Here is a 57,671-nt window from a genome sequence, read left to right as displayed (position 1 = left end):
CCGCGAGGTGACCTCTGCCATGCCTGACTATGAGGTAGTGCTCAAGCCCATGCCGTGGCGGCGCGGTCTGAGCATGGTGGAGCAGGGGACCGCCTTCGCCATCTTTCCACCCTACTACATGCCCGATACCCGCCCTTATATGTGGCCCTACTCCCAGCCGATGCTGGATGAAGAGCTGGTGGTGATGTGCGGCGCCAGTGTGGCGGCCAATACCCCGCAGGCCAGGTTTCCGCTCGACTATCACGGTTTACGCTTTGGCATGAACGCCGGTTTTGCCGTCGGCGGCGATGCCTTTTGGCAGGCGGTAAAAGAGAAGCAGATCGACGTGGAGGAGGTGAAAAGCAATCGGGAGAACTTGCTCAAGATTGTCCGCGGTCGGGTCGATTGCACCATCAATGATCGTCTCTCCCTGCTCTATGAGTTGCTCAACATGATAAAGGCCGATCAGCTGGCGGTGGCCGATATGTCCCTGCTCAAACAGGGTCCGGTGCTCAGCAAGGAGCAGGGGTTTCTCGGCTATAGCCGCAAGGGGGAGTACCCCTACAAACAGGCCTTTATCGACCAGTTTGACAAGGAGCTCTATCAGCTCAAAAAACGTGACGGGGTGAAAGTGATCGTGGAGCGCTATCTGGGAAAGTCCCCGCGCTGAGCCGATGAGATGGGCACTCGGGTTCAGCTGGGTTGAGTTTGCTCAGCGTGGCACACAAGAAGAGGGACCTTGCGGTCCCTCTTCGTTTATCCAGCAGAGCGTGTTGGCTACAGCACCTGACTCAGGAACTGGCGCAGACGCGGGGAGGGGGGATTGTCGAAGAAATCGGCCGGTTTTTCATCCACCAGCAGTTCGCCACTCTCCATAAAGAGCACCCGATCCGCTACTTCGCGGGCAAAGCCCATCTCGTGGGTCACCACCACCATGGTCATCCCCTCGCGAGCCAGCCCCTTCATCACATCCAGCACTTCCCCCACCATTTCGGGGTCCAGCGCACTGGTGGGCTCGTCAAACAGCATGATGCGCGGCTGCATGGCGAGTGCGCGGGCGATGGCCACCCGCTGTTGCTGACCGCCGGAGAGTTGGGAGGGATAGCTGGCCGCTTTCACCGACAGCCCCACTTTCAGCAGCAGCGCCTTGGCTCTGTCTTCGGCCTCACGGCGCGACAGGCCACGCACCTTCTGCGGAGCGAGGCAGATATTATCCAGCACCGTCAGGTGGGGGAAGAGGTTGAAGGACTGGAACACCATGCCCACCTCTTCCCGCAGCTTGTTGACATCGCCCGGCTCGGTCAGGCAGATGCCGTCTACCACGATATTGCCGTCGTTGATGGTCTCCAGCTGGTTGAGGGTGCGCAGGAAGGTGGATTTGCCCGAGCCGCTGGGGCCGACGATCACCACCACTTCCCCTTCGGCCACCTGGGTGCTGACATTTTTCAGGGCATGCACTTCACTGCCGTAGAACTTCTCTACGCCGCTCGCTTTGATGATGGGATCAGTTGCTGCGCGCATATTTCGCCTCCAGAAAACGAACCGGGAAGGCGAAGAGGGTGTCGGTGATGGCTGCACTTCTCGACGCCTGTGGCACCTTGATGATGGGATCAGTTGCTACGCGCATATTTCGCCTCCAGAAAACGAACCGGAAAGGCGAAGGGGGGGCCGCTGATGGCTGCACTTCTCGACGCCTGTTGCACCTTGATGATGGGGTCAGTTGCTGCGTGCATATTTCACCTCGAGACGGCGTACCAGGAAAGAGAGGGTGCCGGTCAGCACCAGATAGAGCAGGGCGACGGTAAACCACACCTCGAACGGACTGAAGGTGGAGCTCACCACCTCGCGCCCCGCCTTGGTCAGATCGGTGATGGAGATGACCGAGACCAGCGAGGAGTCCTTGATGAGGTTGATGAACTGGCCTGCCAGCGGTGGCAGTACCCGCTTGAACGCCTGCGGCAGGATGACATAGCGCATGGTCTGGGCCGAGGTCATTCCCAGGCTGCGGCCCGCCTCCATCTGCCCCTTGTGGATGGAGCTGATACCGGCGCGGACGATCTCCGCCACATAGGCCCCGGTAAAGACGGCCAGCGCGGCGACCCCGGCGGTGAAGCGGTCGAGGTTCAGCACGGTGCCGATAAAGAAGTAGACGATGAAGATCTGCACCAGCAGCGGCGTGCCGCGGATGAGCTCAACGTAGGTGACCGCCAGATTGCGCAGGGCGGGATTGGGGGAGAGGCGCGCCAGCCCGGCCAGGGTGCCGAGCAGGATGGCGAAGATGCCCGCCACCAGTGAGAGCTTGACGGTGACCCAGACGCCCCAGGCGATGGGGCCTGCGGTCCAGCTCAGTTGGGTGTCGAGGGTATCGCCACGAAAAACGGTATCCCCTTCGGCGACTTGTACGCCGGTACTGGCGATGGCTTGCCGCACATTGGGGTCGAGATCGTCTTGCAGGAACAGCTTGCCCTTCTCGGCCTCGCTGGTGCCCGCTATCACGGTGCCGTCAAATTCGGCCAGATTCTTCTGCTCCGCCTGATAGGCGATGTATTGGGGAATGCGTTCCCAGCGCCAGGTGTAATCCACTGACTGGACAGCCTTGTAGATGCCGAATACGGCAACCAGCAGCATCAGCAGGAAAACCCCATGCCAGAGCAGCTGATTGGGTTGTTTTTCCATCTGTCTTGTCGGTTTGGGTGTGTGCACAGTCACAACCTCTTCTCGTTATTGTGTGGGGTGTTGCGAGAGGGGGCGGCAAGGCGCCCCCTTTTGAGGTTATTTGAGCTGGTTCAGCCAGGCGTTGGATTCGAACCACTTCTTGTAGAGACGGTCGTAGCTGCCATCGCCCTTGATCTGGCGCAGGTAGTTGTTGAACCAGTTGAGGGTGTCCTGATCCCCTTTGCGGATGGCCCAGGCCAGCGGCTCGAAGGTGAACGGCTTGTCGAGGTGCACCACGGCGCCCTGATTCTGGGAGGCAAAAATAGCGTTGTAGGGCAGGTCATAGACGAACGCATCGACCTTGCCGTTGATCACTTCCAGCTTTGCGTCATCCTGGGTTTCAAACTGCAGCAGGGTGGCTTTGGGGATCAGGCGCTTGACTGCCTGCTCGCCGGTGGTGCCGAGCTTGACCGCGATCTTGTATTTCGGGTCGTTGAGGTCGCTGAAGGATTTGATTTCGCCCGCCTTCTCTTTGCGCAGGACTATGGTCTGGCCGACCACGATGTAGGGATCGGCAAAGTTGACCCGCAGGTTGCGCTGGGGAGTGACGGTCATGCCGCCCATGATGACGTCGAACTTGTTGGTCAGCAGCGCCGGAATGATGCCATCCCAGGCGGTGTTGACGAACTCGACCTTCACGCCCATCTCTTTGGCGACCATCTTGGCGAGATCCACATCAAAGCCGATGTATTGGCCCTGCTTGTTGGTCATCTCGAAGGGTTGATAGCCGGCATCAAAGCCGACTCGCAGCACGCCGCGTTCGAGCACGGCATCCAGGGTGGAGGTAGGGGCTGGGGTCGGGGCCGCCGTGGCGATCCCGCAAAACAGCAGGGTAGAAAGAATCAGTTTTTTGATCATAAGTGACGTCTCTGTCGGTGGTGTGTTCGGCCTTGAACCTGATCCCGTGCGACTCCGTGGCACAAGAGACTGCTGCATCCGGCAACAGGCAAGACAGGATGAATGTCTTGAGCGGGACAAAAGCCCCATATGAGATGCTATGAATAGTGGTTGAGTGAAAAATGTACCAAAAACAGATTGTGTCAGAAGACTCAACAGGTTAGAGACATTTATTGCTCATGGCTTCATTCATAAAATCACACGAAAACAACATATCTATCTAATTGAGTGGGTTCAAGCCCAAATTATCCCCAAGACATTTTGTTACATAGAGAGGGGCTCGTATGTGGCTTTATTCTGGTTGGGCTTATCTTTCTTGCATATCTCAAACCTGCTATAGCGGAATGGTGTGAGTTATCTGGTGGTGTGAAAAACAGACGAACAATATGTTTTTATTGTGAAAACAGTCAGGGTCTCTGGGTCTTGGCAAACGGTTCTCATATACTCACTTACCTCCCTCTGCCTGGTTTTGATATGGATGTCTCGTTGTTGCTGAAGCTGGATGTATTTACCCTGATGGTGATGGCATTGGGGGGATATAGCCTCGGGTTTATCACGCTCTCCATTATCTGGTCGACTCACCGGGAGATCCCGGGCATCGGGTTATGGTGGTGGTCCAGTCTCTGTGCGCTGGTGGCCCAGATACTTTTCTCGTTACAGGCATTTTTCCCCAGCCCCTCCGGCATCTGGCTGGCCAATACCCTGATCACGCTCTGCATTGTGTTGATGCCGCCGGCGCTGCAGCGCTTTTTCGGACAGCCCCCGAACTGGCGTGCCGGGGGGCTCTTCATGCTGGTCTATCTGCTGCTTCTGAGCTGGTGCATTGTGGAGGGGGGGATGGCATCCCGGGTGTTGCTGGCTTGCCTGAGTTACATGGTGCTGGGTGCTGTGATCGTCTATCTGGTCTGGCGCCACGGTTACCCCCACTATCTGCCGGCGGTGATGGTCTTTACCCTGGTCAACGTGCTGCTCTACGCCTTCTACTTGATGCGGCTCTGGTTCCTCTGGCAGGACAACGTACAGATGCTGATGGATAAGAGCGGGGTCAATGTGCTGCCCTTCCTCTCCATGTTGATGGGGAGTTATCTCTCCACCTTCGGGGTGTTGCTGCTCTGTACCCAATACCGGGCGCTGGCGCTGCGCCAGCAGGCGAGCCACGATCCTCTCACCGGCCTGCTCAACCGGCGCGGCTTTATGGAGCAGCTGAAGGAGCAAAAGTTGGGTGACGGCGGCGCGCTGGCCGTGCTCGACATCGATGATTTCAAGCAGATCAATGACCAGCATGGCCATGAGGTGGGTGATCGGGTGCTGGCCGAGCTCGGTGCCTATCTGGGTAGTCAGCCCGATCTGGTGTGCAGTCGTTTCGGTGGCGAGGAGTTTGTGCTGCTCTTCTCGCAGCCCGGCGTGCTGGCCCTGCAGCGCTGCGAGGGATTACTGGAGGAGGTCGCGAACCGCAACATGGGCGGCCTCTCCATCACGGTCAGCATGGGACTCTCCCACTGGCAAGGGGAGTGGCACTTTGACCCTCTGTTCACTCAGGCCGACCATGCGCTCTACAGCGCCAAGCGGCAAGGCAAGAACCGGGTCTGTCAGGCTGGTCGGGAGGTATAACTCCCGTTCAGTCCGGTATTACGTTATCTCGGCAGGCTGGGGGCGCGGTGCCTGCGCCTTGAGGAAGGGGAGCAGCAGCAGGGCCGAGACGCCTGCCGCCACCGAGATCACCACGAAGAAGCCGTTCCAGTGCCAGATCTCCATCACCTTGGCCAGCGGATAGCCCGACAGCGCCGCCCCCATGTAGGCAAAGAGACCGACAAAGCCGGTAGCCGCTCCCGCCGAGTTTTTGTGGGAGCACTCCGCCGCCGCCATGCCGATCAGCATCTGCGGGCCAAACACGAAAAAGCCGATGGTAAAGAAGCAGGCCGCCTGCATCACATAGCTGAAGAAGGGCATCAGCCAGAGCGATCCCACCGCCAGCAGGATCCCCACCGCAAAGATCAGGTTCATCGGGCCACGGTTGCCGTTGAACAGCTTGTCCGATCCCCAGCCTGCCACCAGAGCACCGATAAAGCCTCCCACCTCGAACATGGAGATGGCCGAGTTGGCGCTCATCAGATTGAAGCCGCGCTGCTCGGTCATATAGAGATTGCCCCAGTCATTGATGGCGGTGCGCACCACATAGACCAGTACGTAACAGCAGGCGAGCAGCCAGATATAGGGGTTGCCCAGCACATATTTGCGCAGGATCTGGCGATGGGAGAGCCCCGCATCCTGAGTCTGCTGGGCCAGCTCCATGGCATCCTTGCGCCACTCGCCCACCGTGGGCAACCCCATGGCGCTCGGGGTATCCCGCAGCCGCCAGCAGAGGAACAATCCCGCGATGATGGCGATAAGGCCGGGCACTATCATGCCGTAGCGCCAGCCATGTTGCAGAGCGATGGTGCTGACGATAAGGGGAATGAGCGCCCCGCCGACGTTGTGGGCAGTGTTCCAGGCCGACCACCAGACGCCGCGCTCGGTGCGCGAATACCAGCTGGTAAGCAGCTTGGAGCAGGGGGGCCAGCCCCAGCCCTGGAAGAAGGCGTTGGCGACCCAGAGGGCGGCAAACATCCAGAGTGCCGACGAGAGGCCGAACAGTATGTTGATGACGCCAGTGGCCATCAGTCCGACACCCATGAAGTAGCGCGGGTTGGCGCGATCACTGATGATGCCGGAGAAGAACTTGGAGCAGCCGTAGGTGATGTAGAACAGGGTCCACAGCATGCCGATGTCGGACTTGTCCAGCATGCCGCTCGCCAGCATGTCTGGCATGGCGAAGTTGAAGCTCTTGCGGGTGAAGTAGAAGACCGCGTAGCCCAGATACATGGTCAGCAGCAGGTGCAGCCGCCAGTGGCGATAGGTGGCATCGATCTCGGCCTGATCCCGGATAAGGGGCCGGGGCGGCGCGCTTCTCATAAAACTCAGCACAGGCAGGCCCTCTGGTGGTGATTAGCCATGACTCTCTTCCCGTCTGCGACTGGGCAGATTGACCGTCAGCTGGGCGCCGTGGATGCAGGAGAGTTGCAAACTGCCCCCTAGCGCCTGTACCCGCTCGCGAATGCCGAGCAGGCCATAGCCCTGTTGCGGGCGGCTTTCCGGCAGACCGCGGCCATCATCTTCCAGCACCAGTTGCAACTGCTCGCCGCTGGTCAGGGCGCGAATGGTGACCGAGTGGGCGTTGGCATGTTTGACCACGTTGTTGAGCCCCTCCTGACAGACCCGAAACAGGGTGACCCGCTGGGCATCCGAGAGATCCCCATCCGCCAGCTGCCACTCCAGACGGGTGACGATTCCGTGACGTTCCAGCTCCAGCTCCCTCAGCAGTGCCCGTACCGCCTGTTCCAGAGTCATGTCGTCGAGCTGGCGCGGGCGCAGCCGCCCGAGCAGGCCGCGCACCGCGTCATAGATCCCGAGCGACAGTGTGTCGATCAGGGCGCTGCTCTGGCCCACACCGGCATTATCGGGGGCGAGGCGGCGAACGATCCCCGCCTGGGTACGAATGGCTGTGATGGTCTGGCCGATATCATCGTGCAGCTCGCGCGCCACCTCCTTGCGGATGCTCTCCTCGGTCTCCAGCAGCCGCTCGGTGAGCTGGCGATTGTGGGCGAGTTGGCGGGTCAGCGCCTGATTGAGTTCGCGCTGGCGCTGGATCCCGGCGCCGAGCAGCAGGCCGGTGAGGCTCTGGGCCAGCAGGGAGAGCAGCAGATCGAGGGGGTGATCGTGCCAGGCCTGACTGGCCAGCAGGGCGATGGTGTTCATCAGGGTGGCGAGCAGTGCCCCCTGCCAGCCGTAGCGCCACGCCATGGCGATGATGGGGATGGCCAGACAAAACGGGGTGAAGCGTACCAGCGAGTTGGGCAATCCCAGTTGCAGCCAGAGGCTCAATACGAACAGCAGCAGATACCAGACCAGATGGCGAAAGCGCCACTCTACCGGCTGATCCACCAGCGCAGGCCCCAGCGGCACCCAGGTGGCGCGAGTGAGGTAGTGCCAGATCAGCATGCAAGTGGAGGTCAGCGTCAGCCCGCCGGTCAGGCTGAGCAGCAGGGCCGAGAGGCCATCTTCTCCCGCCAGATGCCAGAGCAGGGATTGCAGCAGGGCTGCCACCGAGACGGTGGCGAGCAGCAACAGCAGTTGCTGCCAGTCATTGCGCACCGGCTGGCGGCGGGCAATCAGCAGCGGCAGCAGGGTGAGCAGGCTGCCAGTCAGCAGCCACTGCCAGTGGGGCAGCCCAACCTCCAGATTGATCCAGTAGAGCAGCCCCCCTTCGCACAGCAACAGCGGCAGCCAGTAGCGACCGGGACTTTGCAGCAGCAGGCCGAGGCGCAGGCCGAAGGGGAACAGCAGCACCGCCAGTGCCGGGCCGCCCGCCAGATGCAGGCTGATGCTCCAGAGGCAAAACCAGCCGGCGGCAAAGATGAAGCAGGCCGCCAGCGTGATGGCGACATAGCTGGCAAGACGGTGGATCACCAGCTATCCAGCATGCGGTGGGCCAGCTCGACGTTGTTGCTGACCTTGAGCTTGTCCATCAGGTTGGCGCGGTGCACATGCACCGTCTTGGGGGAGAGGCCAAGCTGCTCGGCGATGCTCTTCACCTCCAGCCCCTGCGCCAGCAGCTGGGCAATCTCCCGCTCCCGGTTGGTAAGGGGATCCCGGCTGCTGCTGGCGAGTTTCTGGGCGATGTCGGGGGTGAGGTAGCAGCCGCCAAGCGCTGCGGTGCGCACCGCGGCGATAAGCTCGTCCGGGCTGCAGCGCTTGGAGAGAAATCCCTTGGCACCGGTTTGCAGCGCCTGCTCGATGAGGGCGGGGCTGTCGTGTACCGAGAGCATCACCACTGCCAGACCGGAGGGGAGCTGCTTGAGCAGATCCAGCCCCGACTGGTCGGGCATCGAGATGTCGCAGACGCAGACGCGGGCGCCACTGCCGGGCAGGCCGGCCAGCGCCTCGCTGGCGGAGCCAAATTCGGCGACCACCTGCAGGTCGGGCTCCAGATTGAGCAGTTGGGCAAAACCGGAACGGACGATTTGGTGATCGTCGATGAGGGCAATTTTTATCATGATGTCAGCCTGAAATTCGGTGCGTCATGACCATGACGCGGCCAACAAGATACCTGCCCCCCGAGTCAGGCTCAAGGGGCGGGGGGAATAGGGGGAAAATCGACCCGATAAGCAGGGGAAGCTTGATCGGGATCAGGCTGTGCGGGCTGGCCTCCCGGGTTGGCCTGCCCGCAACCGGGATCAGCGGTGCAGCTCGCCGGCACGCTCCGGCTGATAGACCACTTCAAGGATCTCCACCTCGATGGTGCGACCGGCCGGGCCCGGCCAGGCGATGCTGTCGCCCACTTTCAGACCGAGCAGGGCGCTGCCCACCGGTGCCAGTACCGAGATGTTGGTCTCGTCACCCTTGGCATCGCGCGGGTAGACCAGGGTGAGGCAGAACTCGTTGCCGCTGCTCTGCATCTTGAAGCGTACCTTGCTGTTCATGGTGACGACATCGGGCGGCATATCGGCCGGCTCGCGGATTTCGGCGCGATCCAGCTCCTCTTGCAGGGCAAGGTGCTGGGGATGGTTGCCGAGCAGTTGCTCAATCCGATCCAGATCAAGGCTGGAGATAACGAGATGCGGTTGTTTCATAAGATAATCCTTATCAATAGCTTACAGGGCCAGGCCCACTCACGCAGGCTGGCCATCACAAGGGTGTCGAGAGATCGAGAAAGTGCCATGCCCCCAAGCGACTCGCGGCCGAAGGAGCGAGGCGGGGGCTCAGCAGGGTGTGAGCTTGTGAGAGGAAATAGTGAATCTTTTCATGGGGCTACCATAACCATTCTGGACGGCTTTGGCAATTATCCTGACAAGTTTGTCAGGGTGCCTGGTAATCGTACTGCTTGATGATGCGGGCCAGGCTGCCGTCATCACGCATGGCGGCGATGGTGTCGCGCCAGCGTGTTGCCTCTTTGGCTGGAAAATGGGGGCTGGCCGCCAGGTAGAGCGCAGCCTGTTTCAGCGTTTCGCCGCGAACCAGATCCGCCAGCGGCAAGCCTGCCTGCAGCTGGTTGTAGCGGGCGCTGTTCCAGGCCACCGCCCAGCCCTGAATGCGGCCCCGAGCGAGCTTGCTGGCGTTGTTGACCTCTTCGGCCACCTCTTCCTGTTTGATCCGTTTGAACGGGAGCAGCAGGCTCTGGCCATAGGAGCTGCGCATCACGCCGATGGTGAGGCCGGGCATCTCACCGATTGTCAGCGGCTGGGGATGGTGCCGGCGATGAGTCACCAGTACGAAGGCCTCATCCAGCAAGGGGGCAATCCAGAGAAACAGCGGCTCACGCTGGGGGCTCCTCACCGGTGGCACCAACAGCACATCCTGCCGGTGCTGGGTCTGGCTGAGGGCGCGAGCCAGCGGCATCAGCTCGATGGTCAGTGGCTCTTTGAGACGGCGGGCCGCCTCCTCCAGCACCTCGATGGCCATGCCGCTCGGGGCGCCCTGGTGAGAACGGATCACGTAAGGCGGGATCTCGGCGGCGATAACCACTACAGCATGGGCTTCGGCAGTGGTGAAAAGCAGGGTGGAGAACAGTAGCAGGAGAGTGGAAATTCGCATGGCAGACCTGATCCGGGATGAGTACACATAGTGTAACATCCCGCAGAGACAAGTCAGCCCGCTATGGAGCCTCATTTCAATCGAAGAAGTCCCGCAGATCGAGCGTCTGATACCCCTCCAGCTGTTGCCAAGGCAAATTCTTGGGCAGCGTTTTTAGGGTCACCTCCATCCGGTAGCTGCGATAGCCATCGAAGCTTGCCGACTCCACCACCAGCGGCAGCTGCCAGCGACTCGACCAGAGAATGCGGGTTCGTTGCTGCCCTTCGCGCTTTTCATACCAGCGGGCCTGCTCGGGGGCAGCCTCATCCAGCGGGGTCATCCCCTCGATCAGCGCCGGGTTGACGAGATGGCGGATCCGTGGCCAGTCGGGTTTGAAGGCCACCTGGCCATACTCTTCCACCGGCACCTCTACCAGCTGGTTGTGCCAGCTATCGGCGTAACGCAACTGAAGTTCACCCTCATCACTGCGGCTCACCCAGCGGGCCGCCATCTGGTGGGTAAAGTGCTTGTGGCCGGGGGTGGCATCGTGAGTGGCGTGATAGGCACGGGCAAGGGGCAGGGGAATGAGCCGCTGGCTCCACACCTGATTGCCCACACGCAGCCACTTCTCCTGCCAGACGCTCTCTCTGGCGATGCCATCGCTGCCGGTGACCCGGTCGTGATAGCTGATCCGGGCGGCGAGATCTGGGGGCGTGTCGTCGGCATGAAGGGGGAAGGCGAGGGCGCTGCCAAGCAGCCATAACGAAAGCAGAAATCTCATCATCATCTGTCGCTCGAAAGAGCCGGGGCCCGGGCCGCTGAACCGATTGCTCCGCTGCTCCCGGGCCCCAGCTGCTTACAGGCCGAGCGCCTCCCGCAGTTTGCCAAACACCTTGGTGTTATCCAGCGTGCCCTTGAAGCGGTTGCTGCCGGCACCATCGGCGAACAGCATCACATCGCCGCCGCCGTGGGTTTCCGATGCCAGCTTGACGCCGGTCTCCTGCAGGTACTCATTGGCCATCACCTGATCGCTGGTGAGGGCGGGGCGCACGTCCGCACGGTTGGGGCCGTTACCGAACACCAGGGTGGTGAAGGGCTTGCCATCCACATCGTTCTGGGTCGAGCCGTCGCCATTTTTCACCAGATCCAGCACCGGATTACCCTTGGCGGCGTAGCCGTTGATGGTCATGGTGTGGTCATGGTCGGCGGTGACCACGATCAGGGTATTGCTGAGATCCACTTTACCGAGGGCTGTCTTGACCGCCTCGTCCAGTGCCACCGCATCGGTGAGGGCTCGCTTGGCGTTGGTGCCATGCAGGGCGTGATCGATACGTCCCCCCTCGACCATCAGGAAGTAACCCTGACTGTTCTGGCTCAAGAGATCGATCGCCTTAGCGGTCATCTCGGAGAGCGACGGCTGGGTGTTGGCTGCCCCCTTGGCGACCCGATCCAGCTCGTAGTCGAGGTGGGATTTGCTGCTAAACAGACCGAGCAGCTTGCCACTGGTGACCTTGGCCAGATCGCTTTGGGTGGTGACATAGCTGTACCCCTGCGCTTTCATCTCGGCGGTCAGGTCGCGGTTGTCATTGCGACCGCCCTTGTTGCTGGCGCTGTAGGGGGTCCAGTGGTTGGCACCGCCGCCCATCAGCACATCGACTCCATCCTTGAGGGCACTGTTAAAGCCAGCGCCTCCCGGAACAGCCTGTGCGGCGATGTCATAGGCGGCATCCCGATGGCAGATATGGGAGTAGGTGGCCGCCGGAGTAGCGTGGGTCAGCTCGGTGGTGGTGACGGCCCCGACCGATTTGCCCGCCGCCTTGGCCAGCTCCAGGATGGTGGGCACCGGCTTGCCGTTATCGCTGCTGCAGTTGTTGACGGTTTTGTTGCCGTTGACATCTTTGCCGGGGGCGACGGCCCTGGTGTCGCTGCTCATGGCGATCACCTCGTTGTTCATCTTGACCCCGGTGGTGTAGGCCGCCATGGAGGGGGCCGAGTCGGTGGTCTGGGCATCGTTGGAGAAGGTCTTGATGCGAGCCGTGCGCGGCAGCTTCATCATCTCCAGATTGCCCTCTTCCCCCACCTTGAACAGGCGAGTGGCGGTGAGCACGGTGGGGCCCATGCCATCACCGATAAAGAGAATGACGTTTTTGGCATCACCGGCCTGTGCCTGGGAGGTTGCGCCCAGCGCACTGAACAGGGCGGCGCAGACCAGCGTGTGCTTGATGGATGTGTTCATCTGTTTGCTCATGAAAGTGCTCCTTACAGCTTGGCCGCAGCCTTGATCTTGCCGAACACGGCGGTGTTATCGAGTGAGCCATGGAAGCTGTCAGCCCCCTTGCCGATGGCGCCGAGGAAGACATCGGTGCCGCCGTGGGTCTCGTTGCCGATCTCGCCCACCTTGACCACCACTTCCTGGTGGTAGTCATTGGCAGAGACGGTGGCATCGTCGAGCGGGGCGACGCTGCTGCGCGGGCCATCCACCCGGTTGTAGCCGTTGCCAAAACCGATGATGGTATAGGGCATGCCGTCGCCATCCTTGCTCGGTTCGCCCGTCTCGTAGTTCTTCACCAGCCCGAGTACGCCGGGGTTGCTGGCGGTGGTCTTACCGGTACGCTTGGCGTAACCGTTGAGCACCAGGGTATGGTCATGGTCGGCGGTGACCACGATCAGGGTGTTTTTCAGCTCGGGGTCGCTCTTTTTCACCTCGTCGATAGCGGCTTTGATGGCGTTGTCGAAGGCGAGGGTGTCCTGCAGTGCCCGTTTGGCGTTGGTGTCGTGCAGGGCGTGATCGATGCGGCCCCCTTCCACCATCAGGAAGTAACCCTTCTCCTTGCCCTTGAGCTGCTTGATTGCGGCCAGGGTCATCTGGGCCAGTGACGGCTCGCTGGCAGGGCGGTCCAGGTCATATTTCATGTGACTGGAACCAAACAGTCCCAGCAGCGGCTTGCCCGCATCGGCCTTGTTCAGCTCATCCAGATTGCTGGCAAACTGGTAGCCCTTGGCCTGCATTTCGCTGATGAGGTTGCGCCCATCCTCCCGCTTGCCCTTGTCGGTTTTGGGCAGGAAGAAACTGCTGCCGCCACCGAGCACCACATCCAGCCCCTCCTTGAGGGCGCTGTTGTAGCCTTTGCCGCCCGGTACCAGCTGGACGGCGATATCCGCTTCCAGATCCCGGTTGCAGATATGGGCATAGGTAGCCGCCGGGGTGGCGTGGGTTACCCGGGTGCTGGTTACCACACCGGTACCGCGGCCATCGGCTTTGGCCAGCTCCAGCAGGGTGGTCACCGGCTTGCCGGCGCTCTTGCTGCAGTCGCTCTCATAGGTGGCGTCGCCGTCCATGCTGATGACGCCGTTGTTGCTCTTGACCCCGGTCATGTAGGCCGCCATGGAGGGGGCCGAGTCAGTGACCTGGGCATCATGGGAGAAGGTCTTGATAAAGGCCGTCTCTGGCAGGGTATCGATGGTGAGATCACCCTCTTCGCCGACACCGTAGATGCGGGCCGCCGTCAGGGTGTTGAGGCCCATGCCGTCGCCGAGGAAAAAGATGACGTTGGTGGGTTGGGCTGCGGGCTTGGTCGCCACCGTGTCATTGTCTGATTTGCAGCCGGCAGCCAGGGCGGCGCCGATCATCACTGCAAGTCCTGCCATTTTTCTCATTGGGGTTCGCTCCTTGTAAAACCTGAGCGCAGCCTAGAGGGGGCAGATGACACTTTTACTGACTATCGGTGACGGTTGTGTGAAAAAGTGATGAAAATGTTACACTATATCAATGTGTTATCTATCAATTGAGCCAGTTGGTCCGGTCGCTTCCGGCAAGGTTGCTCCGCCTCGGCGGTTTGCTGATTTGATGAGGTGATGGTTAGAATGACCTGTCAAAAGAGGCCCGCAGCAGGTAAAATGCGCCCCCTTCGTTCGATGCCCGCGGCAGAGCGCCTGTTGTTCCATGCGCGCGCCCGCAGCCCCCACAGAGAGTAACGGATATGTCCATCAACTGGTTCCCCGGTCACATGCACAAGGCCCGCAAAGAGATTGCCGAGGTCATGCCCCAGGTCGATGTGATCATCGAGATGCTCGATGCCCGCATCCCCTTCTCCAGCGAAAACCCGCTGGTGCCCGAGCTGCGTGGTGATACCCCGGTGATCAAGGTGCTGAACAAGGCGGACCTGGCCGATCCGGCGATCACCGATCTGTGGGTGGCGCACATGGAAAAAGAGAAGGGGATCAAGGCGCTGCCGTTGACACAACAAGAGCCGGAGAAGATCAAGCAACTGCTGACCCTCTGCCATGAGATGCTGCCGGAGCGCAATTTTGAGCTGCGCGGCGTGCGGGCGATGATCATGGGGATCCCCAACGTGGGCAAGTCCACTCTGATCAATACTCTGGCGGGGCGCATCATCGCCCGTACCGGCAACGAGGCGGGGGTGACCAAGTCCCAGCAGCGGATCAAGCTGGATAACAACGTTATCCTGACCGATACCCCGGGTTTTCTCTGGCCCAAGCTCAACCCGCCCTCCTGCGGTTATCGTCTGGCCATCACCGCGGCCATCAAAGACACTGTGTTCGACTATGCCGATATCGCCATGTTCGCCGCTGACTACTTCATCAAGGCCTATCCGGAGCGGATCAAGGCGCGCTACCAGATTGATGAGTTGCCCGAGACCGAGATCGAGCTGCTGGAGATGATCGCCCGCCAGCGGGCGTTTATGCGCAAAGGGGGGCTGGCCGACCTGCACAAGGCGTCCGAGATCCTGATCAACGAGTTCCGCTCCGGCTTGCTTGGCCGCATCTCGCTGGAGACGCCGGAGATGGTGAGCGTCGAGATTGTCGAAGCCGCCGCAGAAGCCGAGCAAAAAGCCAAAGAGAAGGCCGAGCGGGAAGAGGAGCGTCAGGCCCGCGCCCGTCGCAAGTACGCCCGCAAGCGTCAGAAATAGTTATACTCAGGCGTCCCGAGCTTGCCTGGCAACGAGCGAGCTTGTGTGACCCAGATGACGAAACACGAAGAGGCGACCCCAGGGGTCGCCTCTTCTGTTTTATCTGGTGAAGTGCCGCCCACTTCTCATGGCGTGTCCGCGCTATAAAGCCATGCCATCAGCCAAAACGGTGGCATGCCGTCTCAAACAGCGACATATGAAGCGGGATCAGCTGCTGCCAGTCGCGGCGATAGCCGCCACCGGGTACAGCGGCGACAGGCAACCCATGCTTGATTGCACAGTCAAATACCATGGCATCGCGTAGGCGCACCCCTTCATCGCTCAAAGAGAGATAACCAAGCTCGTCGGCATGATGCACATCGACGCCCGCCTGATAGAGGATGAGATCCGGCGAATAGAGCCGCAGCGCCAGCGATAGCGCCTGTTGCAGTGTGGTGAGGTAGGCATCGTCTGTCATGCCGCTTGGCAGTGGAAAGTCGAGGTGAGAGGTGATTTTGTTGTGGGGAAAGTTGTGCTCCCCATGGAGGGAGAGGGTGATGATATCGCGCCGTTCGGCGCACAGGGCCGCACTGCCATCTCCCTGATGCACATCGAGATCGACGATCAGCACCTGTTCACAGCGCCCCTCGTCGAGGCAAGTCTGGGCGGCAATCACCAGATCGTTGAACAGACAAAAACCGCTGCCGTGATCCCGATGGGCGTGGTGGTAGCCACCGGAGATTTGCAAGCCGCAGCCCTGCTCAAGTGCATAGCGGCTGGCGGCAATAGTGGCACCGACCGAGCGCAAGGTGCGCTCCATCAACATGGGTGACCAGGGAAAACCGATCTTGCGGATGGCGCGATCTTCCAGCTGGCCGCTCAGGGCCGCCGCGACATAATCGGCATCGTGAATGCGACAGATTTGCTCACAAGTTGCGGCCGGTGCTTCGCCAAGGGGGTAACCCTGCACCTGCAGGCGTTCAAACAGCCCCTGATACTTGGCCAGCGGGAAGCGATGGCGCTCGGGTAGCGTCAGGGAGGAGTAGAGGGGGTGATAGAAAATGCGCAACGACATGGTGCCATTCTCCCTGGCAAGGTGGCGCTTTCTATATATGAAATCAGCAGATGAATCCATATATGTACTCCCTATATAAAGGGGAAGTGGCAGCGCATAAATCAAGACTCGTCGTGAGTGAGACCGCAGGATATGGAAAAGGGGAGCTTGGCTCCCCTTTCAGTCAATCACTCAGTCCGGCTTATTGCTGCTGGATAACCCAGATTTGGAAGGCTTTGCGGGTTTCCGCATCTGCCTTGTTGTACCAGTTTTGCAACTGGGTCAGCGCTTCCGGATTGCTTTGAGCCTTGCTGGGGGCAACCTGAACCGGTGCGCTGGCGGCAGCCATCACGGCAGCAGAAGAGACGGCCACTGCTTTAGGCTGGTTGAAGGCTTTACCCATGTTGATCAGCTCTTGCTGATAGTCACGGGTCAGCTGGAAGCCCTCTACTTTAGGCATCACGAACTGTTCGCTGCTCACTTGCTGACCACTGACCTTGTCTTTCAGCGCCACTTTCTGATCTTTGACAAACTGCTTGGCTTCGGCTTCGTTGCGGGGTTTTTTATAGTCCAGCACCAGCTGTTGGTTGTCGGCGGCAGTGAAGTTCAGCACCAGCGGCTCGGCGGTCACCAACTTGATTTCGTTACGGCTGGAGTAGTTGCCTTCAAAGGCGACGACCAACTGGTGTTTGCCGGCAGAGAGGGGGAAGGTGCTGGTTTTGTCGAGCAGCTTGGGGTTGATGGATTGACCATCGATAAGCTGGACGACATACGGGTTGGTCACTTCCAATTGGGCATCAGCAAGGGCGCTACCGGCCCACAACAGACCAGCCAGCGCCGGTACCAGAACAGTCAGTTTCATTTCATCTCCTTGAACAGTCAGGCGATTGCCCACTGAAAACAGGGGCTCATTTTTACAGGTTTGGCCTACTGCGGCAATGGCTCTTTCTGGTGGTCAACGTTCGCGCTGCTGTCAGTTTGTTTATCAATAGAGGCTGACATATTTATTCGATCCGACGTGTGAACGGGGGGAGGGCATCAAGCAACCCCTTGCCATAACGCTTGGTCAGCAGACGCCGGTCGAGAATGGTGACCCGCCCCCGATCGGCCTCCTTGCGGATGAGGCGGCCACAGGCCTGGATCAGTTTGCGCGATGCCTCCGGCACTGTCAGTTGCAGGAAGGGGTTGCCGCCTCGTTGCTCCACCCACTCGGCGGTGGCCTCCTCGACCGGCGAGTTGGGCACCGCAAAGGGGAGTTTGGTGATCACCAGATTGGTGAGGTAGTGACCCGGCAGATCCAGCCCCTCCGAGAAGCTGCCGGTACCAAACAGGATGCTGGCCTGACCGCCATCGCACTTTTGTTTGTGCAGGGTGAGCAGGGCATTGCGGGAGGCTTCCCCCTGCACCAGCAGTGACAGTCCCTTGGTTCGCAAGCCAACAGCCACCTCATTCATCTGGCGGTAGGAGGAGAAGAGCACCAGACTCGCCTCCTTGCCCGCCAGAATACGTGGCAGTACGCTGATGAGTTCGTTGGTAAAGGCCGGCGAGTTGGGTTCGTGCTCCATTTTGGGCAGATAGAGCTCGGCTTTCTGATAATCAAAGGGGGAGCGCAGGCGTAGATAGCGAGTGCCGTCGTGCTCCTTGAGCCCCACCTGATGGCGAAAATAGCTAAAAGAAGAGAGGGCGGTGAGGGTCGCGGAGACCAGAACGGCTCCCAGACACTTGGACCAGAGCCACTCCTCCAGCAGATACCCCACCTCTATCGGTGAAGCGTGCAGCCAGATATCGCCGTCATCGCTCTTGGCCATCCAGCGGGCGAGCGGGGTTTTACCGGTCGGCACATGGCGCCCCAGCATCTCCCACAGGGCGCAGAAACTCTCCAGCCGCTGCAGATGAAAACCGCTCTCTGCCAGCAGAGGTTCAGCCTCCTTGCGGCGGATCTCGCCATCTTTCAGCGCTTCACCTATTGCCCCTTGCATCCGATCCAGCGCTCGCAGCGCCTTCTTGCTCGACTCCTTGAGATTCTCCGCCAGCATGGGCAGGGGATCCGGCAATACCCCTTCGGCGAAGCGGTAGTGGGGTTCCGTGCCAAACAGCCGATCGTTGGCGCTGAGCCACTGCTCGACCGCCTTCAGATCGGGCTGGATGGAGGCCAGCGCATCCTGCAGTTTGAGTTGGGGGTCGAGCAGGCTCTCCTTATTAAGAGTCCGCGCCAGCTTGCCTGCACTTTGTACCAGCTTCTCCAGCCAGCGACGTGAGCCTTTGACGCTGGCCGACGCCGCGCCGTGATCCCGGGCGATGGTGGGCAGGTGATGGGCCTCATCCAGCACATAGATGCACTCATCGGGGGGAGGCAGAATGATGCCACCGCCCATGGTGAGATCGGAGAGCAGTAGCGCATGGTTCACCACCAGCACATCGGCGCTCTCCATGTCGTTGCGGGCGCGATGAAAGGGGCAGTGCTGGTGATGGCTCAGCGCCTTGTTGCAGGTGTGGCGGTCGGCGGCGATGCGATCCCAGCAAGTGTCGGGAATGGGCTCCGGCCAGTTGTCCCGATCCCCGTCCCATTTGCCATTGGTGTAGGCCTGCCACAGGGCCTGGTAGCGATCTTTGTCGCTGTCAGATGGCTTGGATTTGCTCAGACTGCCAAAGTCGAGCTCGAAGTTGGCTATCTCGGCACCACTGGCTGCCTGCTCCAGCAGATGCTCGCAGCAGTAGCGCTGACGCCCCTTGACCAGCATAAAGCGAAACGGCAGCTCGCTATGGCGGTGGTAAAAAGGAAGGTCTTTGTGGATCAGCTGCTCTTGCAGGGCCACTGTGGCGGTGGAGATCACCAGTTTCTTCTGGGTGAGCCGCGCCACTGGGATGGCACCCTGCGCATAAGAAAGAGATTTGCCGATACCGGTTCCTGCTTCGGCAACCAGAATACGGCGCTGTTTGTCGTACTCGCCGGTCAGGGTTTTGGCTATCTCTGCCACCAGAAAGTTCTGCTCTTTGCGCGGCACAAAACCGGGTAATCCATCCGAAATCTGGCGATAGGTTTGACGAATGGTGGCTTTGAGGCGAGTAGAGAGCATGAAGAGAAGGCCAGTTAAGGGTTAATCGAAGGACAAGGATACCCGCAACCCCTTGGTGAGGTCGAGGCAACAGCCATTATCACGGCAGTTTTACGCTGATCAGACCACTTTGGTTGTTTATCAGGCAGTTAGCGTTATTTGCATGCAAAACAAACTATTTGAGTCCAAATAATCAGCAGGATTCATTGTAAACGTTTTCCTTTTGCCTTGCCGTTAGGTGAGACTTGGCTCACATTTTTGTCTCCATGACTATGGTTTCCATAAAAAGTTCCAAGTTTTTTCATTGCGGTTCAAAAAATCCGGTGCTAGTCTCGGCGGCATAGTGATGCAAAGAACATCGCTAACACAGGGAATAACAACAACTTAGTGTTTAATTACAGTAGGCATTGGAAACTATGAAAAAGACAATTCTGGCTATTGCTATCCCGGCTCTGTTTGCATCCGCCGCTAACGCCGCAGTGATCTATGACAAAGACGGTACCACTTTCGACGTATACGGCCGTGTACAGGCTAACTACTACGGTGAAACCAATAAAGCTGATGCATCAGCAGCATCTGGTTACAAAGATGTTGATGGCGAGCTGAAAGGTACATCCCGCTTGGGTTGGTCTGGTAAAGTCGCTCTGAACAACACTTGGTCTGCTATCGCCAAGACTGAGTGGCAAGTTGCAGCTGAAAACTCTGACAGCAACAAGTTTAAAGCCCGTCACGTTTACGCCGGCTTTGATGGAACCCAGTACGGTAAAATCATTTTCGGTCAGACTGACACCGCATTCTACGACGTGCTGGAAGCGACCGATATCTTCAACGAGTGGGGTAGCCGCGGTAACTACTACGACGGTCGTCAAGAAGGTCAAGTGATCTACTCCAACACCTTCGGTGGTTTCACCGGTAAAGTATCATACCAGACCAGTGATGATCAGTTCCTCATTGACTCCGATGCTGGTGGTGATATCAAGGAAGTTGTTATCAAAGATGTTAAGCGTAAGAGCGCTTACGCTACCACTTTGGGTTACAAATTTGATTTTGGTTTGGGTCTGAATGCTGGTTATGCATACTCTGACTTGGAAGGCATCAATGCCCTGCAGCAGAAAGATGGCAAAAAAGAAGAGTGGGCTGTTAGTGCAAACTACAGCATCAATGGCTTCTACTTCGCCGGCATGTACACCGACGGTGAAATCAAGAACAAAACCACTGGTAACAAAGTGGACGGTAAAGGCTACGAGCTCGCAGCTTCTTACAACGTAGATGCATGGACCTTCCTGGCTGGTTACAACTATGCTGAAGCTCGTGAAACTGGTTTTGAGTACGACAAGCTTGTTAAAGATACTCTGTTGGGTGTTCAGTACGCTTTCACTCCGAAGCTGAAAGCTTATACCGAATACCGCATCGATGGCATTGAAGGTGCTGACGACAAGTGGACTGTTGCTCTGCAGTACAACTTCTAATAAGTTGCATATGAGTAATATCTTGGCTTGAGTCTTTGACCAAGCTACGAATGGCCGAGATAATATCTCGGCCATTTTCTTTTTTGGCGCCAGCGTATTGGCGCCATGATGAACCGCCGGATTGCTGTGTTAAGTGATGTTTGGCAAACCATCTGTCTTAGTTAATCTCTCCTGCTTCCTGCTTCCTGCTTCCTGCTTCCTGCTTCCTGCTTCCTGCTTATCTCTTTGATGGGCACTGCTCTCCTCTATGCCATACAGTCATTGCTCACAGCAGTTTGGTTTGACTGTGAGAATCTGGCAGCCCTTGCAAGGGGCGGTGCTATTTGCGCGGATTGTGCGGATATTGAGGGGGCATACTTGGGATGTGATGCAGCACAGTGGGAGGGGATAGTGAGGCCAATCAGCGGTAGGTACTTGATGTGTAGCCGCTCGCGACTGAGTTAGCGTTGAAATCGGTAATAAACAAAAAAGGGAAGATGCCTGAGTATCTTCCCTTTCTGGCGATATGAGGTAGTTGCTTTTGCAGGATCAGCCGTGTTGGCGGCGGTCGTTGGCCTGGGCCAGTAGCATGCGGCTTTCACGCAGGAACTGGTCGGCATGCTCGCCGAAGAAACCGGAGACTTGCGAGAAGGCCTCGATGAAACCATCCCTGTCCCCCCGCTCCAGCAGCCCCATCGCTTCGCCGAAGTTTTGGTAGTAGCGACGGATCATCGCCAGATTCTGCGGTGACGACAAAATGATGTCGGCATAGAGGTGGGGATCCTGAGCGAACAGCCGTCCCACCATGGCGAGCTCCAGCCGGTAGATGGGGGAGCTCAAACTCAGCAGGCGATCCAGATTGGCCTGCTCCCGGGAGAGGTGCCAGCCATAGGCAAAGGTGGCGAAGTGACGCAGTGCCTGAATGAGGGTCATCGCCTCATCGTGGGCCTTGGCTTCCACCTGTTGCAAGCGGGCGCCCCAGATGGTCATCTGATCCAGCAGCCATTGGCTGGCGGCGGGGTCACGACCCTGGCAGCAGACGATCACCTGCTTGGCGAGACTCGCCACATCCGGCCCGAACATGGGGTGCAGTCCCAGTACCGGCCCTTGGTGCGCCGCCAGCATATGTTCGAGCGGCACCGCTTTCACGCTGGTGACATCGACCAGCAGGCAGTGGGCGGGCAGGTTGCCGAGGCGGTCGATGATCTGGCAGGTGATATCGATGGGCACCGCCACCATCACTAGACCGGCTCCGGCGAGGATCTCGTCAGCGCGCGGCCAGTCGGCTTGTTCCAGCGTCTCGACCCGATAGCCTGAGAGGCTGAACATATGGCCGAACAAGCGGCCAAGCTGGCCCTGACCACCGATGATGACCACCTTGCCAAGATCCGGCTTTATGCATTTGAAGCCGGTATCTTTCTCGCTGGCATAAGATTCACGCATCACCCGGCGCAGCACGTCTTCGATGAGATCGCCGGGCACCCCCAACTGCTCAGCCTCGGCGCGGCGGCGGGCCAGCATGCTCGCTTCCCGATCCGGTGCATAGATGGGCAGGCCGTGGCGGCTCTTTACTTCACCCACTTCTCCCACCAGGGCCAGACGGGCGGCCAGCAGATCGATCAGCTGCTTGTCCACCGCATCTATCTTGTCCCTGAGTACATTCAACTCTTCAGCCATATCCAGTCCCTGCTGGCGCCGCAGCGGCGCCCTGAAAATCAATATGCAACAAGGTATCACGGCATGAGCGGTTTGATGCCACCACTAGTGATACCTCGATTGTTCAATAGGTTACGACAAGATACCACGGCTTACCGTGCAGTTCTGCCCTTGAGGGGGTCAGCCAGCTGGTTGTGGCAGCGGGCCAGCAGGGTGGCGGTGGTGTCCCAGTCGATGCAGGCATCAGTGATGGAGACCCCGTAGCGCATCTGCTGCTTGGGCTGCTCGCTGGACTGGTTTCCCTCGAACAGGTTGGATTCGAGCATCACCCCGATGATGGAGCGGTTGCCCTCCTGGATCTGGTGGATGACGTTGTCAGCCACCTTGGGCTGCAAACGGTGATCTTTGCTGGAGTTGCCGTGGCTGCAATCCACCACAAGGCTCGGCAGCAGGCCCGCTTTCTCCAGCGCCTCTTCCGCCAGTGACACGTTGACCGAGTCATAGTTGGGATGTTTGCCGCCGCGCAGGATCACGTGGCCATCCGGGTTGCCCTGGGTCTGCAGCAGCGCAACCTGGCCTTGCTGGTTGATCCCCATAAAGGCGTGAGGGGAGGAGGCCGCTTGCAACGCATTAATGGCAGTCCCCAAGTTGCCGTCGGTGCCGTTCTTGAAGCCGACCGGCATCGAGAGGCCGGAGGCCATCTCCCTGTGGGTCTGGGATTCGGTGGTGCGGGCGCCGATGGCTGACCAGGAGAAGAGCTCGGCCAGGTATTGCGGGCTGATGGGATCGAGCGCTTCTGTGGCCAGCGGCAACTCCAGCTCCGCCAGCCAGCAGAGTAGCTCGCGGGCACGGTGCAGCCCCAGCTCCACATCGAAGGTGCCATCCAGATTGGGGTCGTTGATAAAGCCTTTCCAGCCGACCGTGGTGCGCGGCTTCTCAAAGTAGACCCGCATGACAATGTAGAGAGAGTCCTGATAGGCATCATGCAGCGCTTTGAGTCTGGTTGCGTACTCTTTGGCGGCGTCCATGTCGTGGATGGAGCAGGGGCCACAGATCACCAGCAGCCGGTGATCGCGGCGGTGAATGATGTCGGCGATGGTATTGCGGGCCCCTTGCACGAATGCCAGCGCCTTGTCGGAGATGGGTAACTTCTCCTTGAGCTGGGCAGGCGTGATCATCACTTGTTCGGACTGGATATGGATGTTGTTCAGGGGGTCTCTTTGCATGATTTCATTCTCTCTACTGTATTAAGCCAAAAGCGGCTGTACCTATATATTTACACCGGTACCTGCTTTGTTACGCAACCGCACTCACCTTACCAAGGAAAAACAAACAATCAAGTGAAACTAGTGGGTTTACCGCTAAAAAGTCAGATAAAGGAGCTGCTATATAGCGCGAACAGGAATAATACAGAGGATTTTTCGGAGGCTTAATGGTTTTTGTGTAATCTAATGTTTACTACTTGAGGGCGTGAAGGCTACGTTGTCCAGCTGTTTACCCACAGTAAATGGTATCTCTGGGAGACTACAACGCGATGGCAATGATGGTGTGAGGTGGCTATCTGGTCAGCCATAGAAAGAGGGAGCCATAATGGCTCCCTTTGCGGTAGGAAGGGGGATCCCGTCTGGCTGCGGATCAGCGCTTTTGTTTTCCCTGCAGCTCTTTGTTCAGGCGAGTGAGCATCCCCTGGGTGACCAGCACTATGCCCTGCTCGGAGCGGTGGAAGCGACGTGCATCTTCATCGGCGTTTTCACCTATCACCGTGCCTTCCGGCAGTTTGCACCCCTTGTCGATCACCACCCGGCGCAGTCGGCAACCGGCACCAATCTCCACACCCGGGAAGATAACGGCCTGATCCAGAGTGCAGAAGGAGTCGACCCGCACATTGGTAAAGAGCACCGAACTCAGGATGAAAGAGCCACTGACGATGGTGCCCCCGGCAAACATGGAGTTGATGGTCATGCCGTGCTGGCCGTTTCGGTCCTGCACGAACTTGGCGGGAGGAGTCATGTTCTGGCTAGTCCAGATGGGCCAGTCCTGATCGTAGATATCGAGCTCCGGCGTGACGGAGGCGAGATCCATGTTGGCTTCCCAGAAGGAGTCCACGGTGCCCACATCGCGCCAGTAGGGGCGGCGATCCGGACAGCAGCCGACACAGGACATGCCAAACGGGTGAGCGAATGCGGTGCCCTCTTTCACCACGCGGGGGATCACGTCCATGCCGAAATCGTGATGGGACTGCTCGTTGGCAATGTCCTCTTCCAGCAGCTGATAGAGATACTCCGCATCGAAGATATAGACGCCCATGGAGGCCAGCGCGGTGTCGGCCTTGCCCGGCATGGCGGGCGGGTTGGCAGGCTTTTCGACGAAGGCATTGATCTTGCGATCATCATCCACCGCCATTACCCCGAAGGCGCTTGCTTCACTGCGTGGCACCTCGATGCAGGCAACGGTCACCTTGGCGCCCATATTGACGTGGTCGAGCAGCATGGCGGCGTAATCCATCTTGTAGATGTGATCGCCCGCCAGCACCACCACATATTTGGGGGCGTGATCGCGGATGATATCCAGATTCTGGTAGACCGCATCTGCGGTACCCCGATACCAGTTCACCTCATCCACCCGCTGCTGGGCAGGGAGCAGATCGATAAACTCGTTCATCTGGTAGCGCAGGAAAGACCAGCCCGATTGGAGATGGCGCAACAGGCTGTGGGATTTGTACTGGGTCACGACACCGACCCGACGGATGCCGGAGTTGATGCAGTTGGAGAGCACGAAATCGATGATGCGGAATTTGCCGCCGAAATGAACGGCAGGTTTTGCACGGTTGTCGGTTAACTGTTTGAGGCGACTACCCCGCCCTCCTGCGAGTACCAAAGCCATGGTCTCGTTCAGCAACTGTCTGGATTTTGCTGTATTGGCAGGTTGTAACAACATCTCATATCCCTTTGTAGATAAATCACTACAATGTTGCCTCCTTTGAGCCCTCAAGAAAGTGCTTTCAGTCACATTTTATGGTTTCTGACGTAATAAAATGACCTTTTTGTTATTAAAAATGACGGGTTGATCCGTCATTGCTTTCAATATGGTCAGTTGTCAATTGAAGCGAGCCGAGTACCAAAATGGGCTGCGAGAGAGGAGGGATGAAAAAGCCCCTGCCAATGGCTGGCAGGGGCCTGGTTTGTTGAGACCCGGTGAGCCGGGCCTGATTAACAAGGTTCAGGCTGCGTTGGCCAGTGGCTCCTCGCTCTTTTTCTGATAAGCCTGCGGGGTAAGCCCAAGCAGCTCCTGTACGGTCGAGGCGACGGTGATGGAGGAGACGGTGCCCACCAGGATCCCGGCAAACAGGGTGAAGGAGAAGCCGTAGAGGGCGTCACCGCCAAACAGCAACAGAGCTCCCACGGTAAACAGGGTGGTGCCCGAGGTGATCATGGTGCGACTGAAGGTCGCCTTGATGGCCACATCGGAGCACTCGTGGATGCCCATCTGGGTACGCGAGCTCAGCAGATCCCGCAGCCTGTCCGAGATGACGATGCTGTCGTTGAGGGAGTAGCCGATCACCGCCATCAAACCGGCGATGATGTTCAGATCGAATTCGATCTGAAAGAGTGACAGCAGCCCCAGCGCCACGATGGCGTCATGGACCACCGAGAGCAGGATGCCGATGGCCTGACGCCACTCGAAGCGAAACGCCAGATAGGCTGACATCGCCAGCGAAGCGACCAGCACCGCCAGCATACCCTGCTGGAACAGTTCGGCACCCACCTGAGGGCCGACGATGGTGGTGCGCAGCAACTCGACCGGCATCCCCAACTGCTGTGTCAGCATGGTGGCGAGATCCGCCGCGGGCCAGGGCAGTTCGTGGGGGGGCAGCTTGATCAACCACTCGCCGGGAATACCGGCCGAGCTCAGCTCAACGGCTCCCGCCAGCGGTGAGACCAGCATGGCATTGAGCTCATGGGCCTCTTTCAGGGTCTGGATATGAAACTCCAGCAGGATCCCGCCGGTAAAATCGAGCCCCAGTATCAGGCCGTTCACCAGCAAGATGGCGACGCTGGCCACGGTCAGCAGGATGGAAGCCCACAGGCCGATATAACGCCAACGGGTCAGCCCCATGGCAACGATCATTCTCAACATAATTCTCTCCTTGGCCAGCCAGCATCTGGCTGTTGGCCCATCACGACGTGTCGCGACAAGCCGGGAAATAGTGTTCTGCTTTGGCCGCCCCGGCCATATCCATGGCCGATGGCGCCGCCAAAGCCGCTCATCAGAGGGACAACTGTCCCGTTACACCTTCAGCGTGCGCTCGTTGCTGCGTCCCCACAGGGGGTTGATGATGGCGCGCGTCCCCCAGATCCCGGTGATCATGCTGGAGAGCAGACCCAGAATGAGGGTGATGGAGAAGCCCTGCAGCGGACCGGAGCCGATGGAGTAGAGCACTACAGCGCAGATGAGCGTAGTGATGTTGGCATCGAAAATGGTGTGGAAGGCGGAGCGATAGCCAAAGTCGATGGCGTTGGCCAGTGAGCCCCCTTCTCGCAGCCGGTCCCTGATCCGCTCGAAGATCAGCACATGGGTATCCACCGCCATGCCCACCGTCAGCACCAGACCGGCGATCCCCGGCAGGGTCAGCACGGCGCCCGGCAGCACTGCCAGCATGCCGACCTGCATCAACAGGTTGGCGACCAGCGCCGTGATGGCAACCCAGCCGAATTTGCGGTACCAGGCCATCATGAACAGCATCATGCCCGCCATACCGAAGGCCAGCGCGGTGAAGCCCGCCTCGATATTCTGCATCCCCAGCGTCGGGCCAATGGAGCGCTCCTCCAGGATCTTGAGAGGGGCGGTGAGGGCGCCGGCACGCAGCAGCATGGCCAGCTCTTGCGCCTCCGGCAGACTGCCAATGCCGGTGATGCGGAACTGGTTGCCAAGGGCGGTCTGGATGGTGGCGACGTTGATCACCTCGCTCTGGGCGCGCAGTTTGCCCTGGGCGTTGGTTTTGTACTCGGTGAAGACGGTTGCCATCGGCTTGCCCACATGCTGGCGGCTGAACAGGTTCATCTTGCTGCCACCCAGGGTGTCGAGCACGATATTGACCTGGGGTTGACCCATTTCGCCCATGTTGGCGCGGGCATCGACGATGTGCTCGCCGGTCAGTACCGGCTTGCGTGCCATGCCGACGGCCTGACCGTTGCGATCGGCGATGTAGAAGTGGCTGTCGGCTTTGGCCTCGTAGAAGGCCAGCGAGGCGGTGGCGCCGATCACCTCTTTCGCCTGCTTGGGGTTATGTACCCCGGGCAGTTCGATACGGATACCATCCTGCCCCTGACGCACCACCGAGGCCTCGACGATGCCGAGCTCATTGATCCGTTTTTTCAGGATCGACAGGTTCTGGGTCACGGCGTTGTTGACCAGCAGGGTGCGCTCCGCCTCGCTCAGCACCAGTTTCAGATCATTGCCGGAGCGGGTCAGCTTCCACTGATCCTGACGGGTACCGGCACTCTCCTTGATGATGGCGATCCAGCTCTCCTGTTCGGCCACCTCCGGCAGGGTGACGGCTACGGCGCCCTGTGCGCTGCGCGTGACGCCGGCGCCGCGCAGGTTGGCTTCACGGAAGCGGGTACGCAGGGTATCCACCAGATTCTTGGTCTGATTGTCGATGACAAAGTCCACGTCCACCCCGATCAGCAGCTGGGAACCGCCACGCAGATCGAGCCCCAGCTTGATGGGGTCGGCGCCGAGGCGGGTGATCCAGGCCGGTGCGTTGGAGTGAAACTCCAGGGTCAGGGCGGCACTGTCGACCCCTTGCTGCTCCAGCAACTGCTTGGCTCGCTGCTGCTCGCCCTGACTGGCAAAGACCAGCTCGACCCGCTCAGGTTGCTCGATCACCTTAACCGGTGTCAGGTGCTTGTCGCTCAGCAACATCTGTTGCTGGGTGGTCAGGCGCTGCTGTCCGTGCAGGCCAAGGGAGGGCTGCTCACCGAAAAAGGTGGGCAGGGAGTAAAAGGTAAAGGTCAACAGCATCAACAGCAGCAGTGCGTACTGCCACTTGCTCATGCGGTTGAGAACGGTGCGATTGCTCTTTCTCATGGCAAACAAGCCTCTGTCAGGAGAATGGTGCCTGGGCCGATAACAACAAGGCTCGGCAAGGCGCAAAAAATGGGATGCATCAGATGCGGATCAGGCAGCCGCCGGATCCGTCAGGAAGAGGAGATGAGCAAACAGTGGATGTGCCAGCCCCTCCGGGGTCAGGCGCTCAGATAGCTCTGGGTGAAGCGATATTGCAGATGTTGGCGCTGTAGATGGCGCCGGTGGATCGCACCGAAGCGATCGCGAAAACTCTGTTTGTGATAGAGCTCGGGTGCCAGCATCAGCCAGCCGAGCAGCAACAGCAGGATGGCTTGGGCCGACCAGCTCTGGATCAGCTCGTAGACCACACTCTTGGGCTGGTTGTCACTGCGCAGGGATTGTTCGAGACGCAGCAGGTGATTCTGATGGCTGCCGACAAACTTGATGATGCCATCATCGCTGTCGCTAAGCTGATTGAACACCTGAGTCTGCTGCTGTTCACTCTGGGGAGATGCGGGTAGCAGCGGGCCTTCCATTCGGGCGATGGAACAAAGCAGGGTGAGGGCGATAACCAGAGTTACCAGCACCAGTTTTACTTTGTCGATAAGGCGCAAAAAGTTAATTCCCGATAAATAGAAAGGGCAAACTACCATAAGCGCCCGGTTTGAACAAGGTTGCCCCGGGCGCATGGCACCATTCGATGCCGCTCGTCAGCTGCTGCTCATCTGCTTGAAGTCGCGGGCATAACCCTTGAGCAGGGAGTAGAGATGGGCCCGCTGGGAGATATCCAGCGACTGGCTCATGGCGCTCAGCCAGTTGACGGTACGCTGGCGCGACTGTTCGGTATAGCCGGTAAAGCGGCCATCCATCAGCCCATCCCCCTCGGCCAGCAGGTCGGTCAGTTCACGGGTAAAGTCGGGACTCTGGCGCTGCTTCATCAGCCTGTCCAGCTCCTGGGTCCAAGACTCCTGAAACTCGAGCCAGGGGGGCATCAGCTCGTATTGCCATTCGGCCCACTGGGCCACCAGTGGCGCCTGTGCCGGTTTCACCTCGCCAATCCAGAACTCGAGCCGCTTGTTCATCTTGTCGCGAAACTCCGCCAGCATCTGCTCTTTGGGCTCAGTGGCAAAGTCCTTTTGCCGCTCCTGTTGCCGCTTGACCCGATCGGTCATAAAGCGGGCCACCTGCTCATCGGTCAGGGTGCGCGCCAGCCTGACCGCGCGGGGGATAGTATTTTCCAGCGTGCGGGTCAGGCTCTGCTGCACCGCATCGAGATTGGTCGAGATCTGCTCCGGCGTCATGGGGCTGGCCACCGCCTTGGCCAGTGCATCGAGATCCCTGGCGTAGCGCGGCAGCTCGTGCTGGCGGTGCCAGGCCATCAGCCCCTTCACTTCGCGGCTGAGCAGATCCTTCTGCGAATAGGAGAGGGCAAAGTAGTCATCCAGCTGCCAGATGATGGCGGTATCGAGCCAGTAGTAGATCACCCGGGTGGAGCAGCCGGTCAGCAGCAGGCCGATCAGCAGCAGACCCCAGGTTTTCGGCTTGTGCCAGCGCACCTTGTTTATCATCTGTTACTCCAGTCGTTGCCGGTTGATGGCGATCAGGGTGTCATAGTCGAGTGAGGGCTGTTGCTCTGCCATCAGCAGGGCCCAGAGCAGGCCGATATAGTCGACCCAGGGTAAAAATGCCTCGCTCTGAAAATCGGGCCACTGGTGGCGCGGCACGGCCTGCAGATAGTGCGCTTCCAGCTCGTCGCGCCGCTCGGCGGGCCACTCATGGGTGCGCTGGATGCTGGCGAGCTCAAAGCCGGGGTGACCTGCCGCGCCATACTCCCAGTCGATGACCCAGGGTTTGCTTCCCAACAAGTTAGCCGGATTGAGATCATGGTGGCAAGGGCGCCAGCAATCATTTGGCTCACTGCTGGCGAGCAAGCTCCGCTCCAGGGCGGGCAGCCAGGAAGGAATTCGGGCCAGTCGGGCGCGATAGCCTGCGGCGTGGGCTCGCACCGCCATCACCACCGCAGGCAGCGGCAGGCGATGGAGCTTGCGCAGCACCTCAGCCAGCAGACGGGGCTGATCGGCTTCCGGTGGCGCCGCGTGTACCCAGCTTGGCTCATCGCACCATTCGAGCAGCATCAGACCGCTGGCGGGATCGCCATAGTGGCAAGACAGTGCCAACCCTTCGCCCATCGCCCCCTGATAAAGCTGCCACTCGGTGGGACGGTCGATACCAAGGCGCACCGGGTCGGAGTGGCCCTGACGCAAAAAGTAACTGCGCCCCGAGGGGAGGCGCAGTCGATAGTTGCAGTTGGTCAGGCCTAACCCGAGTGGTTCCAGCTGCCCCTCCCGCCAGGGGGCGGGCAGGCTGGCCAGTAGCGGATCACAGTTGCCTGTCAGCGGGAGCCTGTTACCAGCCAAAGGTGGACTTCTTCGCCTGCTTGCGGATCTCTTTCTGATCGGCCCACAGCAGTTCGCCGTTTTGCAGATCCATCAGGTTCATGGTCATCTGGTAGTAGACATCCTTCACCTTGCCATTGTCCTTGACGATGCTGGCGAGGTTGCCATAGACCATGTAGCGGGCACCGGTCTGCTTGCCAAGCCGCACCATGGAGGCAGGATCCACCATGCCGCTGCTCTGCTGGTATTCGAGCTGCTGCTTGACAGCGGCCACCTTGCTCATGTCGACGAAGCGGAACTTGCCGGCCCGCAGCAACTTGGTGCGGATGGTATCGGTGATGGCTTCGGTATCGATGTGCTCGGAGGTCTTGTTGCGGATAGAGTCCATAAACATCACCGGACGACCGCCTGCGGTGATCTCGCTGGTGGCAGGGGAGGCGAGCATGGAGTCCGCCATCTTGTCGGCGATGGCCTGCAGATCGCTTGAGCCGTAATCGACGGTGACGGTTTCGGTTTCAGTGGGATCGCCATAGCTGACCATGGTGCTGGAGCAGCCGCCCAAGAGCAATGCAGAGGTCAATATCAGCAGGGCATGATTCATTTTCATCAGTAGGATTCCTCAATCACTTCGCGTACGTAAATCCGGTAACCCTGCGCCGCCGGGCTGGGCGCCAGGGCCGAGAGGGTGCGGGTCTGATAGCCATGCAGCTTGATGGGGGTCCAGCCGCGGCCATCGCTGGCGACCTCCTGACCGGCCTCATCATACCAATAGAAGATATATTGCAGCTTGTTATCGCCGCGCTGGGTGCTGGCGGCGGCCACATTGACCTGCAGCAGGCCATTTTGCTGGCGGCGGCTCAGCTCGGTCAGGGTGACGTTGACGTTTTGATGCTGCTCCAGCGTGGGAGCACCGCCCGCCGGGCCATAGAGCGCCACGCCGGAGGTGTTGGTGGCGCAGCCGGTCAGCAGCAGCGCGAGCCCGAGGGCCAACCCGTATGCTTTCATCTTGCTCTCCTTAATCGGGGTGAGTGGGGCCGCGTGTGTGCCTGCCCGGTTAATTGTCTTGCTCATCTCTCTTCGCCGTCTGCTCAGAGCGGCATCACCCGGGTGGTCAGACCGGCGCCGAGGCGCTGTACCCAGACCAGGGTGATGCGTCCCTTGTGGATGGTGAGCGGCAATTGCCGCTGGGCTGCCCCCGCGCCCAGGGTGAGATTGATGTCACCTGCCGGCACTATTCCCTGCCAGCTCGATGCCTGAGCTGGCAGCGTCAGCCAGCTGCGGGTATCGGCCCGCTCGGAGAGGGTGTTGAAGATCCCCACCAGAATATTGCCCACATCGCCTCCCTCTTTGGCGGCGGTGCGGCGCATCTGCTCCTTGGCCACCAGCCGCAGCGCCTGGCGGGTCAGCATGCCGGGCAGCCGCTCCTGCAGATCTTTGGCGGCCAGCGCTTCCAGCCTGACCAGCTCGCTGGTCTGCTCGACCCGCTTGCCGACTTCCACCGTCAGCGGGCCGGTGTCGCTGGCCCGATTATCGTAATAGGGGATGGCGACGGTAAAGGTGCGAAAATCGCCGCGGGAGGTGGAGATGGGGAGCGGCAGGAACAGTTCGCGCCGTGCCGGGATCAAACCATCTTCAAACAGCACCACCAGTTGGCCTTGATCTTTTGCAAGCGGCGGTGCTTTGCGGCCTATCTTTTTCTCGGTCTCGCGGATCTCGTCCGGTGAGCCACGCAGCACAGCCAGACGCAGCAAGGCATCTTGCAGGCTGCGGTTGTCCGGCGCTATCTGGTAGCCGCGCTGATAGTCGACCCAGGCATCGTTGAGATCCCCGGCCGCCTCATAGAGCACGGCGGAAAAATAGAAGGTGTAGGCGTTCTGAAAACCGTTTTTGACCTTGCCGATCAACCGGTCGAGATCCGGTGCGCCGCGCGACATCAGCTGGCGCATCTCGTCTTCTGCTTCGGCCTCTTCGCTCTCATCCTTCGCCTTGCGCACCTCATCGGCTCGCCGTTTCAGGGCCTGCTCCTGCACCTGATTGGCCCGGCGCACCTCCACCAAGGCACCATCGGCATCTCCCCGTTGCAGGTAGTTGAGGGCCAGATAGTGGTGCAGCATGGTGCGTTCGTAATCGGGAGTACGATAGGCCATCGACTGATCGTTGGTGAGCAGACTGCCCACCTGATCCAGACCGTGGCTCAGCCGGTATTCGGCCTGATTGTCTTCCCACTGAAGGCGGCTGTCGGCGGCGGTGAACGCCTGCTTGCTGCCCGCATCCTGACCCGCCAGCCAAGCAATGCGCCCCTGTTCGAGCCGATCCAGCACAAAGGTGTCATCCCCAAGGGTGGAGTCGCGCACTTCGGGTAGCACCTCGGCGGCATGGCCCAGCAGCAGCTGGTTGCGCAGGGGCACCATCTGATCGGAGTAGGAGACGAACATATCCTGCCAGCGGGAGGCGCAGCCTCCCAGCAACAGCAGGGCGCCGCAGAGCAACAGGGCGCTGCGGCAGGTTGAGGCGTGGCGATTCATTACAGGCTGAGCAGCGGTCCCAGCGGCTGGCCACCGACCAGATGCATGTGGATGTGGTAGACCTCCTGCCCGCCGTGGCGGTTGCAGTTCATGATGAGGCGGTAGCCATCTTCGGCGATGCCCGCCTCGCTTGCCAGTTTGCGGGCCACGGTGAACATCCGGCCAAGGGCCAGTTCATGTTCGGCTTCCACGTCATTGACGGTGGGGATCAGCACATTGGGGATGATCAGAATATGGGTTTTGGCCTTGGGCTGGATATCCCGGAATGCGGTGACCAGATCGTCTTGATAAAGGATGTCGGCGGGGATCTCTTTACGGATGATTTTGCTGAAAATGGTTTCTTGCGCCATGGCTAACTCCCTTATATGAAACAGAAAATTGAACTAGAACCCCAAGCGGCTCCCGAAAGGGGGGCGAGCAGCACGCCAAGTGTGACACAAGCCGACATTTGACACAGCTGATGTCCCATTCCCTTCAGTTATTGTTAAAAATACCGATAGCCAGAGGGACGTCATCTGCAGCGCCTGTTCAGGGTGGTCTGCAGGGTATCAAAAGGACGGGGTACTCAGGCAAGGGACTTTTGCATATACAGCGGGACAATAATGAAACAAACAATGTCGGATCTCTCCATCTTGCAGCGAGTCTACCTTGGCTTCGCGATCCTGGTGGCCGTGATGGTGGCCAGTTCACTGCTCACATTTCGTAGTCAGGAGACTCTGGGGAACGCACTGGAGCAGGTGACCCAGCAGTCGATGCCGCTGGTGATTGCCAGCAGCCAGACCCAGATCACCCTGCTCAGCGCCAACAAGTGGCTGGGGGATGTGCTCACCGAGCAGGACCCCAAACAGCTGCCGGCCGAAGTGGCCGAACTGAAACAGGCCAAGGCTGCGGTGGGCAAGAGCCTCGACGTCTTGCGCCAGCAGGTCGCCCACCACCCCGAACTGCAAGGGGAGATGAGCAGCCTCAGCCAACAGGTCGACAGCTACCTGCAACTGACCGATACCCTGCCAGGCGAACATGAGGCGCTGCTCACCCGGCTGCACAAGGTCAATCTGGCCAAGGGGCAGTTTCAGGTCAGTCTGCCCCAGTTCAAGAAGAGTCTGGGTGACATGATGGTCACCATCGACGACAGCTTTATCAAGATGCTCTCAGAGACCCTGACCACCAAGCTCTCCGCCATCGAACTCTCCACCATGGACGCCCTCAACCAGACCATTCCGGCTCCCATCGAAGGGGCGCTCAAGCGCAACAAGATGCAGATCGAGGGGTTCAACAGCACCATCAAGGATCTGCAGGGGGAGCTGAAGAACTTCGAGAACGACATGGGCCACTATGTTCACGGCTTTGTGCGCGACACCACCGCAAGCGAAGGCGTGCTCTCCCAGTATCTGGCGCTGATGAAGCAGCAGGAACAGATGCGGGAGAAGAGCAAGCAGGCGAGCGCTCTCATCGTCGAGATCCAGAACCGGCTTGAGCGGATCACCGGCCAGAGTCAGCAGCTGATGAGTCAAAGCATTCAGCACGCCAAAGCCACACAGAGCCAGAGCACCCTGACCCAGGGAACCAGCATCGTAGTCGCCATCCTGATCGCCATGCTGGTGGCTTATACCCTGGGCAAGGCCATTCGCCGTCCGCTCAGGGAGCTGCTGCGGGTGCTGACCGAAGTGACCCAGGGCGACATGACCCAGCGCATCGGTTTTCAGAGCAAGAATGAATTTGGTCAGCTGGGCAGCCAGATCAACCTGCTGATTGCCCAGATGGGGGAGGTGCTGGCGCAGCTTTCACAAGCGTCTGCCCAGCTTAACGATGCCGCCCACGGCAATCGCCACACCACCGAATCAGTGCGGGCGGATCTGGAGAAACAGCGGCAGGAGACCGCCTCGGTTGCCGCCGCCATGACCCAGATGGAGGCCTCGGTGCGGGAGGTGGCGCAGGCTGCCAACCAGACTCTGGAGCGGGTGCAGGATGTGGAGAAGGCCTCCGAGATGGGACGCAAGGTGATGGCAGGCAATATCACCACCACTCATCAACTGGCGGGCAAGCTGCAACAGACCGGCAAGGTGATTGGTGATGTGAGCGCCATGAGCAGCCAGATTGGCAACATCCTCGATGTCATTCGAGGCATCGCCGAGCAGACCAATCTGCTGGCCCTCAACGCCGCCATCGAAGCGGCGCGGGCCGGCGAGCAGGGGCGCGGATTTGCGGTGGTGGCGGATGAGGTGCGCAGTCTGGCGGGCCGCACCGCCCAGTCCACAAGCGAGATCCAGACCATGATCGAGAACCTGCAGCAGGGAGTCGCCAAGGCGGTGACCGTGATGCAAGAGTGCTCTCGCGAGATGGACAGCTGCGTGGATCAGAGTTCTCACGCCAACAACGCCATGGAGGAAGTGCAGGGGATTGTGGTGCTGATCAGTGACATGTCGAGCCAGATCGCCTCTGCCGCCGAGCAGCAGCAGGCCACCAGCGCCGATATCGCCACCAACCTCAACCGCATCTCCGATATCTCGGATCTCAACTATCAGGGGATCGAGCGGGTAGCCGAGACCAGCCAGCAGCTGGACTCCCTTGCCGAGCAGCAGGAGAGCCTGGTCAAGCGCTTCCGCCTCAGCGCTTGATGGTTGCATGTTGAAATAGAGAAGGCCCTGCAGATGCGGGGCCTTGTTATTGTGGTAGTCAACGCAGAAATCACGCGTAGGCAATCGCGCCCTTGCCGACCCCTTCATAGGCGACAATCTTGACGAACTTGTCGCCCACCATCTTCTTCACTTCGCGGGCGATGTAGCAGGCCAGCAGCTCGACCGTGGTGTCGGTGTCGATCATCTCCACCTCGGCGCTGGGGATGGCCAGCTGGAACAGCCCTTGCGGCGCCACATATTTGAAGCCGCAGTGATGCTCGCCAAGCTGGGCATTGGCGCGGGGGCTCAAAGCGAGCTCGGTCAGCGCCACCTTGTCCTCCTCGGTGCCGAGGTAGATATCCCCCCAGCGTTCGGCCCAGTTGAGCTCAAGCTCCTGGTCGCGCTCGCCATCGACGTGGATCTCGATGGGAGAGCGGTGGCCGTGGGCTATGCGCTGACAGTTGCCATCGTGCTTTTTCAGGCCGTGGCTGTAGTGGTAGAAGGCGCCGGTGATCGCCTCCTGACGCAGGGTCAGGGAGAGATCCTTGATATTGCCCGGCAGCCGTTTGGCCAGTACCGCCAGCAGGTAGCGGGTCACCGACTCTTTATCAACTTGCGGGGCCGGGATAAAGGCAAAGCCCTGGGATGGGCAGCGCAGATGGATGGAGCGACCCGGGCGCAGCAGATCCACTGTGCTTTCGTTACCATCCAGTGTCTCGACGTGGATCAGCGGGCACTCGGTCGGCACCAGCAGCTTGTGGTCCACCTCTTCATCGATGATCGACTTGATCAGCTTCTTTACCCGGCCAAAGTCCAGCAGCATGCTCATTTCGTTGAGCTCACCGCTCATTTCGATATCTACCATCCAGCTCTCGCCCACCATGCCGCGGCGTTCGCACAGGTAGCTGGAGTCGATCACGGTCAAATCTCTTACAAATAACTTCATCAGTCAGGCCTTGCTACAGAGAAAGGGCAGTTTTGCGCTATTATGACCCGCGATTATCGGCAAAGGAACTGGAACCCCCCATGAACAAACTGCTTATCAAGAATGCCACCCTGGTCAACGAAGGCCGCATCTATGCCTCCGATGTGTTGATCGAGGGGGAACGGATTGCCCGCATCGCCCCGGATATCGAGGCGCCCGATGCGCTGGTGATCGATGCCGCAGGTCGCCATCTCATCCCCGGAATGATCGATGATCAGGTCCACTTCCGGGAGCCGGGATTGACCCACAAGGGGACTATCGCCAGCGAATCCCGCGCCGCCGTCGCCGGTGGCACCACCAGTTTCATGGAAATGCCCAACGTCAATCCCCAGACCACCACCCTCGACGCCCTCGAAGCCAAATACCAGATCGCCGCCAACTCCTCCGTCGCCAACTACAGCTTCTATCTCGGTGCCACCAACGACAACCTTGAAGAGATCAAGCGTCTCGATCCCAAGCAGTCCTGCGGGGTCAAGGTGTTTATGGGCTCCTCGACCGGCAACATGCTGGTGGACAATCAGGAGACCCTGGCGGCCATCTTCCGCGAAAGTCCGGTGATGATCGTGACCCACTGCGAAGACACTCCGACCATCGCCAAGGCCGAAGAGGCGGCGCGGGCCAAGTGGGGCGAGAATGTGCCGATGGGCGAGCACGGCCGCATTCGCAGCGACGAAGCGTGCTACAAATCCTCCAGCATGGCGGTGGCGCTGGCGAAAAAATACGGTGCCAAGCTGCACGTGCTGCATCTGACCTCGGCCAAGGAGCTGTCGCTGTTTACCGCCAGCCACGATCTGAGCGAGTTGAAAGACAAGAACATCACCGCTGAGGTGTGCGTTCACCACCTCTTCTTCAATGAAGCCGATTACGAGACCCAGGGCAGCCTGATCAAGTGCAACCCTGCGGTGAAGAGTGCTGCCGACCAGCAGGCGCTGCTGGATGCGGTACGCAACGATGTGCTCGACATCATCGCCACCGACCACGCGCCCCACACCTGGGAAGAGAAGCAGAACAGCTACTTCAAGGCGCCGTCTGGCGTACCGTTGGTGCAGCACTCTTTGCAGGCGCTGCTGGAGCTCTACCACAACGGCGTGTTTACCCTGGAGACTATCGTCAAGAAGACCTCCCACGCGGTGGCCGAGCGCTTCCAGGTGCAGGATCGCGGTTATATCCGCGAGGGCTACTTCGCCGATCTGGTGCTGCTGGATCTGGGCAAGCCCTATGTGGTCAACGATGACAACATCCTCTACCACTGTGGCTGGTCGCCCTTCAACGGCTACCGCTTCCACAGCACGGTGGAGATGACGCTGGTGAACGGCCAGATCGCCTGGCAAAACGGGCTGGTGACTGACCAGATCCTGGGCAAGCGGCTGACGTTTAACCGCTGATTGTTCGCAAAGCAGGCGAACGCACCGTGGCTTAGGAATTGGCGGCGTTTCCCTGTTGACAGGGCAGGGTCATCTCCATAAACTCTGCCCCCGTCAGCCGAGCTGACTCCGTCGGTGTGTAGCGCAGCCAGGTAGCGCATCTGCATGGGGTGTAGAGGGTCGGAGGTTCGAATCCTCTCACACCGACCAAATTCCCCGGTAAAGGCCTTGTCAAACGACAAGGCCTTTTCTTTTGCCTGCTATTTGCCGCACAGGCGCGAAGCCAGTGGTGATGCACGCTGGTCGCTGCTGGCGCGAGCGGATTGTGCAGCCACCGCGCTTTATGGTGTAGTAACGATTCTGTTGCTCATTTGCCTGGCGAGGCGTCTCGTGTCTGCATCCGTATCTAAACCCTGTTGTCTGCTGATGCTCACCCTGCTGCTGGTGGGCTGCGCCACCCCTTATGAGAGTGAAAAGTCGTTCTGGAACGGCCAGACCGGTTTTTCCCAGACCCGGCTTGGCCCGGACAAGTGGCAACTGGAGTTTGTCGGCAACGATCTGGTGGACAGGGAGACCGCCCGCAAATATGTGCTCAAGCGGGCAGGGGAGCTGGCACTGGCAGAGGGTTACTCCTGGCTTAAGGTCGATGAGCTGACCATTAACCGCGATGCCGTCAGGGTGACCCCATCACGGCCGATCTTCGGCTTTGACGAAGATGAACCTGATCTCTTTATGGCCCAGATGCAGGTGCAGCATACCATCTCGGCGCTGCTCACTTTTCGCCTGTTGCCACGGGCACTCGATGAGCGAACTCTGAATGCGAAATATCTCGCCGAAATCAAAATAAACAGTGATTAATATTGGTGATTTGCAAGATCTATATCACATACACCTAATGGCAGGATAAAATTCTGGATAAAGCCTCTAGATTTACCCCCTGCTTTTAGGCATTCTCCCAGCATACCAGCCGCCAGGAATCAACGGCTCGGATCACAAAAACGGACTGTAGTGGCTCCCACGCCACTGTTTATGGCTTGCACCAATCAAAACCGGGACTCCCCCATGAAAATGAATAAACTGACGGTCGCCATCCTCATCTCCATGATGTTTGGTATCCTCACCGGCCAGGGCTATCGGATGTTTGCCGCAGATCAGGCTGCGGATTTCGCCAATAACATCACGATCCTGACCGATATCTTCCTGCGCCTGATCAAGATGATCATCGCTCCCCTGGTCTTCACTACCCTGGTGGTCGGTATCGCCAAGATGGGCGACACCCGCACCGTGGGGCGTATCGGTGCCAAGACCCTCGGCTGGTTTATGCTGGCCTCCCTGATGTCCCTGAGCCTGGGTCTGGTGATGGTGACCCTGATGCAGCCGGGTGTGGGTCTCTCGCTCTCCCTGCCCAATGACACAGCCAGCTCGGGCATTGCTGCCGGTGCCATTACCCTGAAAGATTTTGTGACCCACGCCATCCCCAAGAGCGTGGTCGAGGCGATGGCCACCAACGAGATCCTGCAGATCGTGGTCTTCTCCCTCTTCTTCGGTCTGGCTGCCGCCGCGCTCGGCGATCTGGCCAAGCCGGTGGTGGTGCTGATGGCCAGCGCTGCCGAGATCATGCTGAAAGTGACCGGCTATGTGATGAACTTTGCGCCGTTCGCGGTATTTGGCGCCATCGCGGCCATGGTGGCCAAAGAGGGGCTGGGTATTCTGGTCACCTACGGCAGCTTTATGGCCCAGTTCTATATCGCGCTGGCCTGCCTCTGGCTGCTGCTGATCGCCATGGGCAGCGTCTTCCTGCGTGGTCGCGTCATCAAACTGCTGGCGATGATCCGCGAGCCGATCCTGCTCGCCTTCTCGACCGCCAGCTCCGAAGCGGCCTATCCGAAGACCCTGGATCGTCTGGAGAAGTTCGGTTGTGACAAGCGCATCGCCAGCTTCGTGCTGCCGATGGGTTACTCCTTCAACCTCGACGGCTCCATGATGTACTGCACCTTCGCGGTAATGTTCATCGCCCAGGCGTATGGCATCGAGCTCTCCATGGCCCAGCAGATCACCATGCTGTTGCTGCTGATGGTCACCTCCAAGGGGATGGCCGGGGTACCGCGCGCCTCTCTGGTGGTGATTGCCGCCACCCTGAACCAGTTCCATATTCCGGAAGCGGGCATCCTGCTGCTGCTGGGGATCGACCACTTCCTCGACATGGGCCGCTCAGCCACTAACGTGTTGGGCAACGCCATCGCCGCCAGTGTAGTTGCCAAGACCGAAGACAGTCTGGGTGAAACCGTCGCGCTGGGCGAGAGTGAGCCAGCCAAAGCCTGATCACAACGCCATGAAAAATAAACAACAACGGCCCGCCAATGCGGGCCGTTGTTGTTTATGGCTCGTCTACACTGCTAGATAGTTTTCATCTGGAGTGTACGGTTATGAACATTGCTCGTCGGCTTCAACTGATAGCGCTGCTGGTTATGCTGGCGCTTGTTTTCCTCAGCTGGTTCAGTATCAACCGCCTTGGGGCTGGCAATCGAGACTTGAGCTATGTGACGGACAATACGGTGCCCAGTATTGCGCTGATCAAGGAGGTGCAAGCTGCGTTCTATGAGCTGCACTCCCGGGTTCAAAGCCATATCCTCAACACAGACAATGACAAGATGCAGCAGATAGAAGTGGATATTGCCGAGCATCGCAAACAGATCAATTCGCAACTGGAGAAATATAAAGCAGAGATGCTCTCCAATGACGAAGACCGACGCCTGACCGACGATGATCAGCGCATTATTGCGCAATATTATCAGGAGATAGACAAGGTTCTGCAGCTCTCCCACCAAAACAAAAACGACGAAGCGCGAGACATGCTGGCAGGAGAAGCCACCAGAGTGTTCCAGCAATTTGCCAAGGCAATCGAGCTTCATGTCAACTTCAATATGGATTTGGGACTGGCGCTCAAGAAGCAGGGCCAGGAGAATTATGACAACAGCCTGCAAACCCTGTTGTTTATCGCCGGTGGTGCCACCGTACTGACGATGGGGCTGTTTGTCTGGTTGTTCAATCAGGTGGCCAACCCCCTTCGTACCGCCATGGATACCCTGACCCGGATCCAGCGCGACCTCAACTTTACCCTGAGAGCAGATGTGAAACAGCAGGATGAGATTGGCCTGACCCTCAATGCGGTCAACCGGCTGCTCGATACGCTGCAACAGACATTTACCGAATTTTCCGTAGGCAGCTTGCAGATCAAGAGCACTGCCGAATCCCTCTCTCAGGCAGCGCAGCACCTGGCCAGCTCGGCTAATCAGGCCAATGATGCCACCAGTCTGATAGCCGCCGGTGTGGAAGAGATGACGGTCAGTATCACAGATATCTCCCAGCGTACTCAGGAGACGAGCCGCATCACCAACGAATCAGGGCAACTGGCGACCGAGGGAGGCCGGACCATCGAGCGCACCGTCCATGCCATCAACGAGATCGCCGACTCGATCCGGCAGGCCTCGGCCGAGGTCATTGCGCTGGGTGAGGGTATTTCGCGCATTGGCGGTGTGGTCAACGTGATCCGTGATGTGGCGGGGCAGACCAACTTGCTGGCCTTGAACGCGGCCATTGAAGCGGCGAGGGCCGGGGAGTCCGGCCGTGGCTTTGCGGTGGTGGCGGATGAGGTGCGCAAACTGGCAGAGCGGACGGCGCAATCCACCCAGGAGATCTCCGCTACGGTAGAGGCGATCCAGCAGGAGTCGAACAATACGGTCTCCCGCATGCATCTGGTGGAGGAGAAGGTGAGCCAGGGGGTCACCATGGCGACCGAGAGTGGTGCCATTATTGCCGAAATCCGCAGTGCGTCGCACCGGGTGATGGAGCAGGTGGGCGAGATCACCAATGCCATCCGCGAGCAGAGTTCGGCCGCCGAGTCGATTGCCCATCAGGTGGAGCAGATTGCTCAGGTCGTGCAGCAGACCAGCAGCACAGCGGAAGAGACCTCAGCCGCCGCCGAGGAGCTCAATGTCACCACCGAGAGCATCCACCAGCAGATATCCCGCTATCGCATTCAGTAACGCCGAGAGTTGTTATCCATCCGCTATCCCCGCCAGCCAGCTGGCGGGGATTTTTTTATATGGCTTGCTTAGAAGCCTGAGCCCGGTTGCTGCAAAAATGTCGCCTCTTCCGGTGTGCTGGTGCGACCCAGAATGTCGTTGCGGTGGGGGAAGCGGCCAAAGCGTTCGATGATCACCTGATGACGGCGGGCAAAGTCGGCAAATCCTGCGAAGGTCGCTTGCGCCGGTGTGCCAGCCTGCTCGGCAGCGAGTGCCTCGAACAGGGCCACACTTCTGGCCTGTTGTTCGCGGGATTCGGCATGCTCCAGCGGCAGATAGAAGAAGACCCGCTCCAGTGGCGAGAGGGATTTGTCCGCCCCGATGGATAGCCCTTTCAGGCAGAGATCCCGGGCCAGCGGATCCCGGACAAAGGCGGTGGGGGTACCGCGATGGATATTGCGCGGCAACTGGTCGAGTAGCAGGATCAGCGCCAGTCTGCCGTGGGGCAGATCCGCCCAGTCGGCCAGCTCCCCGTTGGCGGCCGCCTCTGCCTGCATGCCAAAGCGCCGGGCCAGGAGGGCATCGGTCTCGCGACTTTTGCCCCACCAGAGCGGGGCTTGTCGTTTGGCACGCAGGGCGTCGTCGGCCGGGTCGCCAAACCAGAAATCGAGCAGAGGTTGCCAGGGTTGCATGGGAACTCCTTGAGGTGATTCAGAGGGAACCAGGAACAAATGGCTCAGGGGTGCTGCCGAAACGGCGGCTTCTCGTTACACTGTGCCATCTTTTGCCCGAAAGACGTAACCCCCCGATGGCGAGCGCCGGATTTTTGGCTCGGCCGATGATGGCCTGCGATCGCCATGAGGTGGTCCTGTTGACCCTGGTGGTTATCGGGATGTACATCTCTCTCGCGGTGTTGTTCTCACTGATATAAGGAATCTTTGATATGGCCGGAACCAGTTTGTTGGCCCTGCTCGACGATATCGCCAGCGTGCTCGATGACGTGGCGCTGATGACCAAGATGGCGGCCAAGAAGACCGCCGGGGTGTTGGGTGATGATCTGGCCCTCAACGCGGAGCAGGTCTCCGGGGTGCGCGCCGAGCGGGAGTTGCCGGTGGTGTGGGCGGTGGCTAAGGGGTCATTTCGCAACAAGCTGATTTTGGTGCCCGCCGCCATCGCCATCAGTGCCCTAGTGCCCTGGCTTATCACGCCGCTCTTGATGCTGGGAGGTGCCTACCTCTGCTTTGAGGGGGCCGAGAAGCTGGCCCACAAGTTCCTGTCTCATGAAGTGAGCGAGGGGGAGGCACATACAGCCCTCATTCCCGATGATCTGGTGGCCTTCGAGCAGCAGAAGGTGAAGGGAGCGATCCGCACCGATTTTATTCTCTCTGCCGAGATCATCGTTATCGCCCTTGGCACGGTACAGGGAGCAAGCCTCGCGCTGCAGCTCTCGGTAGTGGCGGGCATCGCCCTGCTGATGACCATCGGGGTCTACGGGTTGGTGGGGCTGATCGTCAAGCTCGATGACATCGGTCTGCATCTGCTGCAAAAAACCGATGGCAGCGCCCTGCGCCGCGCGGTGGGGCAGGGACTGCTGGTGACTGCGCCCCGTCTGATGCACCTGCTGGCACTGGTAGGGACGATCGCCATGTTTATGGTGGGCGGCGGCATTCTGGTGCATGGCTGGCCCTTTGCCCATCACCTGATTGAAGGTGCCGCCGCCGTTGTCGCCACCCTGCCCACAGTGGGGGCCGTACTGGCGGCGGTGACGCCGACTCTGCTCAACGCCGTGGCCGGTGTGGTGGTGGGTCTGCTGCTGGTTGCTGTGATGACGCTGGTGAGCCGTCTTGCCCCGGCCAAGGTATAAGCGAGCTTGCGGGCCATTGTCTCTTTTTTCCTCTCTTCATTTTTTGGCCTTCGGGTTGCCCGGTTTCGGACTTGCTGCCCGCAGGTCTGTTGCGCCTCCCGATAAAGGCCTTTGCGAGAAGCTATGTATCAACAACAGTGGAATAACGACCATATCTACCCGGGCCTCGACAGCCCGGAGCTGGAAGCGGACATGCGCGCTGCTCGCCACGCGCTGGAAGAGCTGGCCAGCTATATGGCAGGTCTGGACGGGGTGCGCGGCGATGACGCAGCGCTGCAGGATTTTTTGCGGGAAGTGCGGCTGCGCGCCCGCGATATTCGCCATGTCGGCTGGAACGTCGCCATTCTGGCCGCCTGCCGTGGCAGTCAGGATGCGCGGGATCCGCAGGCCAAACAGCTGGCGTCCCGTGCTCGCGCCCTTAATGCCGATCTGTTCAAGACCCTGGCGCCGGTGGAAGATCTGATGCTGGCGTTGCCGGAAGAGGAATTCGCCGCGCTGATGAGTGATTCGCTGCTCGGCGAGGAGGCGTACCGCTTGGGCCATGAGCGTCGTTTGCAGGATCAGCGCTTGCCGGTGGCGGCGGAGCAGCTGGTGATTGGTCTGGGCACCGATGGTCTGCACGCCTGGGGCAACCTCTATAACGATCTGGTGGGCAAGATCAGCTTGACCATTGATGGCCGCGAGATGGGGCTGGCCGAGGCGAGCAATCTGCTCTCCAGCCCGATACGTGCGCTGCGTTTAGAAGCCTTTGATGCCATCAGCGCCGGTTGGGAAGGGGAGCAGGAGACGGTCGCCGCTATCCTCAATGCCATCAACGGCTGGCGGCTGGAGCTGGCCCGTCAGCGCGGCAAAACCCGTGTGCTCGATGCGCTGGATCTCTCCTGCCACCAGAGCCATATCGAGCGTGCCACCCTCGATGCCCTGATGAGCGAAACCTGGCGAGCCCGTGGGTTGGGCCAGCGGGCGCTGGAGCTTATGGCCGAGCGCCTTGGTTTCGACGATCTGGGGCCGGAGGATCTCTTTGCGCCGCCGCCAGCTTCCAGCAGCCGTGACATTCCTTTTGATGAGGCGATCGAGTTGATTGCCGATGCCTTTAGCCGTTTCGATCCCGAGATGGGTGCATTTGCCCGCATGATGGCCGAGAAGGGGTGGATTGATGCTGCGCCCACGCCAAATCGCCGTACAGGCGCCTACTGCACCAAGTTTGCCGAACCGGTCGAACCGCGGGTCTTTGTTACCTATGCCGGCACCATGGATAACGTCATTACCCTGGCCCATGAGCTGGGTCACTGATGCACTTAATATACCAAATAACAAAAATGCACTTTTAAATCCTTTCACAAGTTGAGAATGCCACCTATAGTCAAGTCCATAACAACTGGCTATTGGCGTATCCATGCAGATTACATACAGAGTGGAGCCTTCCACGATATCTCCCTATATCTACAAACGCCCATTGGTAACTGTTGATGAAGAAAATGGTGAGGTCGGTTTCACCACTAGAAGCAGTGGCAAGGGCGTTGTGGTTAAGCGTGTTACGCTGCTGAACCTTGTTGGGTATGACGAAGAAGATAAACTCGTAAGCTTTGAGCCAATGCATTATGTGAATGAATATCTCCTCTCTCATCATATCGACAAATCAAAGTTGGAATCAGATCAGCTCTCACGAGCACTGGGACACTACTTCACATTCATTATTTCCATCCAAGCATTGTGGGATTTAGATTACGATGAGGATACATTCGATGAGTTGTACGATGCCCCTCGACCTCGATGGGATTATTTCCCTAAAAGAAAATCTGAGAAGCTAACTTATTTGTACCGCGAAGCACTGAAAGACCTTGTATTAAATCAGCTAGATGATTCTGAACGAATGGCTCGAACCACGGCTAAAGCATATATTTCAGCTGTGGTTGGATTTTACAAATATCACCTTCGGAAAGGCTACAAATTTAATAATCCTCCTTTTGAACTCGAAATTGTGACGCTTAACTTTCAGGCTGGTGCATCAAAGATGAAAGCCTATACAAAGAAAGATGTCCACACGACAGACTTGCGATTGAGTTTTTCTAAGTCTAGTCGTAATGAAGGTGGTGTACTTGCGAACTATCGTCGGGACTTAAAGCCCCTCACTGACAAAGAGTGGGCGTTGGTTCAGAACATACTCATCAAAAGTAAGCGCATCATTAAGAATGTAAAGGGAGAGATGAGAATGCAATCGTTGGCGGTCGAATACTGCTTAGGCTTCATGGTGTGCCGCTACGCTGGATTGCGTAGAGAAGAAATGGCGAGTTTACACAGAGGTCAGATAGTTAAACCAATAGTTGTTATCCGTGATGGAAAAGAAGTCTTCGAAAAACCATTATTAAGTTTGGGGGTCGGTGGGCAATTCGGGTCATTGACAAAAACAAAAGAAGCAGGCAATAAATCACGAAAAACCATAATTCCCAGCATGTTGATGAATGCACTCTATGAGTACACGAAATCAGAACGCTACCAAAAACGTCTGGCAAAATTCAAAGATTATTGTCGTGAGCAAATGGTAGCGGGCAATACTGCAATATTCGAAGGCGATGATGCAATTGACAAGGATAAGGACTATATATTCATTTCCCAAAATGGGATACCATTAATTAGTCGCCCTTCTGACTTTACCTCTCGATGGGTAGAGGTGCGTAATACAATTAATCACACGAGTAAGCTGAACCACGAAATGCTAGGCTCATTGCATAACCTGCGCTCGACCTTTGCAGTTAACTTATTTCGTATGCTGTTAAAAAAAATGAAAGCTGACGAAGCATTAGCAATCGTTTCATCCTATCTTGGCCATGAAGAACAAAGCACAACATTAGAATATTTAAAGATTGCTGAAAATGCTCCAAGTGGTGACGAGATTTATGAGGACGTCCTCGATTATCTTGGATTATTTGATGACCTTGATGGGGTAATCCTGACTTAACTTGGAGATGGCGAATAAAATGTCTGGACGCAAACGAAAAGAAGCAAAGGTTATCAGCACACCTCGCTCTGAAGCGATCGAGCAGATAAGCATAAACCAAATGGTTATGATTGATAAAAACGGCGTTAAATTTTACATGAAACGCCTTAAGTATCGTGGAGTGCCTGAGTTAATATCAGGTACGGAGGGGGTAGCAGGTGATTTTAAAAAACCAGATGAATTAGTCGATGCAAATAGAGAAAAAATAATAATAGAACTCTATAGAGTCATGCCAAAATCAGACAATCTCATCAGCACCACAGCAATCGGTTACTTAAAGGCAGGGTTAATAAAATATTTTAAATACATAGATGAATTCGATTCTCAAGCAATACCATTCAGTATTAGCTCAATAAATAATTGCCTTGTTTACTATAACAAGAAGTCACTAAACGGTGTCGAGCCAACGATAGTCAATAGTATTAAAAGCGCTATCACATATTTTTTACGACTCATGGGGAGAGAAAATGACACAAGGTTATTAACTGCGGCCAACATACGTCGCCCATCCATAGTGAACGTGGCGTATGACATTGAGACGGAGCTTAAGCCGCTCTCTAAGATATTAATAAGGGGGCACAACTCATTTCTTTCTCACATTATGAATAACACAATTCCAGAGCTTCACCCTTTTTATGATGAGGCTCTTATTATTAAGATGGCGAAAGAAGAAAATCTGACTCAGAATATAGTGTACATAAAGCATGCCTTTAGAGCAACCTTGTTCCCGAATCGTATATTTCGAAAGAATAAAGAGTTAAACATCAGTTATATGCGTAAAATAGTAATGTTTAATCATGCTTCTCGTGGTGCTCTTTTTTTGTTTTTTATGCTGACAGGTATGAATGCAGGCGTTTTACAATCTATGCGCAGAAAAGATGTTATCTTCAAGGATATAGGTTCGGGGAAATTTATTTTTAACGGCATAAAATACCGAGCCAGAAATAAAGAGGTTGATAACGCTCTTGGTTTTTCATCTTCTACACGAAGACTGATCGAGGAATGGTTAAGTGCGACCACGGTAATTTATAAAACCCTCAATATTGACTGTATGGATGACATGCCATTATTACCATATATCAGATCGGATTTGAGTATTTCTGATTATAACAAAGCTCGCGATATCGCAAGCTGTATAAATTTTTTAATTAGAAGGTTGCTACCATTCAGAATAAACGCGACAAGACTCAGAAAGACTAAGTCAGACATCTTGATGCGGGTTACAGAGGATATGTATCTTGTTTCTCAAGGCTTAAATAACAGCGTAGAGGTCGTCCGAAAATCATACTCTTCCGGTATTAAGAGTGATCATGATCGTAATCTTTCCGCAGCAATGGAAGCGCAAGCTGCCATTTCAAAAGGCGAAAAAATAAATCAAGCTATTGAATACGCAAAAATATTACACTCAGATATACTTGCTGAATACGATTATAAAGAAAGGCTCAGTCGAAATGAAATACCTGTATATGAGATAACACCTTCCGGTGTGCGTTGCAGTGGTGATGATAGTTTGCAATCACAATTGGAGCGAAGGCTCAAAAACCTTGCGGTTGAACTAAACAAGGACGAGCATAAATGTACCAACTTTCTTGCCTGTTTTGACTGCGAAAGTCATGTTCTTGTTGCTTCAGAATCAGATATATGGATGATGTTTTCTTTTTATCAACAAATCCTGGATATAAAAGAACTACCATCACAGAACTCAATCCCAAAATCTAAACTATACGAAATAGAATCGATTTTAAGCCGCACATTATTGCGATTTGAAAGTAAGGCGCCACAAGCGTACTATGGTGCAAAGGAAAAGTTTGAGTCTGAAGGCGCTCATCCTATCTATGTAAACATTAGAGGTTTGATAGACACACTGGAGATATTTAATGTCTGATCTTCACGCAAGCGCTGTACCTGACTTGAGAGAAAAAAATTTTGTTTCTTTTAACAGTGAAGGTCAGGGAGTATCCAGTATTTTTGATGATGTATGGGATTTCACTGCTCAAGGTGAAACCTTAAGATTATGCAGTTTCAAATCAATACCTCAGGAACATAAAGATAATATTAAGCGCTATCTTTACGCGATGATCGTACATGCAAGAGGTAAGCATAATGCAGAGCACATATCTGTAAGCAGAATTATTTATTGGCGAGATTGCCTTTGTTACCTTCTCAGGTCATGGGGGAATTCTGAATTTTCCCTTTTATCCAATGACTATGAGTGGAGAAAGATCAAGTTGTCTCTCAACGGGAAATATTCAATCAGAACACTCAAGAGCATTATGAGCACGATAAATGGCCTCAGTGAGACTGGTTTAGTGTCTAGATATATCATAAATAGTGAGATTCAGCCGCTTGCTATTAATAAACAAGGTCAACAATACATAGCCCTTCCATCAACTATGCATGCACTTGTTCTGGAACAAGTAACGAGAACTATTGATAAATACTACGAGTATCGTCATGAGATATCCAATGTAATGTCAAGTTTCCTTGAACTTTACGACGTGATGATGAATAAAAGAGAATTAAAAAGATCGTCAGTCAAAGGTGCTTTTAATAGAGCAATAAAAAGTCAAGTTCATCACAAAATACCTGACTTTAGATTTACAGCCATAACGGGAGAGTGGGTAAAAAGCATTGTTATGCACTGTCTGATTGCCGTAGGTCTCTTCTCTGGTGCCAGACGTAATGAGCTATTGTCTTTTCAGCGAGACAGCTATGCCATAATAAATGGCGTTCCTGTACTAAAAGGTACCACTTTCAAAGGAAATCAGGGTATTCCAATAACAACAACGTGGGTGACACATCCACTCGCTGAAAAAGCATTAACATTGGCATATGACGTAACTGAGTACTCAAGGAAAATTTATAAAAAGGGTCTGCAAAAAGCATTCTCAAACGAACTATTAAGCAAAGACGAATATGAAAGGAGTCTTAAGGAAATTAACTCGGTTTTTATTACAACTGATATGAGAAGATTTTTTAATGGTAAGCTTGGTACGTCTTATATTCTTCATCCAAAAGAGCTGGGAAACTACTTCGATATTTCAGCTACACCAGATGAGGTGACTGAATTTGATACTTTAAACCCCAGCTGGGTAGGCGAAATGGACGTCGGCGGTGGTTTACCTGCATTTTCTCTTCATAGCCTGAGGCGCTCCTTTGCAGTATTCATGGTGCGTAATAGATTGGGGAACACACAAGCAATAAAGTATCAGTACAAGCATCAAAGCATTAGCATGTCCGCCTGGTATGCCAATCATGCAGAACTAGCACGAATGGAGAATGTTCTTCTGGATGAAGAACTTTTGGGCATGGTAAAAGAGGTTAATATTGATATCGCGATTGATGCTTTTGATGATATCTATAACCAAAGCGAAACCCTGTCCGGTGGAGGTGGTGAGCGCGTTGCTAATGAAAAAGAATATGCGTTGAAACGAGGTGAAAAAGTTGTCATGAACCGAAGTGAAATAGGTAGACTGGTTCGCAACAACTCCTTGTCTATTGTTCTACTCCCAACAGGCGCATATTGCACCAACGCTGACTGTGAGCGACTCTGCTCTATTGAGTCCTTTGTAGCTGAAACAAGAGAATGTGAACATCAGGTTATTACATACAAAGGTGCAAAGATAATGGCAAAGCAGCGTGAAAGATTAGTGAAGGCATTTTTGGATATGAATGCTATGGGTGACCAAGCATATTCAAGGATTTTAGTGGGATACAAACAAAAAATACTTTTAATCGAACAAACACTGAAAAAACACAATATTAATTTTGAACCATTCATTGAAAAAGTTGAGGCGCAGTCATGAGTAAAGAGTTAACGGAGTCACGTTTACATGCAGCCTTAAATAGACTCTTGGAAGGAAAACCAGTTAAAGTAAAAGCAACAGGCAAGCTGACGCTTAACAAGATAAACAATGAGGCAGGTCTGGGGAACAGTTACATTCACAAGTTCCCCGATTTCTTGAAGTATGCCAATCCCATAATCGAAGAACATAACGTTAATCGTGAAAAAACTATGGCAACAGGGCTTGATATCGATATCGAGGTTCCCCTGCCAGAGCTCGATAGGCTTAAGTCAGAGTTGGCAAGGGAGCGTAAGTTAAAAGACAGGTATCGGCTTGAAAGAAATAACGCTATTGCAGCTAGAAAAATACTTGAATCAGAACATGCCAACTTGATGTTTCGGGCGTTAGAAATGCAGGAAGAGATTGCCACACTAAAACCGGTGGCTCGCCTTAATGTTAATAAAACATAATTCATACTTGGTGCATCAAAATGTTTGTGATGCTACAAAAATACTTTAATTAATCACGTGAGATGAAATAAATTGTATCCCTTGTAAACAAGATTTCAATAGTTTAATTACGACTGTCGCTATCAATTGTGGCCGAGGGCATCATTGTTTGTTGGCTGATTTATAAACTCCCCTTTCCACATAACGCTCTTGCTTTACTATCGAGCACTGCGTGAAACCATACCTTTGGCTATGACAGAACCGCGTACGGCCCTTGATGAAGAAGAGGACGTGTTGGACCGTCATCGGCAGCATGATTACAATATTGTAGAGCGCCCGTACTATATTCATGGACGTTTCATATATCCGCTTGCAATGGAACGAATGTTCTATAGAATCATGTCTATTGTGAGGAGATATGCATGAACCGGGACAAGGAATATCTCTCCAAACTTCAGGACTACTACGCGAAGCATCGTATCCTGCCATCCTTCTCCGGGGTGGGGGCATTGGTGGGGATGAAATCAAAATCGGCCGTCTCCGTTATGGTGGGGCGGCTGATGGAGCTGGGCTATCTTGCCTATGCCCCAGACCGCCGGATTCAACCGGGGAAACGCTTTTTTGAGCGGGATGTAGCTGGCACCATTCAGGCAGGCTTGCCCCGCCCGGCCAACGACTTAGTGGTCGAAGCGTGCTCGATAGATGAGTATCTTATTGAATCCCCATCGCGAACCGTGATGCTGACGATCAGAGGCGAGTCGATGATCGAAGCTGGATTGATGCCGGGAGATACAGTGATTGTCAAGAAAGGCGTTCCCGCGAAACAGGGGGATATCGTAGTTGCTATTGTCGACAACGAGTTCACTGTAAAGTACTTGGAACAGGACAAGGTGGGTTTTTATCTGCGGCCTGGTAACGAGGCGTTCCCACTGATCCGACCCCATGACCATCTGGAGATATTCGGTCTAGTGGTCGGAGCCTTCAGGAAGTATGCATAACATTTTTATCGTTCGCGAACCAGTTCAGCCTGCTTGGGTTGTTACAATTCGCGATCACAACAGATGCCCAAACGGGATAGGAATATGAATTATGACGAACCAGCAGCCAAAGGGCTCGCCGCCTGAGAAAGACTCTCTGAATTCGGTTGACTTAGGTAGCAATCATTACGATAGCTTACCTCGATCTGCTTTAATCCGACTGTTACAAGCACACGATGCGGCTAATGTTGAGGCTGGGCGTCATGGTATAGTGATGAACTATACGGGACGTACCGCTCCGTGGCAGATCATCCGCCAGGTAAAGCCGAAACTGCATCGCATAGTAAAAAAATATTCTGTCGAAGACGAAAGTGCGCAGTCCCACAATGAGATTTGGGATGGCGAAAATCTGTCCACAATGGTGACATTATACAAACATCGGGGGCAAGTAGATCTAATCGTAACAGATCCACCCTACAATACAGGTGAGGATTTTCGCTATAACGATAAGTGGGATAAAGATCCCAATGACCCCGATCTTGGTGAGCTAGTTCCAAAGGATGATGGCTCTCGTCATAGCAAATGGCTAAAATTTATGACGCCTCGCATCTGGATGATGCGAGAAATGTTAAAGCCAAGCGGCGTCATTGCGATTTGCATCGATCATCGCGAGTTATATCGTCTTGGTATGCTGATGGATGAGATTTTCAAAGAAGAAAACCGAATTGGTATTATCAATTGGCAAAAATCCTACGCCCCGAAATCCGACTCTAAGCATATTTCTACAGCTACTGAATATGTACTTATCTATGCTAAAGAAGCTGATCGCTCTAAGACTAACCTTGAAGAGCGAACAGAGGCTATGGATTCAATTTATGGGAATCCGGATGGCGACCCTGAAGGCCTGTGGGATAGTAAAAAAACAGGAGGAAACCCAACTGCTTCCAGTGGAGATGCAAAATCTGCTTACGGAATTCAATCTCCATTTACTGGCGAGATGCACTACCCTGGCTCAAATTATTGGCGTTCAGCGAAAGCATCAATGAAAGCTTGGCTCGAGGAATGGGGATCTGAATACGAAGAAAAAATTATCGATGATAATGTTAGCTTAACAAACAAAGCTGGAATGCGTATTCCGGCGAAGTTGAACAGCCATTCCGGCCAACGTGAACACCCTGATCCTTAACGCGCTCACGTCATCCCGTTTCTAACTCGACTGTTCAGATTGGGTCAACTCACTTCTCCTCTTTCTCATCGATTCTCCCTTCAGTGACAGCCGGTGAGCGTTGTGCATCAGCCGGTCCAGGATCGCATCTGCCAGGGTGTTGTCACCCAAGCTCGCGTACCACTCTTCAGTTGGCAGCTGACTGACTACTACCGTCGAGTATTTCCCGTACCGATCATCCATGATCTCCAGCAGGGCGTTGCGCTGCTCGGCATTCACCGCTTCCAGTCCCCAGTCATCGAGGACCAGTAGCTCTATCCTGGCCAGTTGACCCAGCAGTCTGGCGTAACTGCCATCTACCTTGGCCTGGCTCAGCTCAAGTAGCAGACGCGGCAGCCGGTAGTAACGAGTGCTATGCCCTTGCTGACAGGCTTGGTAGCCCAGCGCACAAGCCAGGTAGGTTTTTCCACAGCCACAGGGGCCGGTAATGAGCAGGTTCTGGCCTCGGCGCAGCCACTCTCCTTGGGCCAGGTTTGCAACCTGTGACCGCTCCAGGTTGCGTGCAGACTGGTAGTCCACCTCTTGCACCGTGGCTTGGAGTTTGAGCCGCGCCTGCTTGACTAGCCGAGCTTGTTTACGTTGCTCCCGGCTCAGTTGTTCGTGTTCGACCAGCAGGCTTAGACGCTCGATGAAGGGCAGCCCTTCGTAGGTACTGGCCTGTTCCAGTTGTTGTTGCACTGCATCCGCCATGCCGGTCAGTTTCAGGTTTCTCAGGCGGGTCAGGGTTTGTTGGGTCATGGGGCGTATCCTCTTTAGTGGAAGCTCTGGGGGCCACGGATGTTCTCGTGCTCTTGCGGTAACTCTGGGTAGCTCAGCGGGCTTTCGGGCAGTTGGTCGCGGCCACTGGTCAGCACCGACTTGAGCTGTTTGAGTCGCACCAGTCCTTCCCGATTAGCCAACTGACAGCAGGCCTCGACCCGTGATGGCGGATACTCCCGGCTAAGACTCAGTAGCCCCAGGCAGAGTCGGTATGCCTGCTCGACATGGGCTTTCTCTTCCAGCCGTTCGCTCACCCAGCACAAGGTGCCCGGTCCGATATCAGCAGCCCACTGCTTGAGACGGCCTGGCGTCCAGCGTTGCTGCTTGCTGTGGCGTTCCGGCATGTGCTCCGGGATCGTGCTCATCCCCGGGATGGTTTTACGCGGATGGCTCGCGACCAGCTGTTGCTGGTGATAGACCTGAAGCAAAGTGTCGCCAGCATGGAGCTCCAGTTGCTGGCCCACATACTGGTGTGGCACCGAGTAGTGGTGCTGCTCATAGCTGACGTGATAGTCGATGTTGACCTTGACCGTTTTGATGGCGACATAGCGATAGGGATGCACCGGCAGTGGTCCCAGCGCCGGGCGGTCCAACTGCTCAAACGCCTCGCGCCGGTTACCGGGCAGTTGCTTGAACGGGCGCTCGTTGAGTTCGTCCAGCAAGGCCCGGATGCACTGGTTGAGCTCGGCCAGCGAGAAAAAGGTCTGGTGGCGCAAGCGGGCGAGGATCCAGCGCTCGACGATCTGCACACCCACCTCAGCCTTGGCTTTATCCTTGGGCTTGTAAGGGCGAGCTGGCATCACTGCCACCTGATAGTGCTCGGCCAACTGCTGGTAGCTGGGGTTGAGCTCGGGATCGTATCGGCAAGCCTTGCTGACACCGCTTTTGAGGTTGTCGGGGATCAGCAGTGCAGGTGTACCGCCGAAAAACTCAAAGGCACGGACATGGCTTTGCAACCAGTCCGGCAGTGACTGTGACCAGGTAGCCTCGGCAAAGGTGTAGTTGGACGCACCAAGCACGGCGACAAAGATCTGGGCCTGACGGACCTCCCCCGTGGAGAGCGAGGCGATGGGCACCGTGGGCCCGCAGTAGTCGATAAAGAGCTTTTCCCCCGCCTTGTGGATCTGGCGCATGGAGCGCTTTTGCAACTGACACCAGGATTTGTAACGGTCGCAGAACTGGGAGTAGCTGTAACAGCTGTTGGGATAGCGCTGGGTGTACTCCTCCCAGAGCAGTTGTTTGGAGACCCCCTTACGCTTGAGCTCCTGATGGACAGAGGGCCAATCCGGTACAACATGGCGGGCCGAGATGGTGGTATCGGCCTGCGGATAGAACAGGGCCGCCAGTTGGCCATCATCAAGCTGGCTAGGTAAGGGCCAGGTCAGGCCGAGCGTCTGGGCACTTTTGAGGAGTTTCTGGATGGAGCCAACGCTGACCTTGGTGCAGCAACTTATCTGGCGAACAGAGAGGTCAGCTTCCAGCCGCAGTCGCAGCACTTCACGAATTTTACGCATTGCAATCCTCTTGGCAGACATAGGCTCTTCCCTGGCAAAAGGGAGAGCGTATCAAAGGTTGTTAAATCAATGCGTTAAGGATGATTCCGGTGAATGTGAACAGTGATTCCGGGATGTTGAACACTGTTTCCGGAAAGGAGGAGCAAAGTGTTCAGGTTGAGCCGGAATGAGCGTTCACATTGGTCCGGAAATGGTGTTCACGTTGAACCGGAATCGGTGTTCATGATCGGCCGGAATATGCAGGAAAGCAAATTCGTGTAAAAGCGTTGGTTTTAAAAGGGTGCAAATTCCGTAATGGCCAACCAATAGATAGCGATGATTTACTAAAAAAATCTAGACTTGCTGCGCAAAAAATATATGCACGAGGACAATGGCCAAAACTTTTCTTCACAAAAAAGGGGGATGGTGCTCCCCGATTAAAAACCTATCTGAAGGATGTTAAGAAAGGAAAGGTTCCACTGTCATGGTGGTCGAACGAAGATTATGATTCGCCTTTCGAAATTGGCAGCTCATCATGGGCTTATACAGAATCTGGCCATAGTCAGTCAGGAATCAAAGAGCTTACCGCTGTTGTTGGGCCGAATCATGGATTCCAAACTGTTAAGCCACTGCGTCTGATCAAGAAAATTATTCAACTGTGGTGCAAACCAGACGGATTGGTTTTAGATCCGTTTGCGGGCTCAGGAACCACTGGGCATGCAGTATTGGAATTGAATGCAGAAACTGGTGCGGAACGCAACTTCATTCTTATAGAGCAAGGAAATACCGAGAAGGGCGATCACTATGCATCAACTCTTACGGCTGATAGAGTCAAACGTGTTATCACCGGCCAATGGGCAAGTGGACCCACCAAGTCTATTGCCAGTGGATTTCGTTTCATTGAATTGAGGCGAGAGAAAATTGATGCCGAAGCTGTCAATACCCTTGCTCGTGAGGAAATGATCGATCTGCTCCTGACTAGTTATTGGGACCGAGCGGAAAAAGCAAAGTCCTACCTCCACCGTCTTCCTGCTGGCTCTTACAAGCATCTCTTTGCTGTCAATTCCCGCAAGGAGGGTTTTTTCCTAATTTGGGAAACGCCAGACAAGCCGTCTGTCCTCGACAAAACGGCGTTTCGCGAGATCGCGGAGGAAGCAAAACAAGCTGGGCTGGTTCTGCGTTATCACGTTTATGCTTCGATGGCTCCGTATACTGGTGGCAGCGTCGAGTTCTACAAAATTCCTGACAAGGTTCTTGAGCACATCGGATTCAATCCTCGTCAGGACTCATACAACAATGAAGGGACAGGTGATGCCTGATTTTGAGTTAAAGGTATTCCAATCAGACGCCGCAAAAACGATCGCCGATCGTTATGCATTTTTTGAGGCCCATCTGTATAGGCCACGGAAGGGTAACAAGCCCCGCCCATTTTTTCAGGCGCTTTCTGCCTTGACGGGAGCAGGTAAAACCCCAGTGCTTGCCCAGGCGGTGTCGCTGATGAGGACCCATTGCGCATGTGAGCCAATTGTTTTTTGGATGTCGAAGGCAAAGTCCGTCGTTGCTCAGACTTATACTAACTTTTGCCCTGGCGGGAAGTATGCTGAGATCGCAGACGGTTTCTCGGTTATTGGTATCGGCCAGCTTACTCCGGCGCACATTGAAGACGGTACGACGCCGCTGATGCTTTTGGCGACCACTGGGCTGTTTAACAACCGGGACCAGTCCGAAGGCAACCTTAACATCTACAAAAAGGACGCTGATATTTTCGGTGACAGTTCCCCATGGGAACGCCTGATAGCCAGAACGGCAGGGGGTCAG

49 protein-coding genes, 1 tRNA gene and 1 pseudogene (2 of these 51 only partly in view) are annotated in these 57,671 nt (G+C 56.5%); 20 read left to right on the top strand and 31 right to left on the bottom strand.

What is annotated here, in order from left to right:
• Nucleotides 1-649, top strand: the 3' portion of a protein-coding gene (locus tag ACTG2W_RS05205; RefSeq protein WP_005334089.1) for a substrate-binding periplasmic protein. Its footprint begins 143 nt before the window's first position; only the last 649 of its 792 coding nucleotides appear in the window; the start codon falls outside the window, past its left edge; its stop codon occupies nucleotides 647-649.
• Nucleotides 650-756: 107 nt separating this feature from the next.
• Here the strand turns inward: ACTG2W_RS05205 and ACTG2W_RS05200 are convergent, their stop codons facing one another.
• The 4 genes from ACTG2W_RS05200 to ACTG2W_RS05185 all read right to left on the bottom strand — a co-directional run bounded on the left by ACTG2W_RS05200 (nucleotide 757) and on the right by ACTG2W_RS05185 (nucleotide 3,552).
• Nucleotides 757-1,500, bottom strand: a complete 744-nt coding sequence (locus tag ACTG2W_RS05200) for an amino acid ABC transporter ATP-binding protein (RefSeq protein ID WP_144712530.1) — start codon at nucleotides 1,498-1,500, stop codon at nucleotides 757-759.
• The gene (locus ACTG2W_RS05195) at nucleotides 1,484-1,606 is read right to left on the bottom strand and encodes a hypothetical protein (RefSeq protein ID WP_440016085.1); all 123 of its coding nucleotides are present in this window, start codon (nucleotides 1,604-1,606) and stop codon (nucleotides 1,484-1,486) included. Before ACTG2W_RS05195 ends, ACTG2W_RS05200 begins: the two co-directional genes overlap by 17 nt.
• 89 nt (nucleotides 1,607-1,695) lie before the next feature.
• The gene (locus ACTG2W_RS05190; protein WP_216977437.1) at nucleotides 1,696-2,655 is read right to left on the bottom strand and encodes an amino acid ABC transporter permease; all 960 of its coding nucleotides are present in this window, start codon (nucleotides 2,653-2,655) and stop codon (nucleotides 1,696-1,698) included.
• Between the two features lie 96 nt (nucleotides 2,656-2,751).
• Nucleotides 2,752-3,552 carry a transporter substrate-binding domain-containing protein gene (locus tag ACTG2W_RS05185; protein ID WP_162517391.1) on the bottom strand — a complete coding sequence of 267 codons (801 nt, stop codon included), beginning with the start codon at nucleotides 3,550-3,552 and terminating at the stop codon, nucleotides 2,752-2,754.
• A gap of 513 nt (nucleotides 3,553-4,065) precedes the next feature.
• On the opposite strand from ACTG2W_RS05185, the gene ACTG2W_RS05180 reads away from it, so the two are divergent.
• Nucleotides 4,066-5,202, top strand: coding sequence for a GGDEF domain-containing protein (locus tag ACTG2W_RS05180; RefSeq protein WP_440016084.1), 1,137 nt, complete (start codon nucleotides 4,066-4,068; stop codon nucleotides 5,200-5,202).
• A gap of 18 nt (nucleotides 5,203-5,220) precedes the next feature.
• On the opposite strand, the gene ACTG2W_RS05175 is transcribed toward ACTG2W_RS05180, so the two are convergent.
• From ACTG2W_RS05175 to ACTG2W_RS05140, 8 genes are all read right to left on the bottom strand, one after another.
• The gene (locus ACTG2W_RS05175) at nucleotides 5,221-6,555 is read right to left on the bottom strand and encodes an MFS transporter (protein WP_047439233.1); all 1,335 of its coding nucleotides are present in this window, start codon (nucleotides 6,553-6,555) and stop codon (nucleotides 5,221-5,223) included.
• 21 nt (nucleotides 6,556-6,576) lie between these two features.
• Nucleotides 6,577-8,097: a signal transduction histidine-protein kinase/phosphatase UhpB gene (gene uhpB, locus ACTG2W_RS05170; protein WP_440016083.1), complete on the bottom strand. Its 1,521-nt coding sequence runs from the start codon at nucleotides 8,095-8,097 to the stop codon at nucleotides 6,577-6,579.
• A complete protein-coding gene (uhpA, locus tag ACTG2W_RS05165; protein WP_323936022.1) occupies nucleotides 8,094-8,684 on the bottom strand; it encodes a transcriptional regulator UhpA in 591 nt (196 codons plus the stop codon). The genes uhpB and uhpA overlap by 4 nt, the downstream gene beginning before the upstream one ends.
• Before the next feature lie 180 nt (nucleotides 8,685-8,864).
• Nucleotides 8,865-9,260 (bottom strand): nucleoside diphosphate kinase regulator, encoded by a 396-nt coding sequence (gene rnk / locus ACTG2W_RS05160; protein WP_041209885.1) that lies wholly within the window; start codon nucleotides 9,258-9,260, stop codon nucleotides 8,865-8,867.
• 226 nt (nucleotides 9,261-9,486) lie between these two features.
• Nucleotides 9,487-10,221: a substrate-binding periplasmic protein gene (locus tag ACTG2W_RS05155; RefSeq protein ID WP_439988807.1), complete on the bottom strand. Its 735-nt coding sequence runs from the start codon at nucleotides 10,219-10,221 to the stop codon at nucleotides 9,487-9,489.
• A 76-nt stretch (nucleotides 10,222-10,297) separates the two neighbouring features.
• Entirely contained in the window at nucleotides 10,298-10,984 is a 687-nt protein-coding gene (locus ACTG2W_RS05150) for a hypothetical protein (RefSeq protein WP_440016540.1), read from the bottom strand.
• Nucleotides 10,985-11,056: 72 nt separating this feature from the next.
• Complete coding sequence (locus ACTG2W_RS05145; RefSeq protein WP_106843138.1) at nucleotides 11,057-12,448, bottom strand: alkaline phosphatase; 1,392 nt, start codon at nucleotides 12,446-12,448, stop codon at nucleotides 11,057-11,059.
• An 11-nt stretch (nucleotides 12,449-12,459) separates the two neighbouring features.
• The gene (locus ACTG2W_RS05140) at nucleotides 12,460-13,857 is read right to left on the bottom strand and encodes an alkaline phosphatase (protein ID WP_440016082.1); all 1,398 of its coding nucleotides are present in this window, start codon (nucleotides 13,855-13,857) and stop codon (nucleotides 12,460-12,462) included.
• 323 nt (nucleotides 13,858-14,180) lie between these two features.
• On the opposite strand from ACTG2W_RS05140, the gene ylqF reads away from it, so the two are divergent.
• On the top strand, nucleotides 14,181-15,131 hold the full coding sequence (gene ylqF / locus ACTG2W_RS05135) for a ribosome biogenesis GTPase YlqF (RefSeq protein WP_005334061.1): 951 nt from the start codon (nucleotides 14,181-14,183) through the stop codon (nucleotides 15,129-15,131).
• A gap of 157 nt (nucleotides 15,132-15,288) precedes the next feature.
• Here ylqF and ACTG2W_RS05130 read toward each other — a convergent pair whose 3' ends face one another.
• From ACTG2W_RS05130 to dinG, 3 genes are all read right to left on the bottom strand, one after another.
• Nucleotides 15,289-16,185: a histone deacetylase family protein gene (locus ACTG2W_RS05130; protein ID WP_106843136.1), complete on the bottom strand. Its 897-nt coding sequence runs from the start codon at nucleotides 16,183-16,185 to the stop codon at nucleotides 15,289-15,291.
• Nucleotides 16,186-16,366: 181 nt separating this feature from the next.
• The gene (locus tag ACTG2W_RS05125) at nucleotides 16,367-17,026 is read right to left on the bottom strand and encodes a YccT family protein (RefSeq protein ID WP_106843135.1); all 660 of its coding nucleotides are present in this window, start codon (nucleotides 17,024-17,026) and stop codon (nucleotides 16,367-16,369) included.
• Nucleotides 17,027-17,168: 142 nt separating this feature from the next.
• Nucleotides 17,169-19,241, bottom strand: coding sequence for an ATP-dependent DNA helicase DinG (gene dinG, locus ACTG2W_RS05120; RefSeq protein ID WP_106843134.1), 2,073 nt, complete (start codon nucleotides 19,239-19,241; stop codon nucleotides 17,169-17,171).
• A gap of 395 nt (nucleotides 19,242-19,636) precedes the next feature.
• Here dinG and ACTG2W_RS05115 point away from each other — a divergent pair, with 395 nt between their 5' ends.
• Nucleotides 19,637-20,689, top strand: a complete 1,053-nt coding sequence (locus ACTG2W_RS05115) for a porin (RefSeq protein ID WP_139459781.1) — start codon at nucleotides 19,637-19,639, stop codon at nucleotides 20,687-20,689.
• Between the two features lie 528 nt (nucleotides 20,690-21,217).
• Here the strand turns inward: ACTG2W_RS05115 and tyrA are convergent.
• From tyrA to hinT, 12 genes are all read right to left on the bottom strand, one after another.
• Nucleotides 21,218-22,345, bottom strand: a complete 1,128-nt coding sequence (gene tyrA / locus ACTG2W_RS05110) for a bifunctional chorismate mutase/prephenate dehydrogenase (protein WP_421283928.1) — start codon at nucleotides 22,343-22,345, stop codon at nucleotides 21,218-21,220.
• Nucleotides 22,346-22,476: 131 nt separating this feature from the next.
• On the bottom strand, nucleotides 22,477-23,550 hold the full coding sequence (locus ACTG2W_RS05105; protein WP_005344622.1) for a 3-deoxy-7-phosphoheptulonate synthase: 1,074 nt from the start codon (nucleotides 23,548-23,550) through the stop codon (nucleotides 22,477-22,479).
• 409 nt (nucleotides 23,551-23,959) lie between these two features.
• Nucleotides 23,960-25,261 carry a glucose-1-phosphate adenylyltransferase gene (gene glgC, locus ACTG2W_RS05100; RefSeq protein ID WP_005334047.1) on the bottom strand — a complete coding sequence of 434 codons (1,302 nt, stop codon included), beginning with the start codon at nucleotides 25,259-25,261 and terminating at the stop codon, nucleotides 23,960-23,962.
• 282 nt (nucleotides 25,262-25,543) lie between these two features.
• Complete coding sequence (gene secF, locus ACTG2W_RS05095) at nucleotides 25,544-26,461, bottom strand: protein translocase subunit SecF (protein WP_216948376.1); 918 nt, start codon at nucleotides 26,459-26,461, stop codon at nucleotides 25,544-25,546.
• 150 nt (nucleotides 26,462-26,611) lie between these two features.
• Nucleotides 26,612-28,414: a protein translocase subunit SecD gene (gene secD / locus ACTG2W_RS05090; protein ID WP_421283931.1), complete on the bottom strand. Its 1,803-nt coding sequence runs from the start codon at nucleotides 28,412-28,414 to the stop codon at nucleotides 26,612-26,614.
• 158 nt (nucleotides 28,415-28,572) lie between these two features.
• Nucleotides 28,573-29,007, bottom strand: coding sequence for a hypothetical protein (locus tag ACTG2W_RS05085; RefSeq protein WP_005334044.1), 435 nt, complete (start codon nucleotides 29,005-29,007; stop codon nucleotides 28,573-28,575).
• Nucleotides 29,008-29,103: 96 nt separating this feature from the next.
• Nucleotides 29,104-29,961, bottom strand: coding sequence for a DUF6279 family lipoprotein (locus tag ACTG2W_RS05080; RefSeq protein WP_440016081.1), 858 nt, complete (start codon nucleotides 29,959-29,961; stop codon nucleotides 29,104-29,106).
• Nucleotides 29,962-29,964: 3 nt separating this feature from the next.
• Complete coding sequence (locus ACTG2W_RS05075; protein ID WP_440016080.1) at nucleotides 29,965-30,810, bottom strand: phosphotransferase; 846 nt, start codon at nucleotides 30,808-30,810, stop codon at nucleotides 29,965-29,967.
• The gene (gene lpoB / locus ACTG2W_RS05070) at nucleotides 30,800-31,396 is read right to left on the bottom strand and encodes a penicillin-binding protein activator LpoB (protein WP_245147855.1); all 597 of its coding nucleotides are present in this window, start codon (nucleotides 31,394-31,396) and stop codon (nucleotides 30,800-30,802) included. The genes ACTG2W_RS05075 and lpoB overlap by 11 nt, the downstream gene beginning before the upstream one ends.
• On the bottom strand, nucleotides 31,396-31,794 hold the full coding sequence (locus tag ACTG2W_RS05065) for a YcfL family protein (protein ID WP_005334038.1): 399 nt from the start codon (nucleotides 31,792-31,794) through the stop codon (nucleotides 31,396-31,398). The genes lpoB and ACTG2W_RS05065 overlap by 1 nt, the downstream gene beginning before the upstream one ends.
• Nucleotides 31,795-31,877: 83 nt before the next feature.
• On the bottom strand, nucleotides 31,878-33,314 hold the full coding sequence (locus ACTG2W_RS05060; RefSeq protein WP_245147856.1) for a COG3014 family protein: 1,437 nt from the start codon (nucleotides 33,312-33,314) through the stop codon (nucleotides 31,878-31,880).
• Complete coding sequence (gene hinT, locus ACTG2W_RS05055; protein WP_021231009.1) at nucleotides 33,314-33,664, bottom strand: purine nucleoside phosphoramidase; 351 nt, start codon at nucleotides 33,662-33,664, stop codon at nucleotides 33,314-33,316. Before hinT ends, ACTG2W_RS05060 begins: the two co-directional genes overlap by 1 nt.
• Before the next feature lie 252 nt (nucleotides 33,665-33,916).
• On the opposite strand from hinT, the gene ACTG2W_RS05050 reads away from it, so the two are divergent.
• Entirely contained in the window at nucleotides 33,917-35,929 is a 2,013-nt protein-coding gene (locus tag ACTG2W_RS05050; RefSeq protein ID WP_100646263.1) for a methyl-accepting chemotaxis protein, read from the top strand.
• 70 nt (nucleotides 35,930-35,999) lie between these two features.
• Here ACTG2W_RS05050 and ACTG2W_RS05045 read toward each other — a convergent pair whose 3' ends face one another.
• Complete coding sequence (locus tag ACTG2W_RS05045) at nucleotides 36,000-36,875, bottom strand: 6-pyruvoyl trahydropterin synthase family protein (RefSeq protein WP_005334030.1); 876 nt, start codon at nucleotides 36,873-36,875, stop codon at nucleotides 36,000-36,002.
• Between the two features lie 80 nt (nucleotides 36,876-36,955).
• Here ACTG2W_RS05045 and ACTG2W_RS05040 point away from each other — a divergent pair, with 80 nt between their 5' ends.
• The 5 genes from ACTG2W_RS05040 to ACTG2W_RS05020 all read left to right on the top strand — a co-directional run bounded on the left by ACTG2W_RS05040 (nucleotide 36,956) and on the right by ACTG2W_RS05020 (nucleotide 42,324).
• Complete coding sequence (locus tag ACTG2W_RS05040; RefSeq protein ID WP_047437398.1) at nucleotides 36,956-38,299, top strand: dihydroorotase; 1,344 nt, start codon at nucleotides 36,956-36,958, stop codon at nucleotides 38,297-38,299.
• Between the two features lie 112 nt (nucleotides 38,300-38,411).
• Nucleotides 38,412-38,488: transfer RNA gene (locus ACTG2W_RS05035), tRNA-Pro, on the top strand.
• Between the two features lie 216 nt (nucleotides 38,489-38,704).
• Nucleotides 38,705-39,136, top strand: a complete 432-nt coding sequence (locus tag ACTG2W_RS05030) for a CC0125/CC1285 family lipoprotein (RefSeq protein ID WP_041235087.1) — start codon at nucleotides 38,705-38,707, stop codon at nucleotides 39,134-39,136.
• A 204-nt stretch (nucleotides 39,137-39,340) separates the two neighbouring features.
• Complete coding sequence (locus ACTG2W_RS05025; protein WP_005334018.1) at nucleotides 39,341-40,600, top strand: dicarboxylate/amino acid:cation symporter; 1,260 nt, start codon at nucleotides 39,341-39,343, stop codon at nucleotides 40,598-40,600.
• A 104-nt stretch (nucleotides 40,601-40,704) separates the two neighbouring features.
• Nucleotides 40,705-42,324, top strand: a complete 1,620-nt coding sequence (locus ACTG2W_RS05020; protein ID WP_047437401.1) for a methyl-accepting chemotaxis protein — start codon at nucleotides 40,705-40,707, stop codon at nucleotides 42,322-42,324.
• 68 nt (nucleotides 42,325-42,392) lie between these two features.
• On the opposite strand, the gene ACTG2W_RS05015 is transcribed toward ACTG2W_RS05020, so the two are convergent.
• Nucleotides 42,393-42,995 carry a DUF924 family protein gene (locus ACTG2W_RS05015; RefSeq protein WP_440016079.1) on the bottom strand — a complete coding sequence of 201 codons (603 nt, stop codon included), beginning with the start codon at nucleotides 42,993-42,995 and terminating at the stop codon, nucleotides 42,393-42,395.
• A gap of 251 nt (nucleotides 42,996-43,246) precedes the next feature.
• On the opposite strand from ACTG2W_RS05015, the gene ACTG2W_RS05010 reads away from it, so the two are divergent.
• From ACTG2W_RS05010 to ACTG2W_RS04975, 8 genes and pseudogenes are all read left to right on the top strand, one after another.
• Nucleotides 43,247-44,167, top strand: coding sequence for a DUF808 domain-containing protein (locus ACTG2W_RS05010; protein ID WP_047437405.1), 921 nt, complete (start codon nucleotides 43,247-43,249; stop codon nucleotides 44,165-44,167).
• 123 nt (nucleotides 44,168-44,290) lie between these two features.
• A pseudogene (locus ACTG2W_RS05005) lies at nucleotides 44,291-45,457 on the top strand (M3 family metallopeptidase); the annotation flags it as partial.
• Between the two features lie 106 nt (nucleotides 45,458-45,563).
• Nucleotides 45,564-47,126 (top strand): site-specific integrase, encoded by a 1,563-nt coding sequence (locus ACTG2W_RS05000; RefSeq protein ID WP_102988531.1) that lies wholly within the window; start codon nucleotides 45,564-45,566, stop codon nucleotides 47,124-47,126.
• Between the two features lie 19 nt (nucleotides 47,127-47,145).
• Nucleotides 47,146-49,050, top strand: a complete 1,905-nt coding sequence (locus ACTG2W_RS04995) for a hypothetical protein (protein WP_127908162.1) — start codon at nucleotides 47,146-47,148, stop codon at nucleotides 49,048-49,050.
• Nucleotides 49,043-50,971, top strand: coding sequence for a hypothetical protein (locus ACTG2W_RS04990; RefSeq protein ID WP_127908163.1), 1,929 nt, complete (start codon nucleotides 49,043-49,045; stop codon nucleotides 50,969-50,971). Before ACTG2W_RS04995 ends, ACTG2W_RS04990 begins: the two co-directional genes overlap by 8 nt.
• The gene (locus ACTG2W_RS04985) at nucleotides 50,968-51,420 is read left to right on the top strand and encodes a hypothetical protein (protein WP_102988533.1); all 453 of its coding nucleotides are present in this window, start codon (nucleotides 50,968-50,970) and stop codon (nucleotides 51,418-51,420) included. The genes ACTG2W_RS04990 and ACTG2W_RS04985 overlap by 4 nt, the downstream gene beginning before the upstream one ends.
• Before the next feature lie 401 nt (nucleotides 51,421-51,821).
• Nucleotides 51,822-52,397: a LexA family protein gene (locus ACTG2W_RS04980; RefSeq protein WP_102988535.1), complete on the top strand. Its 576-nt coding sequence runs from the start codon at nucleotides 51,822-51,824 to the stop codon at nucleotides 52,395-52,397.
• A 91-nt stretch (nucleotides 52,398-52,488) separates the two neighbouring features.
• Entirely contained in the window at nucleotides 52,489-53,562 is a 1,074-nt protein-coding gene (locus tag ACTG2W_RS04975) for a DNA methyltransferase (protein WP_440016078.1), read from the top strand.
• 21 nt (nucleotides 53,563-53,583) lie between these two features.
• On the opposite strand, the gene istB is transcribed toward ACTG2W_RS04975, so the two are convergent.
• Nucleotides 53,584-54,339 (bottom strand): IS21-like element ISAs29 family helper ATPase IstB, encoded by a 756-nt coding sequence (gene istB / locus ACTG2W_RS04970; protein ID WP_059296348.1) that lies wholly within the window; start codon nucleotides 54,337-54,339, stop codon nucleotides 53,584-53,586.
• A gap of 14 nt (nucleotides 54,340-54,353) precedes the next feature.
• Nucleotides 54,354-55,895, bottom strand: coding sequence for an IS21 family transposase (gene istA / locus ACTG2W_RS04965; protein WP_164535986.1), 1,542 nt, complete (start codon nucleotides 55,893-55,895; stop codon nucleotides 54,354-54,356).
• Nucleotides 55,896-56,140: 245 nt separating this feature from the next.
• Between istA and ACTG2W_RS04960 the strand changes: the two genes are divergently transcribed.
• Both ACTG2W_RS04960 and ACTG2W_RS04955 read left to right on the top strand, forming a co-directional pair.
• Nucleotides 56,141-57,172 carry a DNA methyltransferase gene (locus ACTG2W_RS04960; protein ID WP_440016077.1) on the top strand — a complete coding sequence of 344 codons (1,032 nt, stop codon included), beginning with the start codon at nucleotides 56,141-56,143 and terminating at the stop codon, nucleotides 57,170-57,172.
• On the top strand, nucleotides 57,150-57,671 hold the 5' end (the start) of the coding sequence (locus ACTG2W_RS04955; protein WP_127908164.1) for a hypothetical protein. 1,869 nt of this gene lie beyond the right edge of the window; only the first 522 of its 2,391 coding nucleotides appear in the window; it begins with the start codon at nucleotides 57,150-57,152; its stop codon lies off the right edge, out of view. Before ACTG2W_RS04960 ends, ACTG2W_RS04955 begins: the two co-directional genes overlap by 23 nt.

Origin of the sequence: Aeromonas sp. 96A (genome assembly GCF_051919165.1) — a bacterium.
GTDB lineage: Bacteria > Pseudomonadota > Gammaproteobacteria > Enterobacterales > Aeromonadaceae > Aeromonas > Aeromonas veronii.
The sequence above is the reverse complement of the archived record's forward strand: the minus strand, read 5'-3'. Positions and strand labels throughout refer to the sequence as shown.

Coding starts and splice junctions, on each gene's coding strand:
- ACTG2W_RS05200 (WP_144712530.1), bottom strand. CDS start 1,500: ATGCGCGCAGCAACTGATCCCATCATCAAAGCGAGCGGCGTAGAGAAG.
- ACTG2W_RS05195 (WP_440016085.1), bottom strand. CDS start 1,606: ATGCGCGTAGCAACTGATCCCATCATCAAGGTGCCACAGGCGTCGAGA.
- ACTG2W_RS05190 (WP_216977437.1), bottom strand. CDS start 2,655: ATGGAAAAACAACCCAATCAGCTGCTCTGGCATGGGGTTTTCCTGCTG.
- ACTG2W_RS05185 (WP_162517391.1), bottom strand. CDS start 3,552: ATGATCAAAAAACTGATTCTTTCTACCCTGCTGTTTTGCGGGATCGCC.
- ACTG2W_RS05180 (WP_440016084.1), top strand. CDS start 4,066: ATGGATGTCTCGTTGTTGCTGAAGCTGGATGTATTTACCCTGATGGTG.
- uhpA (WP_323936022.1), bottom strand. CDS start 8,684: ATGATAAAAATTGCCCTCATCGACGATCACCAAATCGTCCGTTCCGGT.
- rnk (WP_041209885.1), bottom strand. CDS start 9,260: ATGAAACAACCGCATCTCGTTATCTCCAGCCTTGATCTGGATCGGATT.
- ACTG2W_RS05155 (WP_439988807.1), bottom strand. CDS start 10,221: ATGCGAATTTCCACTCTCCTGCTACTGTTCTCCACCCTGCTTTTCACC.
- ACTG2W_RS05150 (WP_440016540.1), bottom strand. CDS start 10,984: ATGATGAGATTTCTGCTTTCGTTATGGCTGCTTGGCAGCGCCCTCGCC.
- ACTG2W_RS05145 (WP_106843138.1), bottom strand. CDS start 12,448: ATGAGCAAACAGATGAACACATCCATCAAGCACACGCTGGTCTGCGCC.
- ACTG2W_RS05140 (WP_440016082.1), bottom strand. CDS start 13,857: ATGAGAAAAATGGCAGGACTTGCAGTGATGATCGGCGCCGCCCTGGCT.
- ylqF (WP_005334061.1), top strand. CDS start 14,181: ATGTCCATCAACTGGTTCCCCGGTCACATGCACAAGGCCCGCAAAGAG.
- ACTG2W_RS05130 (WP_106843136.1), bottom strand. CDS start 16,185: ATGTCGTTGCGCATTTTCTATCACCCCCTCTACTCCTCCCTGACGCTA.
- ACTG2W_RS05125 (WP_106843135.1), bottom strand. CDS start 17,026: ATGAAACTGACTGTTCTGGTACCGGCGCTGGCTGGTCTGTTGTGGGCC.
- dinG (WP_106843134.1), bottom strand. CDS start 19,241: ATGCTCTCTACTCGCCTCAAAGCCACCATTCGTCAAACCTATCGCCAG.
- ACTG2W_RS05115 (WP_139459781.1), top strand. CDS start 19,637: ATGAAAAAGACAATTCTGGCTATTGCTATCCCGGCTCTGTTTGCATCC.
- tyrA (WP_421283928.1), bottom strand. CDS start 22,345: ATGGCTGAAGAGTTGAATGTACTCAGGGACAAGATAGATGCGGTGGAC.
- ACTG2W_RS05105 (WP_005344622.1), bottom strand. CDS start 23,550: ATGCAAAGAGACCCCCTGAACAACATCCATATCCAGTCCGAACAAGTG.
- glgC (WP_005334047.1), bottom strand. CDS start 25,261: ATGTTGTTACAACCTGCCAATACAGCAAAATCCAGACAGTTGCTGAAC.
- secF (WP_216948376.1), bottom strand. CDS start 26,461: ATGTTGAGAATGATCGTTGCCATGGGGCTGACCCGTTGGCGTTATATC.
- secD (WP_421283931.1), bottom strand. CDS start 28,414: ATGAGAAAGAGCAATCGCACCGTTCTCAACCGCATGAGCAAGTGGCAG.
- ACTG2W_RS05080 (WP_440016081.1), bottom strand. CDS start 29,961: ATGATAAACAAGGTGCGCTGGCACAAGCCGAAAACCTGGGGTCTGCTG.
- lpoB (WP_245147855.1), bottom strand. CDS start 31,396: ATGAAAATGAATCATGCCCTGCTGATATTGACCTCTGCATTGCTCTTG.
- ACTG2W_RS05065 (WP_005334038.1), bottom strand. CDS start 31,794: ATGAAAGCATACGGGTTGGCCCTCGGGCTCGCGCTGCTGCTGACCGGC.
- ACTG2W_RS05060 (WP_245147856.1), bottom strand. CDS start 33,314: ATGAATCGCCACGCCTCAACCTGCCGCAGCGCCCTGTTGCTCTGCGGC.
- hinT (WP_021231009.1), bottom strand. CDS start 33,664: ATGGCGCAAGAAACCATTTTCAGCAAAATCATCCGTAAAGAGATCCCC.
- ACTG2W_RS05050 (WP_100646263.1), top strand. CDS start 33,917: ATGAAACAAACAATGTCGGATCTCTCCATCTTGCAGCGAGTCTACCTT.
- ACTG2W_RS05045 (WP_005334030.1), bottom strand. CDS start 36,875: ATGAAGTTATTTGTAAGAGATTTGACCGTGATCGACTCCAGCTACCTG.
- ACTG2W_RS05040 (WP_047437398.1), top strand. CDS start 36,956: ATGAACAAACTGCTTATCAAGAATGCCACCCTGGTCAACGAAGGCCGC.
- ACTG2W_RS05030 (WP_041235087.1), top strand. CDS start 38,705: ATGCTCACCCTGCTGCTGGTGGGCTGCGCCACCCCTTATGAGAGTGAA.
- ACTG2W_RS05025 (WP_005334018.1), top strand. CDS start 39,341: ATGAAAATGAATAAACTGACGGTCGCCATCCTCATCTCCATGATGTTT.
- ACTG2W_RS05020 (WP_047437401.1), top strand. CDS start 40,705: ATGAACATTGCTCGTCGGCTTCAACTGATAGCGCTGCTGGTTATGCTG.
- ACTG2W_RS05015 (WP_440016079.1), bottom strand. CDS start 42,995: ATGCAACCCTGGCAACCTCTGCTCGATTTCTGGTTTGGCGACCCGGCC.
- ACTG2W_RS05010 (WP_047437405.1), top strand. CDS start 43,247: ATGGCCGGAACCAGTTTGTTGGCCCTGCTCGACGATATCGCCAGCGTG.
- ACTG2W_RS05000 (WP_102988531.1), top strand. CDS start 45,564: ATGCAGATTACATACAGAGTGGAGCCTTCCACGATATCTCCCTATATC.
- ACTG2W_RS04995 (WP_127908162.1), top strand. CDS start 47,146: ATGTCTGGACGCAAACGAAAAGAAGCAAAGGTTATCAGCACACCTCGC.
- ACTG2W_RS04990 (WP_127908163.1), top strand. CDS start 49,043: ATGTCTGATCTTCACGCAAGCGCTGTACCTGACTTGAGAGAAAAAAAT.
- ACTG2W_RS04985 (WP_102988533.1), top strand. CDS start 50,968: ATGAGTAAAGAGTTAACGGAGTCACGTTTACATGCAGCCTTAAATAGA.
- ACTG2W_RS04980 (WP_102988535.1), top strand. CDS start 51,822: ATGAACCGGGACAAGGAATATCTCTCCAAACTTCAGGACTACTACGCG.
- ACTG2W_RS04975 (WP_440016078.1), top strand. CDS start 52,489: ATGACGAACCAGCAGCCAAAGGGCTCGCCGCCTGAGAAAGACTCTCTG.
- istB (WP_059296348.1), bottom strand. CDS start 54,339: ATGACCCAACAAACCCTGACCCGCCTGAGAAACCTGAAACTGACCGGC.
- istA (WP_164535986.1), bottom strand. CDS start 55,895: ATGTCTGCCAAGAGGATTGCAATGCGTAAAATTCGTGAAGTGCTGCGA.